Raw genomic sequence first — 56,560 nt, 5'->3', positions numbered from 1 at the left:
ATGAGCGTCGTGAGGCCCTCGATCTGGTACTCGTCGAGCGCGCGCAGCATGCGCTGCGTCGCCTCCTCGCGATCGCGGTCCCAGGTGATGAGCTTGGCGACCATCGGGTCGTACATCGGCGTGACCTCGCCGCCCGCCTCGAGCCCGGAGTCGACGCGCACGCCGGGGCCCGTGGGCTCCTTGTACGAGCCGACCTTGCCCGGTGCCGGCGAGAAGTTGCGCGAGGCGTCCTCGGCGTTGATGCGGCACTCGATCGCGTGGCCGCGGAGCACGACGTCGTCCTGCGTGTAGCGGAGGGGCTCGCCGGCGGCGGCGCGGATGCCCTCCTTGACGATGTCGATGCCGGTGACCATCTCGGTCACGCAGTGCTCGACCTGGACGCGCGTGTTCATCTCCATGAAGAACCACTCGTCGCCGTCGAGCAGGCCCTCGATGGTGCCGGCGCCCACGTAGTTGACCGCCTCGGCGGCCTTGACCGACGCCTCGCCGATCCGCGCGCGCAGCTCCTCGTTGACGTGAGGCGCGGGCGCCTCCTCGATGAGCTTCTGATGGCGGCGCTGGATCGAGCAGTCGCGCTCGCCGAGGTGGATCGTGTTGCCGTGCTTGTCGGCGAGGACCTGCACCTCGACGTGACGGGGGCTCGGCAGGTAGCGCTCGAGGTAGACCGTCGAGTCGCCGAAGAACTTCTCACCCTCGCGGGCGGCGCCCTCGAACGCGTCCTTGAGGTCCTTCTCCTCCATCGCGACACGGAAGCCCTTGCCGCCGCCGCCGCCCGAGGCCTTGACCGCGATCGGGAAGCCGATCTCGTCGTGGGCGAGCTTGAGCGCGGCCTCGTAGTCCGGCACCGGCTCGGTCGTGCCGGGGATGATCGGGACGCCGGCCTTCTTCATGAGGTCGCGCGCGTTCGTCTTCGAGCCCATCGCGTCGATCGCGCTGGCGGGCGGGCCGATGAACACGATCCCGGCGTCCTCGAGCGCCTTGGCGAACGGGGCGTTCTCGGCCAGGAAGCCGTAGCCGGGGTGGACGGCCTCGGCGCCGGACTCCCTGCAGACCTCCAGGATCCGCTCGATCTTCAGGTACGACTCGGATGCGGCGGCCGGGCCGAGGAGGTAGGCCTCGTCGGCGCGACGCACGTGCAGCGCGTCGCGATCGGCCTCGGAGTACACGGCGACCGATTGGATGCCGAGCTCCTCGCAGGCGCGGATGATGCGGATGGCGATCTCGCCACGGTTGGCGACCAGGACCTTCGAGAACATGAGCGCCGGGACTCTAGCCGTCGCGCGCCCCAAGACGGCCGGTCACTGCGTGCTCAACCTGTGACTCGGATGAGCGGAGCGCGCCGCTCGATGCTGTTCCCGGCGGCGTCCGTGGCGACCACGCCGATCCGCGCGGAGACCCGCTTGCCGTGCCGCAGCGCCCGTCGGGCGCGCCGCAGGAGCGCCCTGCCCGGCTTCAGGACGAGCGTCGCCCCGGCGCCGTCGACCGCGATCGGCGCGCGGACCGTCTTGAGCGGGAACCGCAGGCCCGCGACGTCGAGGAACCCGGACGCGGCGACCGAGCCGGCCTCCGACGACGTCGCGAGGACGCGCAGCGCTCCGAGCCGCTGGCGGGTCAGCGCGCCCGCCCGCAGGCGGGGCGCCGTCTTGTCCGGCGGCGGCTCCGACGACGTGGCGGGCAACGTGCCGCCGGCCGTCGCGGCGCGCGTGACGTTCTCGCAGTCGCCCGCCAGCTCGTCGAGCGCGTCGGCGTCGACGGTGTCGGTTCCGGGGCCGCAGGCCACGCGGTCCTTCAGCCCATCGCGGACCTTGACGTCGTCGTCGCCCGCGCCGGCGTCGAGCACGTCGTACCCGGCGCCGGCCTGGATCTGGTCGTTGCCGTCGCCCGTCTCGACGAGGTCGTCGCCGCTGCCCGCGAGCACGTTGTCGTTGCCGCCGAGCGCGCGCAGCTCGTCGTTGCCGTCGCCGCCGACGAGCACGTCGCTGCCGTTCGCGCCCGTCACCTCGTCGGCGCCGGCGCCGCCGAGCCCCTGCATCGGCAGGTCGACGCCGAGCGCCACGACGTCCTCGCGCTCGCCCACGTCGACGCGCAGCTGCGTGATGCCGCTGCGCGCGCAGAACGCCTGCACGACGTAGCCCTCGGTGTTCGTCGCGCCCGGCCGGCACGTGCCGTAGTCGATGCCGCCGTCGACCGTCGGGTCGCTGAACTCGATCTCCGTCGCGGTGGCGCGGATCGTCAAGCTGTTCGTGGACGTCGCGTCGGACGAGGTGTACGAGACGTCGGTGCCGCGGACGCGGATGATCGAGTGCGCGGGCGCGACCGCCGGCAGCGCGAGCACCGCGACGACGGCGAGCAGCAGCGCGCGCCTCATCGCGTCACCCGCACCCGGCGCGTCACCCGCGTGACGTTCCCGGCCGCATCCGCCGCCTCGATCCGCACCGAAGCGGTCATCGACCGGCGGACCACCGGCATCCGCACGAAGACGAACGTCGCCCCGGCGCCGCCGAGCCTCGCCGTCCCCAAGCCGAGCTTCCTCCCGGCGCGGCGCACCGACGCGGTCAGCCTGCACGCCTCCGAGCAGCGCACCTCGACCGGCAGCCCGGCGTAGATCGCGTCGGCGCGCACGCGCCGCGCCAGCTTCACCCTCACCGACGGCGCGGCCGTGTCCGGCACGGCGGCCGGAGGCGGCGGAGCGACCGTGTCGGGGTCGCACGCGTCGCCGATGAAGTCGCCGTCGGCGTCCTTCTGGTCCGGGTCGGCGACCTTCACGCACACGTCGTCGCGGTCGGCGACGCCATCGGCGTCGTCGTCCTCGTCGCAGAGGTCGCCGGTGCCGTCGGAGTCGGTGTCGCGCTGGTCGGCGTTCGCGATCAGCGGGCAGTTGTCGACGGGGTCGTCGACGGTGTCCGCGTCGTCATCGGTGTCGCACGCGTCGCCGCCCTCATTGACCGCACTCGAGCCGCCGGGCCGGCCGTCGCCGTCCGTGTCCAGCTGGTTCGAGTTGAAGTCGTCGGGGCAGTTGTCGTCCTGGTTCTGGACCGTGTCGTGGTCCCGGTCGAGGGGCTGGGTGGGGTGACCCAGCCCGCTCGCCGGGGGAACCAGCAGCAGCGCGAGGGCCGCGGCGATGGCCGCGAGGGCCCTCACGCGCGCCGCGACACCAGCGTCGCCTTCGCCTTGCGCTTGCCGGACGCCGCGAGGACGGCGACTCGGTACTCGCCGCGCCGCAGCTTCGCCCCGCGCAGGCGCAGCGTGATCACGCGGCCGGCCTTCGCCGAGCGCGTGAACCGCTTGACGACCTTCGCGCCCTTCTTGCCGCGCAGCACGCGGACGAGCACCTTGGCGTCCGACGACGTGCTCAGCCGGATCTTCAGCGTCTTGCGGAAGCCGGGCGAGCCGAGCGCGAACGTCCGCAGCAGCCCGCACGAGCCGCGGCGCTGGAAGCCCTTCGCCCGGCGGAACTTGCCCTTCGCGCGCTTGAGCACGACGGTCCGCGAGTCGGTCTTCCCGTTCGCGGCCTTCGTGCGCAGGCGGGCGTAGTAGAGCCCGGCCGGGAAGCGGCCCTTGCGGATCGTCAGCTTGCCGCTCTTCGTCGTGCGGCGGACGACGCGCTTGCGCTTGTCGCCCTTGACGCGGAACAGCTCGAACGTGCCGGGCGCGCCCGTGAGGCCCATCCGCACGGCCAGCCCGCGGCCGCGCCGCTTGACGCTCAGCGTCCGGAACCCGGCCGCCGTCGCGCAGACCGACGCCTGCGAGACCGGGATGCCGCGGTCGCCGCTCGTGTCGCCCGAGCCGCCGACGGTCACGGTCACCGACTCCACGTTCGAGGCGGCCGAACGGACGTCGCCCTTGAAGATCGCCTTCACGCGGTACGCGTAGGTGCCCTTCGTGCGCTCGGTCACGCGGAACGCGTTCTCGCTCGTCTTGCCGATCTGCCGGAAGACGCCGGAGACGAGCTTGATGTCGTCGATGTACCAGCCCGCCCGCGCGAACGGGAACGTCGGGTCATGGGCGCCGAGCTCGTAGACGAAGCGCAGGCGCACCTTGCGGCCGGCGAACTTCGTCAGGTCGGCGAACCGGGACTGGAACTTCGCGCCGCTCTGGTCGCCCTGCCGCTCCTCGAAGATCGACAGCGAGTCCGAGTCGGTCGCGCCGGTGGCGAACGAGTCGGCGTTGATCCACTCGAGCTGACCGCCGTCGCCGTTGTCGATCGCGATCTGCACGCGGCCCTTGTCGCCCGTGTCGTTGACGAACGAGGACTGGTAGCTCAGCGCCACCGTCGTGCCGCGCTGCAGCTGCACCGGCTCCTTGAGGGTGAGGATCGACGTCCCCTCCTCGGGGCCCTGCTGGTACGTGTTCTCGCCGTCCGGCACGCCGGTCCAGAACGACCGCGGCTTCGAGGCCGAGAGGTTGCCGTGGTACTTGGCGGTGTTCGAGTCCGACAGCTGCCACGGAGCGATGCCGGCGGGCGCCTTCGAGACCTCCCAGCGATCGAGCGACGTCGCCTTCTCGTCCAGCGCGACCGCCGCGTTCGTCGACTCCTCGATCGCGTAGCCGGTGAGGTCCTTCTTGTCGGCCGGGTAGTCGTAGGTGAGGTCGAACGTGCCGTCCTCGTCGGTCGCCGCGGGCTTGTTCAGCTCGGGCGGCGTGACGTCGTTCGGCAGCACCGTGATCGGGATGCTCATCGACGCGCTCTGACCGGTCGCGGTGTTCGTCACCGTCAGCTTCGACGTGAAGCGGCCGCTCGTGTTGTACGCGTGCTTGATCTCGCGCCCGCTGCCGGTCTGGCCGTCGCCGAAGTCCCAGCTGTAGGAGAGCTGCGAGCCGTCGACCATGCGGCGCGTGGCCGGGTCGGCGTACTGGTAGGAGCCGCTCGCGTCGAACGTGAGGTCCTGGTCCTCCTTGGCCTCGTTCGGCAGCGCCTCGTAGTACGCGACCACCTTGTCGTTGGCCGTCTGCGCCCCGCCCTGGTCGGGCTGGAGCATGCCCCAGCTGAGCATGAACGCGCAGAACTCCATGCCCTTCGCCCACGACTCGGAGTACTTCGAGCCGGTCGGGTCCGGGCCGGTGAAGCGCATCATCGTCTGGAGGTTGTCGTTCGGCGTGTGGAACGTCGACAGCGCGTCGGCGCTCTGGTCGGGCCCGTAGTTCGGGTCGCCGTTGCTCTCCTGGTTCGGCCCGGTGACCTCGGGGCCGGGGTTGAAGAACGGGATGCCGAGCGTCTCGAAGTTCCGCCAGTCGGAGCTGAACAGCACCGGCCGGTCGGTGCCGAGCGCGATGCCGCCGACCTTGCCGACGTCGCCGGTGCCGGTGGCGTCCTCGGCGTCGGAGATGAACGTCTCGGTCGGGCCCGCCGCGTTCGGGACGGTGTCGTCGACGCGGTCGAGCACCTGCTGCACGAGCGTCGCGGCGCGCTTGTTGAACTCGGTGATGCGCGTCGCGTCGCCGGCGCTGACGCCGGGGATCGCGCCGGGGTCGGCGAGCTGGATGCCCATCCGCAGGCGGTCGAGCGGGTTGCCGTAGCGGTAGCTCGGGTAGCCGCCGGCGCACGGGTCGGTGTTCCAGTAGCCGCGGACCTTCGACTCCTCGCCGGGCACGACGTTGTTGTTCGCGTAGTCCTGCGAGCCGTACGTCCCGGACTCCTCCGCGTCCCACGGGATGAACTTGATCGTCGCGCTCGGCCGCGTGCCGGTCGTGCGCCAGTAGTCGGCCATCTGCTTGGCCATGCGGATCATCTCGGCGTGGCCCTCCTGCGAGTCCCACGCGGACGCCGGGCCGTCGTTCGTCTTGTCGTAGTGCGCGCCGACGATGATCGTCTCGTCGGGGTTGTCGGCGCCCGGCACGACGGCGGCGGTGTTGATCGCGGTGCCGAAGCGGGTGTTCCCCGTCTCGCCCGGATCCGGGACCTGGAACTTGTACTGGTGGATCGTGACGCCGAAGTCGCCGAGGATCTCCTTCATCGTCGCGGCGTAGTAGCGCGACCACTCGAGCTGGTGGTTGTCGCAGAGGCCGGCGGCGACGACCCAGGTGCCGTACGCGCTGCCGTCGTACTGGCCGCCGCAGCGGCCGTGCTGCGTGGCGCCCTTGTTGCCGACCGGGTCGTTGTCGGTCGTGTCGCCCGGCGCGCGATACGGGTAGCAGAGGACCTCGAAGACGTTGTTGTCGAACGCGTTCCACTTGCCCGACGGGTTGAAGATCTCGCCCTGCCGCTTGGGCTGGAACTGGTCCTGGCACCCGGTCGCCGCCGGCGGCAGCGGGTCGCCCGGCTTCAGCGCCCCGATGGGCGAGTAGTCGAGCTTCGAGATGTCGGGCGCGGGCTGGTCGGCCACCGCGGCGGACGCGGGTGTGGCCAGGAGGAGCAGTGCCGCCAAGGCGGTCAGGACGGAGCGCAGCATGCGGGCGTCAACGCGACATGCGCCACGAACTTGCGCCGTCGGTCAAGAAGACTGACCTAGGTTCCACCTGGCTCAGGGCCGGAAGCGGTCCTCGAACGTGCGCCCGCCGTCGGTCGTCTCGACGATCGATCCGTCGCTGAGCGCGACGAACACGTGCTGCGCGTCGAGGGCGAGCACCTTGTACGGCTCGCCGTCCAGCTTGCCGACGGAGTTCCACGTCTGCCCGCCGTCCTTCGAGGTCATGAAGGTGCCGTCCTGGTCCGCGCGCATGAGCGTGTCCGGCGCCGGCCAGGCGAGGCGCGATCGCGTGCCGACGTCGGCCGGGCGCCACTTGTCGCCGCCGTCCTCGGACCGGTAGAGCTGCTGCTCGGTGCTCGCGAGCAGGTGCTCTGGGTCCTCGGGGTCGACGACGAAGTCGAGCACGAGCTGGCGCGGCGTGAAGCGTTCGGACCACGTGCGGCCCTCGTCCTTGGAGACGAGGATCGCGCCGAGGACGGCGTCGAACGCGTAGAGCTCTCGGTCGGGGCCGACGAAGCGGATCTGGTGCAGGTCGGCCTGCCCGAGCCTCGACACGATCCGCCACGTCCTCCCGGAGTCGTCGCTGCGGATGAAGCCGAGGTAGGGCGGAAGCGGGCGCGCGGTGTCGGGATGGCCGCTGCCGATGTACTGACCCGGCCCGACGACCTTCAGCTCGAGGAACGTGCCGACGGGTGCGCTGCCCTGCTTGCCGGTGATCGTGCCCTTGATGCGCTTGACGCTCGAGCCGTCCTTGGCGACGCGGAAGAAGCCGCGGTTCGTGGTGAGCAGGAACGTCTGGTCCTTCGGGTCGATCTCGAGCGCGTTGACGAACGGCGGCTTCTTCGAGAAGTCGACGAGCCGGTCCGAGCGCTCCTTCGTCGCCGTCTGGGCAGCGGCGCCGCAGCCGGTCAGGGCGACGGCCGCGATGGCGACGGCGATCAGGCTCCAGCGGATGCGAGCAGCCACAGCGCGAGGGTCGTGAAGCCGATCATCACCGCGAGCATCCAGTACTGGCTGCGCACGGCGAGCCGGGCGTTGTCGTAGAGCGTCAGGGCGCGGTCGTGCGCGAGCGTCAACGCCGCCACGTGACCGAGCACGACGAACGCGACCTGGAAGTACCACGTCGCGTTCTGGCTGAGGACGCCGTAGTCGATGGCCGCGCCGGCGGTCCCGAAGAGGTCCCAGCCCTTCCCGAGCGGATCGGAGGACAGGTACGCCATCGCCTGGCCCTGGAAGACGAGGAACGTGAGGTAGTGCGCGAGCACGTAGACGATCGCGATCGGCACGAGCGAGTGGACGAACCCGCCCTGCAGCAGCCGCTGCGTCGTCTCACCGCCGACCGACTTCGCCCCGAGGCACCCGAGCGCGTAGAACGCCGCGACCGCGAGCACCGCGACGAGCAGCCCGACCGTCGCCGCCCCGACCTCACCCGCGTTCCCCGCGAGGTCCGGCTGGATCGTGCCCTTCCACGTCGCCCCCTGGCTGAACCCGTCGAACGTCGTCGCGCCGATCATCACCGCCAAGAGGAAGACGGTCCCGCGCCGAGGCGTGAACGCCGTCAGGCCGGAGAGCGGGCGCCGCAGCCCCAGCCGCGCGCCGCCCCACGCTTCTTCGCCGCCGCCACCCCGCGCGTCTTCGCCGCCGCCACACCGCGCGTCTTCGCCGGCCCCTCTCGCCTCGAACACGCTGACTCTCGCGAGGAGGCCGAAGTAGACGCCGAAGGTCTCTCCTTCCCGCGACCACGAGTCGGCCCCATATCGGAGCATCGCCGCGAGGGTGAGGAGGGTGTAGACGAGGACGATGACGGCGAGGTTGCGGGGGTTCTGGCCGCCCTGGTCGGACAGCTCGACCGACGCGAGCTCGATCCAGGCGAACGCGAGCAGCCCGGCGACGGCGGGCCAGTGGCCGAGCCGCTTGAGCTCCGCCTCCCGCGAGGGCTTCCGGCCGGTGACGCGCTCGATCACCCGGCCGATCGCGAGCCACGGGTTGAACGCTCGGAAGACGTCGCCGAGGAGGATGCTCGCGAACACGAGGCCGACCCAGAAGACGACGTAGACGAAGGTCGGCGCGAAGTTCTCGAGCGCGCCGGGGGGCCCGGTGAAGCCGCTGACGATCGTGGTGACGAGCAGCAGCACACCGAGGGAGCGCGTGATCGCGACGACGGGCGCGGCGGCGAGGCGGTCGAGCGGGGGCGGGAGCGGTCGCCAGCGCGGGCGCTCGAGCTTCGGAGTCGGCCACAGCAGCGCGAGGCCGAGGAACGACACGACGAGCACCGCGCCCGCCGCCCAGCCGAACAGCCACTCGGGCAGCGGCAGGTCCGCGCGCTGGACGAGCCCGTGTGCGATCGGCAGGTGCACGCCCATCGCGTCAGCGGCGGATGGCGAAGAAGACCTTGCGGCCGTTGTTGCACGACCAGCGCACGCGGTCCTTCTGCGACTTGAACGTCTGGCAGCTGTAGCCGCGCGGCTTGCGGTGATGCAGCGCGAGGTTCTTCACGTACGTCCGGCCGGTCGAGCACGAGATCTGGTCGACCTTGACCTGGTAGCGCTTGCCCGCGAGCGTCAGCTTGCCGCAGTCCTTCGGCGGCACGATGGCGCCGGCGGGCGCCGCAACGAGCAGGCCGGCGAGCGCGGCCACGAGAGCGAAGGAGCGGAGCATCATCCGCCACAACGCCCACCGTCAACGGAACTTGCGAAGACCCTGAGGGTCCGACCACGCGGATCTCTCGGGCGGCGGCGCCGGATCATCTCCGGAGGCTGCGCGTGAGAGCCTCCCACGTGGCCTTCGGCTTCAGCTCCGAGTCGAAGGGGAGCGCCTTCGCGTCCTCTCCCAACCACGAGTCTCGGTCGGAGACGCCCCACGTGGTGACGCGCTTGCAGGCGGGGACGGCGGCGCAGGCGGCGGCCGCGTCTCCGTACACCTCCGGCGGGGCTCCGCCCTCGACGTCGAGCTCGGTCAGCTCGACGTCGACGCCCGTCGCGGCGAGCTGCTCGATCGTCCGCTGCAGCCGCGCTCGCGACGGCGGCGTCTTCGCGGACAGGTGGGCCTCGAGGCCGACGCCGTCGAGCAGGCCCTTCTCCTTCAGCGTCCGCGCCAGCTTCACGAGCGCGCGCAGCTTCGGACCGCCGTTCTCCGCGCCGATCTCGTTGATGAACAGCCGCGCGTCAGGGTCGGCGGCGCGGGCGTCCTTCAGAGCGAGCTCGATGTAGCCGGGCCCGAGCGTCGACAGCCACGGCGATCCCGGCGCGGTGCGGAACTGGCCCGCGTCGGTGAGCGGCTCGTTCACCACGTCCCACGTCTTGACCCGCCCGCGGTAGCGCTCCATCACCGTCGAGATGTGCTCGGCCATGATCGACCGCAGCTCCTCGGCCGAGAACTTCCCGTCCGACAGCCAGCCCGGCACCTGCTGATGCCAGACGAGCGTGTGCCCGCGCACCTGCAGCCCGTGCGACGTCGCGAAGCCGACGATCGCGTCGGCGTCGTCGAAGTGCCACTCGCCGCGCTTGGGCTGCACGACCTCGGGCTTCATCTCGTTCTCCGGCGTCACCGAGTCGAACGCCGTCGCGACGACCTCCTGCAGCCCCTCGTCCTCCGAGAGGACATCCCATCGGACCGCCGTGCCGAGAGGGACGTCCGTCTTCGGGTCGTCGATGTTCGGTGCGGATCGCTCCAGCGACGCGCCGCCGCACCCGGCGACGAAGACGAGGAGGAGGGCGACGACGCCGCGCACGGGCGGCCACTACCCGAAGCGGCGTGGAAGAAGGCGCGCGGCTAGGCGTCGATCACGCCGCGCTCGACGAGCAGCGCCCACGCACGCTCGACGGCGGACTCGATCTCGTCGGCGCCGAGGACCAGCTCGGCGTCCTCCGGCGGCTCGTACGGCGCGTCGACGCCGGTGAACCCGGTGATCTCGCCGGCGCGCGCCTTCGCGTAGAGGCCCTTCGGATCGCGCCGCTCGCACTCCTCGATCGGCGTGTCGACGAACACCTCGGCGAACTCGAGCCCGGCGTCGTCGTGCAGCTTGCGCGCCGCATCGCGGTCGGCCGCGTACGGCGAGACGAGCGAGACGATCGTGACGACGCCCGCGTCGGCCAGCAGCTTCGCGGCCTCGGCGGTCCGCCGGACGTTCTCGGTGCGGTCCTCGGGCGAGAAGCCGAGGTTCGCGTTCAGGCCATGGCGCAGGTTGTCGCCGTCCAGCCGGTACGCGGGAACGCCCGCCTCGACCAGACGCGCCTCCAAGGCGCCCGCGATCGTGCTCTTGCCCGACGCCGGCAGCCCGGTGAACCACAGCGTCGCGCCGCGGACGTCGAGAGCGCTCCAGCGCGAGTCGCGGGTCAGCCGGCCCTCGTCCCACGTGACGTTCGCGGACCGCTCGTCGGTGGCGGCGCCGAGCAGCATGCCCGCCGCGACGGTGTCGTTCGTCGCCTCGTCGACGAGGATGAACGAGCCGGTCGCGCGGTTGCGCGCGTACGGGTCGAACGCCAGCGGCGCCGCCGTCCGGATCGTCACGCGGCCGATCTCGTTGAGATCCAGGGCCTCGGCGCTCTCGTTGCGGTGCAGCGTGTCGACGTCGATCCGGTAGAGCACGTCATCGAGGACGGCCCGCGTGGTCTTCGTCGTGTGCTTGAGCAGGTAGCGGCCGCGGGGCTGGCTCGCCTCCTCGCTCATCCAGCACAGCATCGCGTCGACGCGGCGCTCGAGCAGCGGGCGGTTGTGCGGGCGCGCGATGACGTCGCCGCGCGAGACGTCGAGGTCGTCCTCGAGCCGCACGGTGACCGACATCGGCGGATACGCCTCCTCGACGGGCCCGTCGAACGTCTCGATCGCGGAGATGCGCGACCGCGTCCCGGCGGGGAGCACGACGATCTCGTCGCCCGGCCGCAGCACGCCGCCGGCGACCTGGCCCGCGTACCCGCGGTAGTCATGGTGCTCGTCCGTCCCCGGCCGGATGACCCACTGCACGGGGAAGCGCGCGTCGCGGTAGTTGCGGTCCGACGCGATGTGGACGTGCTCGAGGTGGTGCAGCAGCGTCGAGCCGTCGTACCACGGCATGTTCTCCGACCGGTCGACGACGTTGTCGCCGAGCAGCGCGCTGATCGGGATGAACGTCGTGTCCGCGACGTCGAGCTTGGCGGCGAACGAGGAGAAGTCCTCGACGACCTTGTCGAACGCGCGCTCGTCGAAGTCGACGAGGTCCATCTTGTTCACGCACACGACGATGTGCGGGATGCGCAGCAGCGAGGCGATGAACGCGTGGCGGCGCGACTGCTCGACCACGCCGTTGCGCGCGTCGACGAGGACGAGCGCGAGGTCGGCGGTCGACGCGCCCGTGACCATGTTGCGCGTGTAGCGGACGTGGCCCGGGGTGTCGGCGATGATGAAGCTGCGCCGCGGCGTCGAGAAGTACCGGTACGCGACGTCGATCGTGATGCCCTGCTCGCGCTCGGCGCGCAGGCCGTCCGTCAGCAGCGAGAGGTCGACGGCGCCCTCGCCGCCGTGTCGGCGGATCGACGCGGCGGCGACCTGGTCGAGCTGGTCCTCGAAGATCGCCTTCGTGTCGTAGAGCAGCCGGCCGATGAGCGTCGACTTGCCGTCGTCGACCGAGCCGGCGGTGGCGAAGCGCAGCAGCTCGCCCGACAGGTCGCGCGTCGCCGGCGCGACCGGGTTCTGGTGGCCGTTCGTCGACACTAGAAGTAACCCTCGCGCTTGCGGTCTTCCATGGCGGCCTCGGTGACGCGGTCGTCGGCGCGCGTCTCCCCGCGCTCGGTGATCCGCGTCGCGGCGATCTCGGCCACGACGTCCTCGAGCGTCGTCGCCGTCGACGCGACCGCGCCGGTGACCTTGATGTCGCCGACCGTGCGGTACCGGACCGACGTCGTGAACGGCTCCTCGCCGTCGAGCAGCTCGGTGTGCTCGGACACCGCGTAGAGCATCCCGTCGCGCTTGAACACCTCGCGCTCGTGGGCGAAGTAGATCGACGGCAGCTCGAGCTGCTCGCGGGCGATGTACTCCCAGACGTCGAGCTCGGTCCAGTTCGAGATCGGGAACACGCGGACGTGCTCGCCCTTGTGGATCTTGCCGTTGTAGAGGTTCCACAGCTCGGGCCGCTGGTTCTTCGGATCCCACTGGCCCATGTCGTCGCGGAAGGAGAAGATCCGCTCCTTCGCGCGGGCGCGCTCCTCGTCGCGGCGCGCGCCGCCGAACGCGGCGTCGAAGCCGTGCTCCGCGATCGCGTCGAGCAGCGTGGTCGTCTGCAAGCGGTTGCGCGAGCCGCGTGGCCCGGTCTCGTCGACGACGCGGCCCTTGCGGATCGACTCCTCGACGCTCGCCACGACGAGCCGCTCGCCCAGCTCGGCCACGCGGCGATCGCGGTAGTCGATGACCTCCGGGAAGTTGTGGCCCGTGTCGACGTGCATGAGCGGGAACGGGAACTTGCCGGGGCGGAACGCCTTCTCGGCCAGGCGCAGCAGGACGATCGAGTCCTTGCCGCCGCTGAACAGCAGCACGGGGCGCTCGAGGACGGCGGCGACCTCGCGCATCACGTGGATCGCCTCGCTCTCGAGCGCGTCGAGATGGCTGAGCTCGTATCCGGGGGTCATAGGGCGATCCGAAGGGGGTTGGCTTGTGCGGCGGCCGCGGTGCGCTTGCGATGCAGCAGGAACACCCCGACGCCGACGAGGACGGGGACGCCGACGAGGACGGCGATCGGCATGGCGACACCGGCCTTCGACGCGATCCCCAGCGACGCGGCGAGCAGGACGATGCCCAGCGTAGGACGCAGGCCGTCGACCGGCACCCTCTGGAGCAGCGACGTGCCGATCCAGACGCCCGGGATCGATCCGACGAGGATGTTCGCCATCAGCCCGAAGTCGACGTTCCCCCCGGCCCAGTGGGCGAGGCCGGCCGTCCACAGCAGCACCGCCGCGTGGAAGACGTCGGTGCCCACGACGCGGCGCGGCGTGAGCTTGAAGACCATGATCATCGCCAGCCCGATCAGCGCGCCGCTGCCGACGGACGTGAGGCCGAGGATGAACCCGAGCACGAGGCCGATCCCGACCGTCAGCCAGCGCCGGCGCCCCGACAAGTCGGCGCTCTCGCGCTCCTGCGACGCGACGTCCGGCATGAAGAGCGCGCGGACGAGGATGCCGATCGAGACGAGCACGAGCGCGACCGCCAGCGCACCGAGCAGCACCGGCTCGAAGTCGTCGCCGTAGGCCGACTCGAGCCGGTCGATCGCCCACACGCCGAGCAGCGATCCCGGCACGGACCCGCACGCCAGCCACGTCGAGAGCTTGAGGTCGACCTGGCCCTGCTTGAGCACCCGCCAGCCGCCGACCGTCTTTGTGATCGCCCCATAGGCGAGGTCGGTCCCGATCGCGACCACGGGCGAGTAGCCGCCCACGAGGATGAGCAGCGGCGTCATGAGCGAGCCGCCGCCGATCCCGGTCAGCCCGACCAGGATCCCGACGCCCAAGCCGAACAGGACGACAACAGGGTCCATGTGCGCGGAGGAAGGCTATGCGGCGTGGAGGCCGCACTCGATCTTGTCGGTGCCGGCCCAGCGACCCGCGCGGCCCTCGCCGGGCTGCGTGCAGGGGACGCAGCCGATCGACGCGTAGCCCTGGTCGTGCAGCGCGTGGTAGGGCAGCCCGCGATCGCTGATGTGCCGCCACACGTCGCGGTCGGTCCAGTCGACGAGCGGAGCGATCTTGTAGAGGCCGTGCTTGGCGTCCCACGCGATCGGCTGCGTGTCGCGGCGCGACTCGCTCTGATCGCGGCGGACGCCGGTGACCCACCCGTCGAAGTCCTCCAGTCGCTCGCGCAACGGGATGACCTTGCGGGCGTGGCAGCAGGCGTCGGGGTCGGTCTCCCACAGGCGCTCGGGCCACTCGCCGCGGGCGCCCTCGATCTCGATCTCGTAGTGGGCCTCGAACTCGGCCCACGCGGTCTTCGTCTCATCGAAGAGCACGCCCGTGTCGAGCGTGAACACGTGGACCTTCTCCCGCGCGGCCTGCAGCGCGAGGTCGAGGACCACCGAGGCCTCCTTCTGGAACGAGCAGGCGATCGCGATGCGGTCGAACCGCTCCGCCGCCTCCTCGAAGACGCCAAGCGCCGACGAGACGGGCATCGTCGTGGCTGTCCCTAGACCGCGCACTCGCCTTCGCCGCGGATGACCTGGAAGGGCACGTTGCGGCTCCAGTCGATGAAGGCGTTCATCGTCTCGATGGAGAACTCCATGGGCAGCGAGAGATCGCGGACCTCGTCCTCGAAGCGCTGCATCCCCACCCGGTCGGCGTAGACGTTGAAGAACTCGCCGTCGTTGCGCTCGGCCTCGTACATCTTCAGCCAGCGCTCGATCGCGTCGGGCACGCGCTTGGCGGGGAGGCGGACCTTCAGGCGCGTCCCGAAACGCGCACCGCCGTCGGCGTACGAGCCGCCGATGTGCGCGACGTACGCCGGCAGGGTGTGCTCGCCGACCTTGATCGACGCGCCGTAGAGCCCGATGTTGCCGATGTGGTGCTGGCCGCACCCGTTCGGGCACCCGTTCATGTGGATCTTGATCTGGCGGGTGAGCTCGTCGGTGACGTCGATCTCGGCCAGGCGCTCGCGGATCGCGAGGTTGAGGCCCATCGAGCTCGTGATGCCGAGCTTGCACGAGTCGGTGCCCGGGCAGCTGATGACGTCGGTGATCTCCTGCGCGCCGGGCTCGTTGAGCTCGAGCTCGCCCAACCGCTGCCACACCTCGTAGGCGGCCTCCTCGCGCACCCAGCGCAGGACGATGTTCTGCGCGACCGTCGTGCGGGCGTAGCCGCCGGAGTAGTCGCGCATGATCGCCGCGAGGCCGCGGAACTGCTCGGGCGAGAGGTCGCCGCGCGGAACCGCGACCTCGACCGTCACGAAGCCCTCCTGGCGCTGCGGGCGCACGTTGGAGCGGGCGAACTTCTCGTACTGCGTGAGGTCGCCGTTGGGGCTGGCGAAGGTGCCGGCCTTGGGGGCGTTGGCCTCCTCGTCGTGGATGAACGAGCGGGCGGCGACGTCGAAGTCGCGCTCGTTGACCCAATCGCCCTGCAGCTCCTCCTCCGTCTGGCGGCGGAGCTCGTCGATGCCGTACTTGTCGACGAAGACCTTGATCCGGGCGCGGGCGCGGTTGACGCGCAGCCACTCCTGGCGGTCGAAGATGCGCAGCACGGCCTCGGTGACGCGGAGGTACTCGCCGTCGTCGGCGCCGACGAACTCGTAGAGCGTCTGCGCGAGGCGCGGCATGATCGCCGTGCCGCCGCCGACGACCATCTTGAAGCCGCGCTTGCCGTCCCGGATGCGCGGGATGAACGCGACGTCGTGGATGCCGGTGATGGCGCGGTCGCGGTCGGTCGCGTCGAACGCGGTCTTGACCTTGCGCGGCATGCCCTGCGTCGTCGGGTGCCGCACGAAGTAGCGGACGTACGCGCCTGCGTAGGGCGTTGGATCGAAGAGCTCGTCATGCGTGACGCCGGCCCACGGGTCGCCGGTGACGTTGCGCATCGTGTTGCCGCAGCCCTCGCGGGAGGAGAGCCCGGCGTCGCTGACGTCGCGGATGTAGGCAGCGGCGTCCGGGAGCGGGACGTGGTGGACCTGGATGTTCTGCCGCGTCGTGATGTGGCCCTTCTTGAGCGGCACGTACTTCTCGATCGCGTCCGCGAAGGCCTCCATCTGCTCGGGGCTGACGCCGCCGAACGGAAGCTTGACCCGGATCATCTGCACGTCGGCCTGGCGCTGGCCGTAGACGCCCTGCTTCAGGCGGAACTTGATGAACTCGGTCTCTTCGTACTGACCATCGAGGAACCGCTTCGCCTCGGTGTCGAAGTCGTCGAACTCCTTCTCCAGGATCGGGATGATCTGGCCGGGGACGTTCTCGTAGACCTCGGGGTTGGCGAGGGTGCCTTGGCGTGCCGACATCGACGGCACTATACAAACAAAAGCCGGGTGCCTTTACGGGTTTTCAGATCCCGCTGTGGGAACCGCGGCTACCAGCGCTGCGGCGGTTCCCGCTCGACGGCCTCGATCATCGCCGTCCGGACCCACGGATTGGGCGCGGCGGGCTCCGTCGCGACCGGGGGAGCGGTCTGCCGCAGGAAGTGCTCCACCGCGGCGATGACCGCCGCGGCCTCCTCGGGAGACGCGCTGGAACCGAGCAGCTCGAGCTTCGGGCGGCGGTTCGGCATCGCCGCGGGAGCGTACTCCGCTCAGGCGTCCGCCGGCGTCGTCGCCGGCCGCGCGGCGCGGCGCTCGGGCACGGGACGCTTGACGTCGGTGGCGAGGCCGACGCGCTCGAGGCCGCGGATGACGAGCGCCGAGACGTCGACCTGGTGGCGCTTGAGGCCGTGGTGCGCGGACGTCGGGAACGCGTGGTGGTTGTTGTGCCACGACTCGCCGAACGAGGGCAGCGCGAGCCACGCGACGTTCCCCGACCGGTCCGTCGTGTCGTAGGCGCGGCGGCCGAAGACGTGGCAGATCGAGTTGATCGAGTACGTGACGTGGTGCAGCAGCAGCATGCGGACCGCGCCGCCCCACAGCAGGCCGGTGAGCGCGGTCTCGAGGCTGCCGCCGATCAGCCAGCCGAGCGCGAACGCCGCGACCAGGCCGCCGATCGCCCACACGAGGAACGTCCGGTTGATCCACGCGATGACCGGGTCGGCCTGGAGGTCCCTGGCGTAGCGGTCGTGCGAGCCGCGCTGGTCGTGCAGGAAGAGCCAGCCGACGTGCGCGTGGAGCAGGCCCTTCAGCGTGCCCCTGAAGCCGTGACCGTGCCCGTGCGGCGAGTGCGGGTCGCCCTCCTCGTCCGAGAACGCGTGGTGCTTGCGGTGGTCGGCGACCCAGCTGATGATCGGTCCCTCGATCGCAGCGGAGCCGAGGATCGCGAACGTCGCGCGCACCGGCGTCGGCGCGGTGAAGCTGCGGTGCGTGAAGAGGCGGTGGAACCCGACCGTGACCCCCAGCCCGGTCAGGACGTAGAGGATCGCGAAGACGATCAGGTCGCTCGGGTGCAGGAGGTCGTTCCACAGCTGCCAGCCGACGAAGAGCAGCCCGATGATCGGCAGGACGGTGACGACGCCCGTCGCGATGCGGTCGGCGGTCTCGTTGGCACAGGGCTGGACGTCGTCGCGAAGCTCTCCGGGCATGGGTGTGTGGAGCTTTCCCGCTGGGGACTTCCTTCACCATGGGGCCGGGTGGAGGTTGGGCCTGTGGTCAGCCGGAGTTGGCGACCTGTGGCTGTCCTCAGTTCAGGCGCGTGCGCCTTCGCCCAGCCACGTGAGCACCGCGAGCACGCGCCGGTGGTCGTCGCCGGAGGCGGGCAGCTCGAGCTTCGTGAAGATGCTGGAGACGTGCTTCTCGACGGCGCTCGGCGTCACGACGAGATGGCGCGCGATCGCGGCGTTCGACCGGCCCTCGGCCATGAGGCCGAGCACCTCGCGCTCGCGCATCGACAGCTCGCCCAGCGCCGCGTCGCCGGTGCCGCTGTCGCGCCCGCGGACGAGCTGCTTGACGACCTCGCGGTCCAGCGCCGTCCCGCCGGCGGCGACGCGGTGGACCGCGTCGAGGAACACCTTCACGTCGACGACGCGCTCCTTGAGCAGGTAGCCCATCCCGCCCTCGCCGGACGAGAACAGCTCCTGCGAGTACGTCGGCTCGACGGTCTGCGAGAGCACCAGCACGTTCAGTCCCGGCCGCGTCCGCCGCGCCTCCAGCGCCGCACGGATCCCCTCGTCGGTGAACGTCGGCGGCAGCCTGACGTCGACGATCGCGAGCTCCGGGTCATGGCCCGCGATGAGCCGCAGCAGCCCCGGCCCGTCGTCCGCCTGCCCGACGACGTCGATCGAGTGCTCCCGCAGCAGCGCCACGAGGCCCTCGCGCAGGAGAACCTGGTCCTCCGCAATCACGACGCGCACGGCAGCTCCGCCTTCACGGTCGTCCCTTCGCCCGGCTCGCTGACGACCTCGAGTCGACCGTCGAGGGCCTCGACGCGGTGCTTCAGGCCCTCGAGGCCGGAGCCGTCGGGGTCGGCGCCGCCCGCGCCGTCGTCGATAACGGCGACGCACAGCCGGCCGTCGCCAACCCGTAGCTCCACCTCGGCGCTGGCGCCACCGGCGTGCTTCATGACGTTGGTCAGGGCTTCGGCGACGACGAAGTACGCGGCGGTCTCGACCTCCGCCTGCGGCCGGCCGGGCACGTCGGCGACGACGCGCACGCGGACGGGCGACCGCAGCGCGAGCGCCTCGACGGCCGGGACGAGCCCGCGCTCGGAGAGCAGCGGCGGCGCGAGGCCCTGGCCGAGGCTGCGCAGCTCGCCGACCGCGGCGCCGACCTCCGACCGCGCGCGGCGCAGCAGGTCGGCGGGTTCCGAGTCGGGGTCGAGGCGCGCCTCCGCACGGGCGAGCAGCATCCCGAGCGCCACGAGCCGCGACTGCGCGCCGTCGTGGAGGTTGCGCTCGAGCCGCCGCAGCTCCGCGTCGCGGGCGCCGATGGCCCCGCGCCGGCTGCGCTGCAGCTCGTCGACGCGCGCGGTGAGCGCGCGCTCGCGCGGGCGCGGCGGCAGCTGGTCGGCGAACGCGAGCAGCGCGTGCACGGTGAACGCGACGCCGATCCCGAGCAGCGACCACCACAGCCAGTCGCCCGCTCCCGTCAGCCACCAGATCACCGCAAGCGCGGTCGAAGTCACCACGGCGAGACCCGCGTGCGCGGCCGCCCACCGCGCGGGGCCCGGGCTCACCCGCCACGCGGCGCGCAGCGCGGCACCCGCGGCCACCGGGGCGCCCACGCCGAACCACACCCACACCGGCCACCGCCCCGGAGCGCCCGCCAGCGACCAGGCGATCGTGCACGCGATCCCGGTGACGATCCACAGCCCGACCGCGGTCGTGACCCACGAATCGGGCCCGGCCCGCCGAAGGCCGAGGATCCGCGGCCGGTCGCCGGTCACCGTCTCCACGGCGGCAGTGTCCCACGGCCCGCCAACCCACGCCCTTGCCGCTCGGCCCGAGTCCTCTCGCCGCCACGCCTCTCTCCCCGCCGAGTCGTCGCCCCGCGAGTCGCTAGCGTCACCCGCCGTGCCCGACCTGCCCGTTCTCGACCGCGACGCGGTCCTTGCCGCCGTCTCGCCCGAGGCGGCGATCGCTGCCACCCACGACGCGTTCCTCAAGCACCAGCGCGGCGAGTGGGTCATGCCGTCGAAGGTCTACCTCGACGTGCCCGGCCACGGCGACTTCCGTGCGATGCCGGCGCGCGGCGGCGACCTGGCGATCCTCAAGTGGATCTCATCGTTCCCCGGCAACCCGGCGCGCGGCCTGCCGACGGTCATCGGCCTGCTCGTCGTCTCCGACGCGACGACGTCCGAGCCGCTCGCCCTCCTCGACGCGGGCGCAGTGACCATGCTGCGCACGGGCGCGGTCGCCGCGGTCGCCGCCCGCGCGCTCGCCCGGGAGGACGCCGAGCGCGTCGGCATCGTCGGCTGCGGCGTCTACGGCAGCTGGGCCGCGCGCTGCATGGCCGCCGCCGGCTACGCCGCGGGCGTCTGCTTCGACCCGCAGCCCGAGGCGGCCGAGCGCCTCGCGTCCGAGCTCGGCTGGTCGACCGGCTCACGCAGCGACGCGCTGCGCTGTGACGTCGTCTGCTGCGTCACGCCGGGCGCGCAGGTCGTCGTCGACGCGGGCGACCTGCATCCCGGCCTGCACCTGAACATGCTCGGCGCCGACGGCCCGGGGAAGGCGGAGGCGACCGTCGGAGCCGTCGCCTCCTGCGCGCTCTTCTGCGACGAGTGGGCCCAGGCGTCCCACGGCGGGGAGCTGACCGGCGCGGTCGAAGCCGGGCTCGTCACCCGCGACCGCGTCACCGACCTCGGCGCCGTCCTCGCCGGCGACGCGCCCGGCCGCCCCGGCCCCGATGCCGTGACGCTCTTCGACTCCACCGGCCTCGCGATCCAGGACCTCGCGATCGCCACGGCCGCCGTCGACGCGCTCCGCTCCCGCGCCGTCACCGCCCAGACCGTGCACATCTAGGGTCAGGCACCGTGCGTGCACACCCCGGTCATGCACGCACGGTGCCTGACCCCGTTGGTGCGCTCAGCTGCCGGCGACGGTGGGCGCGGCGAGGCCGTCGGGGCGACGGCCCCCGGGGTTCACCGCGTCGATCTCCTCCGGGCCCGCGCCGCGGTAGCGCCGCGCGAACGCCTTCAGCGCGCCGATCGCGCGGTCGGAGCTCGACGTGCACACGAGCCGCCGCTGCCACGACGTCGCGACGAACCCGCGCAGCGGGAAGCGCTGCAGGCCGAGCGCCGGCTCGGCCGGCCGCAGCCGCCGCGACGCGCGCGGCGCGATGACGAGGTAGCCGGGCTCGTCGGTGAAGAACCGGCCGATCGCCTCCGCGCCGGCGGTCGACAGCCGCGCGCCGTACTGCACGACGACGCCGCCGTGCTCCAGATCGTGCACGAGGAAGCGCTCGGGGATCGGCTTCTCGTAGACGCCGAAGTCGGCCCACACCTCGTCGTGCGTCCCGGACGTGGGCGGCGTCTGGTCGTAGGTGATCGGGCCCGAGGCGTGCGCGCGCCCGCGGCTCGAGAACGCGCGGACCCGGCAGCCCGCACCGCCGGTCGCGCGGCGCATCGCCGCGGCGATCCGCGGCGGCCCGCTCTCGCCATCGCCGACGGACGAGCCCTGCGGCGCGCGCGTGTCGTCGCCCTCCTGCTGCGCAACCGCGACGCCGGTCGCCGAGCAGGCGACGACGGCGGCGAGCGCGAGGCTCCGCGCTCTCAACCCACCCGCCGCGCGACGCGGCGCGCCATCGCCGGATCGTCGGTGATGATCGCGTCGACGCCCAGGCGCGTCGCGGTGCGCACCGCCAGCGGCCGGTCGAGCGTGAACGGCACGACCTTCAGCCCGCGCGCATGCGCATGGCGGATGTACGTGCGCGACACCGGCCACTGCGGCGAGACCCACGCCGACTTCGTCGAGGCCGCCGCGCCGAACGCTCCCTCGCCGAACGCCTTCAGCGCCAGCACCGACCGCGCGGCCCCGGGGATCCGCTGCCGGGCGATGTCCAGCGACGGCGGGAAGAACGACTGGATGATGAGCCGCCGCGCGGGGACCCCGGACGCGGCGATGACGTCGAGCACCCGGTTGGCGGCGTGCCCCTCGGAGTCGAAGTCGTTGATCTCGATGTTCAGCGTCGCCCCCGCCTTGCGCGCCATCGCGAGCACGTCGGCGAGCAGCGGCGGCGGCGGGCCGCCCGGATGCGGCTTCGAGCCCAGCTCGCTCAGCGGGCTGCCGAGCACGTCGGATGGGCACGCCCGCACCTGCGCGAGCGTGAACGCCGCCGACTTGCCCGAGCACGACGTCGTGCGATCGAGCGAGTCGTCGTGCAGCACGATCACGCCGTCGTCGGCGGTCACGCGCGTGTCAAGCTCGAGCACGTAGCCGGCCTTCGCCGCCGCACGGAACGCGGGCATGGTGTTCTCCGCGAACACCGCCCGGCCCATCATGAACGACCCGCCCCGGTGCGCGTGGATCACGGGCACCTTGGCCTCCGCCGCCGCGGGGACCGCGGCGGCGCAGACGACGAGGACGGCGGCGAAGACGCGGCGGTGCATCTACCCCAGCCGCAGGGTGGCGACGATGCCCGCGTGGTCGGACGGCCAGAGCGAGCCGACCATCTTGTTGCCGACGATCGAGCTCTTGACGACCTTCACCTTCGGCCGGGCGATGATGTGGTCGATCCACGTCTCGAACGGCTCGGAGTTGTGCAGGTCCTCCGGCTGGCAGCACGTCAGCCGCTTCGGCAGCGGGTTGCGGAAGCCGGCGTCGATCGCGGAGTAGTACGCGTTCGAGGCACGCGAGGTGCCGCGGTCGTTCGCGTTCGCGCCCGGTGCCGAGTTGAAGTCGCCCATGAGGATCGTGCGCAGCTTCTTCGACTTCGCCGGGCCGGCGAGCAGCTCCTTCATCTGCGCGTCTGCATCGGCGGGGCTGTACGCCTCGAGGTGCGTCGTGATGACGCGGAACTTCTTCGTGCCGATCTTCGCGTCGACGCCGACGTAGCCGCGCAGCTGCTGCGCGATGCCGATCGGCGTGGGCGGATCGAAGTGCTTCTTGAAGCCGCCCGAGAACGACTTGCCGAACTTCACCTTCGACCCGACGCGCGCGATGAGCACGTCGCGCTGCGTGAGCCGCACGTCCTGGTCGACGGCGGGCGCCTCGAAGTCGAACCAGTCACGGCCGCGGATGACCTTGTACCGCGTGCCGCGCAGCGCGAGCTCCTTGAGCAGCACCTCGGTCGAGTCGTACACGGTGTCGGACGCCTTCGTGGCCGAGCCGTCCTTGGGGCCCGTGCGCCAGATCGCGGCCTCCTGCACGCCCACGATGTCGGGCTTGGTCTTGGCGATCTCGGCGGCGATGGCCTTCGCGCGCGTGGGGAAGTCGTTGCGCAGCACCGTCTGGTACCGCGACTTCGCCGCCTCCTCGAACTGGTCCGCCGGGGTGGTGGCGAGCGGGATGAGGTCGGCGCCGAGGTAGACGTTGCGGGTCATCACCGTGACGTCGTTCTTGGCGGCCGACGCGACGGCGGGGGAGATGAGCGCGACGGCGCAGCCAAGCGAGGCCGCCACGCGCAACGGGCGATGGGACATGGTGGGCGAGCCTAACGTGCCGGACGCACCCCCTCGGACGCCCGTCCGCTCAGACGGGCAGGAGCGGTACGTCGCCGACGACCGCCCACGCGACGAACGCGGCCGCGGCGAGCACGACCGCCGCGGCGGTCAGCCACCGCTGCGTGGTGGTCGTCTCGGCCGCCTTGCGCTGCGCCTTCGCCGCCTGCTCGAGCGACGTCTCCAGCGCGTTCTCCGCCCACTTGAACTCGAGCGACAGGAGCGCGAGCCCGATCGGTATCACCACGAACGCCGGCCCCGGCAGCACGAGCATCGCCAGCCCGCCGAGCAGGAACGTGAACCCGACGGCGACGAACAGCGACCGGACGACGACGTTCCGGTCGCGGTGCGTCGCGCGCTGGTCGCGGAGCTTGCGGACGAGCTTCGGCTCGGTCCGCTCGTCCGTCGTCACTTCGCCTTCAGCCGCTTGACCGTGGCCTTGCCCTTGGCCGGCGTGACGGTGATCCGGGCCGCCCGCTTGCGCAGGAGCTTGACGCCCTTCACCGAGCCCGACCGCATCGCGAGCCCGAGCGTCCGCGCGCCGGCACCCGGCACCGTCAGCGTGATGACCTTGCCCTTGAGGCTGAGCTTCGAGCCCTTCGCGTTGCCGCCCGACACCGAGCCACGGGCGCTCTGGCTCAGCGACACGCCCTTCGGCAGCGCGATCCGCAGCCGCTTCAGCCGCGTCCCGTTGCCGAGCACGGTCAGCCGCAGCGACCGGCCCTTGAGGCGGAAGCGGATCGTCGGCTTGGCCGGCGGGCAGCCCTCGACCGTCGCCGAGACCGTCTTCGTGACGACCTTGCCGGCCTGCGAGGTGAACGTGGCGCCGAAGCGCGGCGGCGTGCCGCGGCAGAGGTCATGCGTCGCGGTCAGCAGGCCGGTCGAACCGCCGGTGAACGCGAGCTCGAACTTCGACAGCGGCACGTCGGGCAACCCGTCGAACGTCGTCTCCTGACCGCCGCCCGCCGCGAACGCGTTCGTGCCGCGCAGCGTCATGCTCAGCGGGCCGCGCAGCTTCAGCACGAGGTCGGGCAGGTTCGCCGACCCCACGACGAACAGCACCGGCCCGGCCAGCGGCGACGTCAGCAGCGGCGTCACCGCCGTCGCGGCGCCGACCGTCGCGGCCTCCGGGCACTGGTCGGCCGCGAACGCCTCGGGCACGCACGCGCGGCCGAGGTTCGACAGCGAGACGCCGAAGTCCGTCGGCAGCACGACCTGCACCTTGCGTGTGTTCGCCTCGCCGTCGACCTGGCCGACGGTGGTGACGAGCGTCGGATGCCCCGCCTCGCGGGTCTCGCCGGACACGAGCGCCGAGAACGACGGGTCGAACGGCAGCGCGTCGCAGTCGGTCGGCGTGAACGCGGCGGTCGCGCTCGACTTCTCGCCCGCGTACGAGGTCGCCTCGAAGACCGTCGGCGCCTCGGCGCAGCTCGTCGGGTTCGTCATGAACGGCTTGCCGTTCTTCGCCTTGCCCGCCCGGCCGTAGAGCACGACGTCGAGCGCCGTGATCGTGATGTCCATCCCGTCGACCTTGTTCGGGATGTTGTCGAGCGTCGAGTCGAGGCCCTGGTCGGTCGGCCGCGTCGAGGCGACCGACTCGAGCAGCGTCGGGGCACCGCCGGGGACCGGTGAGTCCACGCGGATGCCGAGCCGCGCCGGCTCGCTCCCCTCGGGCTGCACGTTGAAGATCGGGCCGCCCGCCGACGCGGGGACGCCGAGCGCGTCGAGCGTCAGCTTGTTGCTCGCCTCGCCGATCTGCGTGTTGTCCGGGCAGCCGCCGTTCGCGCGGAACGTCTGCAGCGGGCACAGCGGCGTCGCCTGCGGGTTCCCGATCAGACCGGGCGGCAGGTGCAGGACGAGGCTCTTGATGTCCCCGCCCTGCGTGTCGACGTGGGTGGTGAAGTCGGAGTGCGCGCCGGCCTTGACCGACGTCGGCTTGGCCGACGGGTTGGCGAGCGTGAACGCCGCGTGGGCGGGGGCGGCGGAGACCAGGAGCAGGGTCAGGACAGCGAGCAGCAGGCGGGACATGCCCGGCAATCTGCCATCTTCGCTCCGAGAAGGCGTCCGGTTCCCCCTCGGCCGGGTCCGTCCGGCCATCAGCTCACAGCGGGATGTTGCCGTGCTTGCGCTTCGGCCCGGGCTCGCGCTTGGTGAGCAGCGTCTCGAACGCCGTGATCACCTTCGGCCGCGTCTCGTGCGGGATGATCACGTCGTCGATGTAGCCGCGCTCGGCCGCCGTGTACGGGTTCGCGAAGCGCGCCTTGTAGTCGGCGATGAGCTTCGCGCGGCGGTCCTCCGGCGTCGGCGAGCTCGCGAGGTCCTTGCGGTAGATGATGTTCACCGCGCCCTCGGGGCCCATGACCGCGACCTCGCTCGTCGGCCACGCGAAGTTGAAGTCCGCGAGCAGGTGCTTGGACGCCATGACGTCGTACGCGCCGCCGTACGCCTTGCGCGTGATGACGGTGACCTTCGGGACGGTCGCCTCGGTGAACGCGTACAGCAGCTTCGCGCCGTGGCGGATGATGCCGCCCCACTCCTGGCTCGTGCCGGGCAGGAAGCCGGGGACGTCGCAGAAGGTCAGCAGCGGGATGTTGAACGCGTCGCACGTGCGCACGAAGCGGGCGGCCTTCGCGCTCGCGTCGATGTCGAGCACGCCGGCGAGCTGGTTCGGCTGGTTGCCGACGACGCCGATCGCGTAGCCGTCCATCCGCGCGAAGCCGCAGATGATGTTCCGCGCGTAGTGCTCGTGGACCTCGAAGAACTCGCCGTCGTCGACGATGAGGTGAACGACGTCGCGCATGTCGTACGGCTTCGTCGGGTTGTCCGGGACGACGCTGTCGAGCTCCTCGTCCATGCGCATCGGGTCGTCGCTCGGCAGGACGCGCGGCGGCGTCTCGAGGTTGTTCTGCGGGAGGAAGCTGAAGAGGTAGCGCGCGTCCTCGAGGCACTGCTCCTCGTCGTCGGCGGCGAAGTGAGCGACGCCCGACTTCGAGTTGTGCGACATCGCGCCGCCGAGCTCCTCGAATTCGACCTCCTCACCGGTGACCGTCTTGATGACGTCGGGGCCGGTGATGAACATGTGCGAGGTCTCCTTCACCATCATGATGAAGTCGGTGATCGCGGGCGAGTAGACCGCGCCACCGGCGCACGGGCCCATGATCAGGCTGATCTGCGGGATCACGCCCGAGCACTTGACGTTGCGCACGAAGACGTCGCCGTAGGCGCCGAGCGAGACGACGCCCTCCTGGATGCGCGCGCCGCCCGAGTCGTTGATGCCGATGACCGGGCAGCCGATCTTCGCCGCCAGGTCCATGACCTTGCACATCTTCTCGCCCATGACCTCGCCGAGCGAGCCGCCGAAGACGGTGAAGTCCTGGGAGAAGACGCAGACGCGGCGGCCGTCGATCGTCCCGTGGCCGGTGACGACGGCGTCGCCCCACGGCCGGTTCTTCTGCATGTCGAAGTCGTGCGTCCGGTGGCGCACGAACGTGTCGAGCTCCTGGAACGAGCCCGGATCGAGCAGCTTCTCGATCCGCTCGCGCGCGGTCATCTTGCCGCGCGCGTGCTGCTTCTCCTCGGCCTCGGGGGAGGAGTGGGCGGCGGCGAGGCGCAGGTCCTCGAGCTGCGCGAGCTTCTCGTCGTAGGTCTCCGGCGGCTTCTGGCGGTCGGGCTTCGCGGAGCCGCGGTTCTCCGACTTGCGGGCGGTCTGGGTGTCGGGCGTATGCGGTCGAGCGGGCGTCATGCGGCGGCGAACAGTACCCGCCGCCGCGTGTCACCCGCTCAGTGGCTGAAGGGACGCTTGTGGTCCGCGCCCAGCGTGTTGAGCATCCCGGCGAGCACCTCGTCCGCGTCGACCGGCGGCGGCTGCTCGAGCCGCTCGAGCTCGTCCCTGAGCGTTTCGGCGGCCTTGGGGTTGCGTCTGAGCAGGCGCTGGAGGAACGAGCGCCGGGCCGCGGGCGCCGGGGACGGAGGCGGCTCGGGAGCGGGCTCCTCGGCGGTCACGATGACCTTCGTGCCCCACCCGGCCGGCGCGAGCTCCACCGTGCCGCTGGCGCGATCGCCCTCCCAGGCGACGGTGGTCTCGGGCTCGGTCCGGGTGATGCGGATGTCCCCGAACGCGCCGAGGTGGCGTGTCAGGGCGGTCTGATCGGAGACCTCCGCCCAGAGCTCGGGCGGGGACTTCACGAGGGTGCGCTGCGCTTCGGCCATCGCGCCGACATTGGCGGTGGCGGCGGGTTCTCCTCCCGGCGCAATGCGAACGTCGTCCGGAGCGTCAAGCGGCTTCGCGCGCGGGCCGCGACCAGATGTCCGCGCACTCGGCGCAGATGCGCTCGGGGATCACTCCGGCGCGCATGAGCACAGCGAAGACCTTGCACCCGAGGCAGAGGCCTGCGAACGCCTCGAGGCCCGCCGCGGTCATCAGGACCACGGTCAGCACTGCGGCCGCTGCGTTCGCCTCGAAGGCGATGGCCAGGAGCGCGGCGGCGCCGGAGATCGCCGCTCCGATCGCCTGGGCGAAGCGCTTCGGCGGTCCCGGCACGTCCTTCGGTGGCCCGAGTCGCGGGGCGGCGACGCGCGCGGCGAACAGCGCGAGCGGGCTGAGCGACGGGCCGGCTGCGACGCGAAGGACGAAGCCGGCGAAGAGGGCGGCATGGAGCCAGTACGCGCCGGTCGCGAGGATGGTGACCCCGATCGCGAACACGCAGCCCGCGACGACGCGCGCGGCCTTCTCGTTCACCGTGGTGGGGAAGGAGAAGACGGCTCGCATCGTCGCGGGACCGTAGCGCGGGCTATCGCAGGCGCAGGGTGGTCCGCTTGGCGGCGCCGGTTCTGGGGGTGAGCGTCATCGCGAGGGTCGCGCGCTTGGCGCGGCGGAGCTTCTTGCGGGCGGCGGCGGGGATGGTGAGGCGGATCGTGCGGGGCGCGCCTGCCGCGATGCGGAAGCGAAGCTTGGCGAGCGGCTTGGCCTTCTTCGCGGCGGTTGCGGATCGTGCGGTCGCGCCGCTCGTCGTGATCACGGCGGTGCCGGTGCAGCCGGACGGGCAGCCCGCCGTGAACGAAACGGTCTTCGCGCCCGGAGCGACCTTCGCCTTCACGGGCACGAGCGGCGCGAGAAGGTCGTCCACGACGGGCGGTGCGTCGATCTTGTTCGGCGGCGCCGGCGGCGGCGTGAGCGGCGCGGGCTCGAGCGGGTTGTCGGAGATCTTCGTGAAGGTGATTGAGCCGGCCCAGTCCATCGTCGCGGTGCACTTCTCGCCCGGCGCCTGGGAGTAGCCGGGGCACGCCTGCGGGATCAGCTGCGCCGCGTCGGGCTTGACCCACTGGACGATGCGGCCCGAGCCGATCGCCTCCTTCGGCAGCTCGAAGCGCTGCTCGAACTCGGTGAAGCCCTCCGGGTGCCAGAGCGCGTGCGGGTCGCTCTCGTCGTCGAAGATGCCGAACGCGCCCTTGCTGCCGTCGGAGCACTGGTGATCGGCGAAGGTCACGTGCTCGAACGGCTTGAACGAGATCACGTGGTCGGAGACGCGCTGCATGCTCGTCGTGGACATCGGCGCGTCCGTGACGTCCGCGCCCTGGCACGTCGTGTGGATCGCCCGGTCGGGCGCGGAGGGGCTGACGAGGTCGATCTTGCGCGTCAGCGCGCCGGTGAGCGTCGTCGGCTGATCGGGTTGCTCGACGATCCCGACGAGACGCCCCTGCTCGTCGAACGTGACCGCCGCGATGAACGAGCTCCACGCGAACGTCGCGTCGACGCTGCTCGTCTCGGTCGACCCGTTCGCGCTCAGGTCGATGTTCAGCTTGTACGACCCGCTGCCGCTCGCGTCGACGCGGTAGGAGGTCGTGCCGGCAATGGCCGCTGCAGGAGTCACGGCGAGCGCGGCAAGCGTCGCGGCGAGAGTCAGGCGCTTCGTCATGCCCGGCACCCTCGCCGCCCCGGCCCCCGGGTACATCGGGGGAGCCCCTGGCGTGGGTCCCTGGTCCTGCCGGCACGGACCGCCCCGGGGTCCGCGCATGAATGGGGTCAGACCCCATTCATGCGCAGCCGGCGGCTGACGGTCGTCTGATGGATCCCGAGCGCTTGGGCGATCGCTTCCTGTGAGTAACCAGCTTCGTGCGCCGCTGCGATGGAGGTAGCGGAGCCGGCTTCGTCGAGGAGCTCAGCCAGCTCCGGGCGTGGCGCTTCGAGGAGCGCTCGCGCGAGAGGGTCGCCGGGGCCCGGTTCGGTGGCGATGAGTCGCTCGTAGCGGCGGCCGGGCTCGCCGCCCCACACCGCGAGGAGGTCGTCGACGCGAGCTCCCGCCGACTGCGAGTCCGCCGCGCGCGAGAGCAGCCGGCCGCAGCTGCTCCAGGGCCACTCGGCGGGATGTTCGACGAGCTTCTTCTCCACTGGGTTGAACGCGACGTAGCGGATGAGTTGCGCGAAGTAAGCATCCGTCGTCACGACGAAGGACTTGAACCGGCCCTGGTAGACGTGCCCGACGAGGTCGTAGCGGTCGTTGAAGCGGCGGGCGTAGTCGCCCAGCAGAACGCGCATCCCGGCTCCAAGCGTGCGTCGGGGCGTCTCTAAGACGAGGTGGATGTGGTTGGGCATGAGGCAGTAGCTGAGCCACTGCCAATCGTGCCGCTGAGCGACGAGGTCGATCGAGTGAGCGAAGCGGCGGTAGTCGGTCGAGTCCCGGAAGATCGTCGCCTTGCGGTTCCCGCGGGAGAGCACATGGTGGATGCCGCCCGCCACCTCCTGCCTCGGACCTCGTGCCATGTCGGCAAGAGGCCTCGGGCGCCGGACATCCGCCCCCGCGCATGATTGGGGTCAGACCCCAATCATGCGCATGCATGGGGTCTGACCCCAGTTATGCGCTGCTCAGAAGCTCGCGGCCTGCTGGTACTCGCCGAAGACGTCCTTCATCGCGCCGCAGACCTCGCCGATCGAGCACTCGTCCTTCAACGCCTGCTTGATGACCGGCAGGAGGTTGTCGGTGCCCTTCGCCGCTTGGCGGAGCTCCTCGAGGCGCTTCTGCACGAGGTCCTGGTCGCGCTTCGCCTTGAAGGCCTTCAGCCGCTCGACCTGATCGTGCTCGGACTGCGGGTCGACGCGCAGGGTCTCCGGCACCTCGATGTCGTCCTCGACGTACTTGTTCACGCCGACCACGATGTCCTGCTCGATCCGGTACCGCTCCTGGTAGCCCCAGGCCGAGTCGTCGATCTCCTTCATGATGAACTCGACCGCGTTGACCGACCCGCCCATCGAGTCGACCCGGTCGATGAGCTCCTGCGCGCGCGACTCGATCTCGTCGGTCAGCGCCTCGACGAAGTAGGAGCCGGCGAACGGATCGACGCTGTCGGCGACGCCCGACTCGTGGGCGAGGATCTGCTGCGTGCGGAGCGCGACCTTCGCCGCGTTCTCCGTCGGCAGCGCGAGCGCCTCGTCGAAGCCGTTCGTGTGCAGCGACTGCGTGCCGCCGCACGTCGCGGCGAAGCCCTGCAGCGCGACGCGGACGATGTTGTTGACCGGCTGCTGCGCGGTCAGCGTCACGCCGCCCGTCTGCGTGTGGAACCGCAGCATCAGCGACTTCGGGTTCTCGGCCCCGAACCGCTCCTTCATGATCCGCGCCCACATCCGCCGGGCGGCGCGGAACTTCGCGACCTCCTGGAAGACGTGGTTGTGGCCGTTGAAGAAGAACGCGAGCCGCGGCGCGAAGTCGTCGACGTGCAGGCCCGCGTCGATCGCGGCCTGCACGTACGCGATCCCGTTCGCGAGCGTGAACCCGACCTCCTGGACCGCTGAGCACCCCTTCTCGCGGAAGTGGTAGCCGCTGATCGAGATCGTGTTCCACTTCGGCACGTTCTCCTTGCAGTACGCGAAGAGATCCGTGGTGAGCCGCATCGCGCCCTCGGGCGGGTAGATGAAGTTCCCGCGCGCGATGTACTCCTTGAGGATGTCGTTCTGGGTCGTGCCGCGGAGCTGCTCGCTCGGCACGCCCTGCTCCTCGCCGACGAGCTGGTAGAGCAGCAGCAGCACCGATGCCGGCGCGTTGATCGTCATCGACGTCGAGACCTGGTCGAGCGGGATCTCGTTGAACGCCGTCCGCATGTCGTCGATCGAGTCGATCGCGACGCCCGTCCGCCCGACCTCGCCCAGGCAGCGCGGGTCGTCGGAGTCGAGGCCGAGCTGGGTCGGCAGGTCGAAGGCCATAGACAGGCCGGTGCCGCCCTTCGAGAGCAGGTACCGGTACCGCTCGTTGGACTCCTTCGCCGACGCGTAGCCCGCGTACTGGCGCATCGTCCAGGTCTGCTTGCGGTACATCTCGCGATGCGGACCGCGCGTGAAGGGGTAATCGCCGGGCTCGCCCGTCCGCTCGGCGAGGTCGGCCGGGAGGTCGTCCTCGGTGTAGAGCGGCTTGATCTCGATCCCCGAGTCGGTGAAGCGGCGCGGATCGTCCTTGCCGACGATCGGGGCGACGCTGAGACGTTCCTCCGTGGCCATGGCCCTGATCGTAGACCGGGCCGTGCGACCATGACCCCCGATGAAGGTCACCGTCCGTCTCTTCGCCCAGCTCCGCGAGCGGGCCGGGAAGCGAGAGATCGAGCTCGAACTTCCCGACGGCGCCCGGGTCCGAGACGCACTGGCGGCCGTGGGTGAGCTCACGGATGGGCTTCGGGTGGTGATGGCCGTGAACCGGGAGTACGCGGATGAGAGCGCGGTGCTCAACGAGCGGGATGAGCTGGCTCTGGTTCCTCCGGTGAGTGGTGGGGAGCCTCCTCGGATTCATGCGGCGGTGCGGACGGACGCTCTGTCGTTGGACTCGTTGGTGGAGGCCGTTCGCGATCCGCGGGCCGGTGCTGTCGTGACGTTCCATGGCGTCACGCGGGAGGTTCCGTATCTCGATTACGAGGCCTACGAGGAGATGGCGCTTCCGGCGATGCGGGCGATCGCGGAGGCGGCCGTGGAGCGGCATGGGCTTTGTGCCGCGGCGGTGGAGCATCGGATCGGGCGGGTGGATCTGAGTGAGCCTTCGGTGCTCGTCGCTGTCTCGGCTCCTCATCGGGGCGAGGCGTTCGCGGGGGCGCGGGAGATCATCGATGAGGTGAAGGCGCGCGCTCCGATCTGGAAGAAGGAAGAGGGCGAGTGGGTCGAGGGGACCGTTCCGCGGTGACGACCTCGTCCGACGAGGTCTCGACGCGGCTGCGCGCGCTTCCCGGTGTCGACCAGCTGGCCGCCCGGGTGACGGGGTCCGGAGTGAGCGAGCGGGCGGCGGTCTCGGTCGCGCGGGTTGTGATCGATGAGCGACGGGTGGAGCTACTCGCCGGGGCCGGCGATGAGGTGGATCTCGTCGCGCGGGCTCGCGATCGGTTGAAGCCGTCGCTAACGCGCGTGTTGAACGCGACGGGGGTCGTGGTGCACACGAACCTCGGGCGGGCTCCTCTTTCGAAGGCGGCGCGGACGGCCGTGAGTGCGGCGGCGGAGGGGTACTCGAACCTCGAGCTCGATCTGCAGACCGGGCGGCGGGGCTCTCGTCACGCACATGTCGAGCGGGTGCTCACCGAGATCACCGGCGCCGAAGCCGCGATGGCGGTCAACAACTGCGCGGCCGCGGTGCTGCTGGCGGTCGCCGCGCTTGGCAAGGAGGTCATCGTCTCGAGAGGCCAGCTCGTCGAGATCGGCGGCGCCTTCCGGATTCCCGAGGTCGTCGAGCAGGCGGGCGCCCGACTGGTCGAGGTCGGGACGACGAACCGCACGCGGCTGAGCGACTACGCCCGAGCCGAGGGTGACCTGATCCTCCGCGCCCACCCTTCGAACTTCCGCGTCGTGGGCTTCACCGAGGAGGTCGAGATCGAGGAGCTCTGCCGCATCGGCAAGCCGGTTGTCGACGACGTCGGGTCGGGGAACCTCGCGGAGATCGAGGTCCTTCACGACGAACCGGCCGTCCGGCGCAGCGTCAGGGCCGGCGCCGCGGTGACGTGCTTCAGCGGGGACAAGCTGCTCGGCGGTCCGCAGGCCGGGCTGATGGTCGGCACCCACGATGCGATCGCGAAGTGCCGCAGTCATCCGCTTGCGCGGGCGCTGCGGATCGACAAGCTCTCGCTCGCCGCGCTCGAGGCGACGCTCGATCTCTACCGCGACCCAGAGCGCGCGATCGCCGAAATCCCTGTTCTCAGGATGCTCACCGAGGACCCCACGGGGAAGGCGGAGCGGCTGGCGGAGGCGACCGGTGGCACGCTCGTCGATAGCACCGCGAAGGTCGGCGGTGGAGCGCTTCCACTGCTGGAGCTGCAGGGGCCGGTGGTTGTGCTCGACGGCCGACCCGATGACCTCGCGAAGAAGCTCCGCGCCGGCGACCCGCCGGTGATGGGTCGCGTCGCGGACGGTCGGTTCCTCCTTGATCCCCGGACCTTGACGGCCGAAGAGGTCGAGCAGGTCGCGGCGGCGGTGCGAGCGCTCTAGCGGGTGCTCGCCAGGAACCGGTCGACGATGTCGCCGACGACGAGCGGCGGGACGGTCAGGCGGATCGACCACCAGTCGCGTTCGGGGTCGCGGCGGACCGACGCCTGGACTCCGGCGTCGAGGAGGGCGGTTTCGACGCGGCGGGCGAGCTCGATGCCGGTGGAGCCTGCGTAGGAGACGTCGATCCCGACCTCTCCGCGCTCGAGCGGCCAGATCGCGATGTGGTCCGGCGCGGGGAGCGTCGTGGGGCCGATCCGGTCGAGCGACAGCGACGGCCGCTGTGCCGCGGGTTGGCGAGAGCCGAACAACCGAGCCATCGAATCCGAGCGTAGTCGCATCGACGAACCCTGAGCGGTCGTCTGCGACGATCGACGGCCTTGGCTCCGCTGACGCTCGGCACCGCAGGGCACATCGATCACGGGAAGACGGCGCTCGTCAGAGCGCTGACCGGCGTCGACACCGACCGGCTGCCGCAGGAGCAACAGCGGGGGATCTCGATCGAGCTCGGCTACGCGCCGCTGCAGCTGCCGAGCGGCAGGCGCCTCTCGGTCGTCGACGTCCCCGGCCACGAGCGCTTCGTCCGCACCATGGTCGCCGGCGCCACCGGGATCGACCTCTTCCTCATGGTCATCGCCGCCGACGACGGCGTGATGCCGCAGACTCGCGAGCACGCCGCCGTCCTCGCCAGCCTCGGCGTCCAGCACGGCGTCGTCGCCATCACGAAGTCCGACGTCGCCGATCCGGAGATGGCAACTTTGGAGGCGCAGGAGCTCTTCCCGGACGCGGAGGTCGTGGCGTGCTCGGCGAAGACGGCGAAGGGCGTCGACCGGGTGGCCGCGGCGCTCGACCGCGTCGCCGCCTCGCTGCCCGGCCGGGTCCGGCCGGACGACGAGCCGATCCTCCACATCGACCGCGCCTTCACCATCAAGGGAGCCGGCACGGTGGTCACCGGGACGCTGTGGTCGGGCTCGATCGGCCGCGGCGACGAGCTGGCCATCCAGCCGAGCGGCCGGCGCGCGCGCGTGCGCGGGGTGCAGGTTCACGATGAGCCGGTCGAGCGCGCCCAGGCGGGCCAGCGCGTCGCGGTGAACCTGACCGGCGTCGAGGTCCGGGAGGTCGCGCGCGGCGACGTCCTCGGTGGGGTCGCGCCGACGTACGTCATCGACGCGGCGCTGCAGCTGCATGACGCCGAGCACGGCCAGCGCGTGCACGTGCACCACGGGACGCGCGAGGCGCCCGGCCGGCTGGCGGAGCTCGGCGGCCGGTTCTGGCAGCTGCGCCTCGAGCAGCCGCTCCTGGCCCGCGCCGGAGACCACGTGGTGGTGCGCTCCATCGCGCCGCCGGACACCCTCGGTGGGGGCGTCGTCCTCGATCCGGCCGCGAAGAAGCACGGGCCGAGCCGAGACGCCCTGGCGCGGCTGGCGAAGATCGCGAAGGGGGAGCGGCCGGCGGAGACCCGCGAGGGGGCGGCGGCGGAGACTCGCGACGGTGGGGCGGCGGCGGCTCGCGGCGGCGACGGCGCGGCGGCCGAGAAGGAGCTCGGGGTGGAGGCGCTCGCGCTGGAGGAGCGGCTGAAGGCCGCGGGACACGAGCCTCCGACCGAGGCGGAGCTGGGCGACGACGTTCGCTATCTCGCCGACCTGCGAGACGCGGGACGGGCGACGCGGATCGGACGGAACATGTGGGCTCATCCGGACGCTCTCGCCGGGGTGAGCCGGCGCGTGCAGGAGATCATCGGCGCCGAGGGACAGATCACGCTCGCTCGCCTCAGGGACGAGCTTCAGACGTCACGGAAGTTCGCTCAGGCGCTGCTCGAGCACTGCGACGCGGCGCGGCTCACGCTCAGGCGCCCCGACGACAGCCGCGTCCTCCGCCGCCGCTGACTCGCGGTGGAGCGCGACGCCGGCCACGACGAGCGCCACCCCGATCACCTCCCGCACCGAGGGCACCTGCGTCAGGACGACGACGCCGATGACGGTCGCCGTCGCCGGCAGCAGCGACACCATCAGCGCGTAGGTCGCGCGCGACAGCCGGGCGAGCGCGAGCTGGTCGGCCACGTACGGGATCACCGACGACGACAGCCCGACGCCCACGCCCGCCAACAGCGCCACCGGGTCATCGAACACGGACGCAGCGGACCACCCGCCGACCGGCGTCACGACGACCGCCGCGACGAGCATCGCCCCCGCAAGGCCGTCGATCCCCGCCAGCGACGGCCGCTTCGCCACCCGGTCGGCGAGGACGATGTAGCCGGCGAACAGCGCGGCATTGCAGAAGGCGAGCAGGACGCCGAGCGGCTCGCCCGAGAACCGCAGGCCCGTCAGCAGGTACACGCCCGGCACGGCGAGCGCCAGCGCCACACCGTTCCGCAACGACCTCGCGCCCAGCGCCGCCAGCCCGATCACCGGCAGGAACTCGATCGCCGCCACGGTCGCCAGCGGCAACCGGTCGATCGCCACGTAGAAGCACACGTTCATCGCGGCGAGCAGCACGCCCCACGCCAGAACGAGCCGCTGCCGCAACACCCGCCACGGCCGTCGCCACACAGCGAACACGACCGCCGCCGAGGCGATCCGCAGCCAGGCCACGCCGAGCACGTCGACGCGCACGAACAGCAGCACCGCGAACGCCGGCCCGAGGTAGTGGAAGACGGCCGAGACGACGAAGTACAGCTCCGGCGGAACGGAACGGCGCGGCATCTCCGTACATGATCACCGCTCGAACCGCCCGGTAGCCTTCGCAACGACGGCATCAACCACCCACCGCCTTCACAAGCAAGGCCGGACCGATGAACGACCTTCTCGACGACCTCAACCGCAAGCTCATCGCCGAGCTCGCCGGCGAACCGCAGCTGACGAGAGCGGAGCTCGCCCGCCGCGTGAACCTCTCCCCACCGGCGGTCGGCGAGCGCCTCGCACGCCTCGAAGAGGCGCAGGTCATCACCAGACGCGTGGACATCGACGCCACCGCGCTCGGCCTGCCGCTCGCCGCCTGGGTCCGCGTCCGTCCGGCGGCACGCCAGCTCCCCAAGATCGCCGAGCTCGCGAAGGAGCTGCCGGAGGTCGTCCTGTGCGACCGCATCAGCGGCGAGGACTGCTTCCTGCTGAAGCTCCACGCCCGCTCGATGGAGCACCTGGAGGAGGTGCTCGATCAGTTCCTGCTCTTCGGCCAGACCACGAGCTCGTTCGTCGTCGCCTCGCCGGTGCCGCTGCGCCCGCTCGACGTCGAGCGGCTCGAGGACTAGGTCGCCCGCACCGCGCGGCCGGTGTAGGACAACGACAGCGCCGCGCCCTCACACCCGTCCAGCAGCTCGATCGTCGGTCGCGACACCACCGGCAGATGCGACGTGCCGGGCCGCACAACCACCGGCCGAGCCGGCGACACCCGGAAGTGCGGTCCCGAGACCCATCACCAGCACGAAGGCGACGGCGAGCTGGAAGGTGCGCTGCACGCTCGCTGGATCGGCCCCGGCGGGCGAAGCTGAAGGATCGCCCCAACAGCTCGACACTATGGTTGGGACCCTTGGGAGCCAAGGCGATCAAGCCGAAGAAGAGGTGCTGCAAGAGCGCGCCTCGGTGCAAACGGTGTCCGGTCGTGTGCAAGCGTCTCGTCAAGCAGGGGCTGGCGACGACCCGGGAGGACGGCAGGTACGTCCTATCGAAGGAGGTACGGAAGAAGGACCTGAAGGCCGCTCGCGCACGCAAGTGACAGCGAAAGAGCGCATCATTCCCGGCGCTCGGCCGTTACGGATCCCGGACCCATGCCGCCTACGACCCAGGCACCCGAGTCGCGATACGCGACGACTCAGGAGACGCAGCCCCCGCGGCCCGACCCGACGCTGCCCGACCACGACGTCCGGCGCAAGAGGCCGCCGCTGCTCTCGTTCGTGCTCCGCATGGACACCCTGCGCAGCGCCTCCAGGGTGCTGTCGCTGCTCGTGCTCGACCTCGTCGGCGTCGGCGGCGCGATCTTCGTCGCGCTCGCCCTCAAGGACGCCGTCCTGGGCGACCTCGACACGAACGAGGTCTACGAGCAGACCCGCGACATCGTCGCCTTCGTCTTCCTCGTCACCGTGCTGCTCTTCGCGCGCGGGGACCTCTACGCGCGCCGGTCGGTCCGTCCGGGCCTCACGCGCATCACGACGTCGCTGTTCCAGGTCATGCTCGTCGCGCTCGCCTTCGCCGTGGTCAACGGCGAGGAGTTCTCGAGCTACTACATCTTCTACGGCTCGCTCGCCTTCGCCGTGCTGTGCGTCGGCGGTTTGCGGTTCCTCTACGACCGCGCGACGGGGATCATCCTGCGCGCCGCCGGCTACCGCCGCCGTGCGCTGCTGGTCGGCACGGGGGAGCACATCGAGGCGGTCGCGCACGCCCTCGGCGACGGGCAGTCGATCATCAACGTCGTCGGGTTCGTGTCGCTGACCCCGCGCCCCGACAACGGGCTGCGCTCGCTGGGGAACCTGCGCGACATCGGCCGCATCGTCACGGCGAACAAGGTCGACGAGGTCATCATCGCCGACCCCGCGTTCCCGCAGCAGGAGGCGGTCGAGCTCGTCGACGCGTGCCACCAGCGTGGCGTCCGCGTCCACGTCGCGCCGTCGACGATGGAGATCCTCATCCACCGCGCGGAGTTCGTCCCCGGGCAGTCGGTCCCGCTCTTCGAGCTCAAGCCGCCGGTCTTCGAGGGCGTCGACTACGCGGTCAAGCGGTCGTTCGACCTCGTCGGCGCGACGCTCCTCCTCCTCCTCTCGAGCCCGGTCCTGCTGGCGATCGCCATCGCAGTGAAGCTGTCGAGCCGCGGCCCGGTCATCTACCGCTCCGTTCGCCCGGGCATCGGCGGAGCGCCGTTCGACTGCTTCAAGTTCCGCACGATGTACCGCGACGCCGACCAGCGGCAGGCGGACCTCGAGTCGCTCAACGAGGCGAACGGTGCGATCTTCAAGATGAAGCACGACCCGCGGTTGACGCCGGTCGGCCGCCTGCTGCGCCAGTTCTCGCTCGACGAGCTGCCCCAGCTCGTCAACGTCCTCAAGGGGCAGATGTCGCTCGTCGGCCCGCGCCCGCTGCCAATGCGCGACTTCGAACGCCTCGAGAGCTGGCACAAGAAGCGCTACCTCGTGCTCCCCGGCATCACCGGCCTCTGGCAGGTCTCCGGCCGCTCCGACCTCGACTTCGACGACCTCGTCCGCCTCGACTTCCTCTACCTCGAGCGCTGGTCGCCGTTCCTGGATCTCACGATCCTCCTGAAGACCATCCCCGCCGTGCTTGCGCGACGGGGCGCTTACTGACCGCCAGTTCTCGGCGCCACGACGGTTGGCGCGTTAGGCAAGGTTCTCCCCGGGAGGTGCCTGAGAGCCAAGGAGGTCGTACATGCCGGGCCGACGCACGTCCCGAGGGCTGCTCGCTGCCCTCGCCCTCTTCGCTGTCTTCGCCGCACCCACCGCCGCGGCGACCTGCACCGACCCATGCTGGATTGACCAGGCGACCGGCGACGACAGCAACGACGGCAGCCAAACATCGCCGCTGAAGACCATCCAGGCCGGCGTCGATGCGGTCGATCCGAACGGCTTCGTCCTTGTTGGCGAGGGCACGTACAACGAGTCCGTGACCGTGAACAAGATCGGCGTCGACATCGCCGGAGCGGGGCCGACGCGGACGATCATCTCCGGCCCGAAGACGGCCGGCCACACGCTCGAGATCACCGCGGGCGGCGCGTTCAGCGTCGTCGAGAGCGTCGGCATCACCCGCGACGGCAACAACACCACCGACTGGGCGAGCAACGCGAACAGCTACGGCCTGAAGGTCCACGGGGACTTCGTGCAGGTACTGCAGGTCGGTGTCTTCGGCAACCGCAACGGCGTCTACGTCGAAAGCGCCGACGGCTTCCGGCTGACGCGCAGCGACATCACGAACAACCGCACCGGCCTGCATCTCGTCAACGACGTCAGCGGCCTCTACGTCAAGAACAACACGATCACCGGGAACTGGACGATGGGCGTCCTCTTCCGCGACGAGATGTTCTCGCCCCTTGCCAACCCGACGAGCGGCGTGGAGATCAACGACAACGACCTCAGCGGGAACTGGTACAGCGCGATCGAGGCGCGGACGCTGCTGACGAACACGATCAACGCCGAACACAACTGGTTCGGCACCGTGAAGCCGACCGCGGTCGCGGGCACATCCGGTGAGCCGGGGTACGCGGCGCAGATCCCGGTTGCGTACGGAGGGACCGCTGTTGCACCCGGCGGGGCGAAGAACGTCGTGTACGCGACGAGCAACACATCCAACCCGGTCGACTTCTCGCCGTGGCGCTGCACGGGAGCTTCGAACTCGACCCTGACCGGCTTCGATCCGACCGGCTACCTGTCGCCGTGCCTGTTGACGTTCACGGGCTTCTACAGCCCGGTGGACATGGACGTCACGAACGCGGCGAAGGCCGGCCAGAACATCCCGATCAAGCTGCGCGTCACCGACGGCGACGGCGACCCGATCACCACGGACCCCGGTCTGCTGCTGCAGCAGAGCCCGACCGCGTGCGCGACGAGCCTGGCTTCCGACGCGGTCGAGACGTACGCGTCGTCCGCCGGCGATTGGAACCACGTCGGTGACGGTGTCTGGCAGTACAACTGGAAGACGAACAAGGCGTGGGCCGGCACGTGCCGGTCGATCACGGTGACCGCCCCGCTTGCAGGGGAGGGCATCGACAAGACGGCGCTCTTCTCGTTCAAGTAAGCGACAGATGAGGGGTCCGTTGTCGGCGGGCGGGCCCCTCGTCGTTACCTTCAGGCGATGTCGCCGCGTGCCTGGGCTCTCTTCGCCGCCGTCTCGGTCGTCTGGGGCATGCCGTACCTCTTCATCAAGGTCGCGGTCGACGATGGGCTCTCGCCCACGTTCGTGAGCTTCGCTCGCGTGGCGCTGGCCGCCGCGCTGCTGCTGCCGATCGCCCACCGCACGGGCGCGCTGAAGGGGCTCGGGGACCGGTGGGTCGCGCTGTTCGGGTTCGCGGTGTTCGAGGTCGTGCTGCCGTTCCCGCTGATCGCGTACGGCGAGCAGCATGTGTCGAGCTCGCTGACCGCGATCCTCATCGCCGCGCTTCCGCTGACCATCGCGCTGATCGCCATCCGCTACGACGCGGAGGAGCGGGTGGGCGGCATCCGGCTCGCCGGGCTGTTCGTCGGGCTGGCGGGCGTGGTCCTGCTGCTCGGCGTCGACGTGTCGGGCGACACGGATGAGCTCGTCGGCGCGCTGGCGGTCCTCGCCGCGACCGTCGGCTACGCGATCGGGCCGATGATCATCAAGCGCCGGCTGGCGGACCGGCCGGCGATCGGGTCGATGGCGGTCGCGCTCGCGATGGCGGGCGTGCTGCTGGCCCCCGCCGCGGTCATCTCCGCGCCGACCGAGACGCCCACGACCGAGTCGCTGGCGTCGCTGATCGTGCTCGGCGCCGTCTGCACCGCGCTCGCGTTCGTGCTCTGGTTCAGCCTCATCGCCGCGGTCGGCCCGAGCCGCGCGTCGGTCATCACCTACGTCAACCCGGTCGTCGCGGTGACACTGGGAGTGCTGATCCTCGACGAGTCGCTCACGGCGTCGGCGATCGCCGGGCTGCTGCTCATCCTCGCCGGCTCGTACCTCTCGACGGGCGGCCGGCCGCCGAGCGGGCTCGCCGCGTTCTACGCGAGGCGGCGCAGGATCCGCGGCACGCCACGCCGCGCGACCGAGTTCAGCGCCGCCCGCGCAGCGTTGGCGCCCACCGCGCCGTGCACGCCGCCGCCCGGGTGGGCGGACGCGGACGCGAGGTAGAGCCCGTCGACCGGCGTCTCGGTGCGACCGAGCCCGGGCGCGGGACGGAACACCAGCTGCTGGTGGATCTGCGCCGTGCCGCCGTTGACCGCGCCGCCGACGAGGTTCTGGTTCGCCGCCTCCAGCGAGACCGGCGTGAAGACGTGGCGCTTGCGGATGAGCTTGCGGAACCCGGGCGCGACGCGCTCGACCTGCTCCTCCATCAGATCCGCGAACGCCTCGCGCTCGTCCTCGTGCCACGCATCGGGCGGCACGTGCGTGTACGCCCAGGCGACCTCCTTGCCGGGCGAGGGAACGCGATTCGGCTCGTAGCGCGCGTACTGGCCGAGGAGGAGGAACGGGTTCGTCGGCAGCTCGCCGCGGGTGAGCTGCGCCGCGTGCTCGCTCAGCATGTCGAGCCCCTCGGTGACGTGGACCGTCCCCGCCTGATGCGCGTCCTCGTGCGTCCACGGGATCGGCCCGTCGAGGGTCCAGTCGACCTTCACCGTGCCCTGGTCGCGCTGGAACCGCTTGAGCTCGATGCGGTGCTCGGGCGGCAGCATCCGCTCGTACAGCGCGGGCGCTCCGGTGTCGGCGAGCACGGCGCGGTCAGCTCGATGCTCGACTCCATCGGCGGTCCGCACGCCGACCGCGCGGCCGCCGCGCACGAGCACGTCGGTCACCTCGGCGCCGCACCGCACCTCGCCGCCGCGGGCCCGCAGCCGCTTCACCAGCGCGCCGGTCAAAGCGCCGGCGCCGCCGTGCGCCACCGGCCAGCCGAGCGTCTGCCCGATCCCGACGAGCACCCACCCGTACAGCGCGCTGCCGGCGCTGTCGGGCGTGACGTCGGCGTGCAGTGCGTTGCCGGCCAGCAGCCGGGCGGCGCCGTCGCCGCGGAACTCCTCGTCGACGTGCCGGCGCAGCGGCATGAGGCCGAGCCGCGCGAAGTCGAGGATCTCCTTCGTGGAACCGAGTGCGCGCAGCAGCCGCACGGCCGGCTTCACGGGCGGGAACGGCTGCATGAGCGCCGAGACGAACGCGGGCTGCACGCGCGCCCAGGCGTGGCTCAGCCGGCGCCAGGCATCGGCGTCGCCGGGCGCGAAGGCGCCGACCGACTCGGCGGTGCGATCGATGTCGCGCCACAGCGTCGCGCAGGTGCCGTCGGCACGCGGGTGGGCGACGACCGCCTCGGCGTGCACCCAGCGCAGGCCGAAGTCCTCGAGCCCCAGCGCGCGCAGGTGCGGCGACGCGATCCCGAGGGGGTAGAAGGCGCTGAAGAGGTCGCTGATGAAGCCGGGTTCGACGAGCTCGCCGCTGCGAGCGGCGCCGCCGGGCTCCGCCTGCGCCTCCAGAACGAGGACGTCCCAGCCGGCGTCGGCGAGCACGTTCGCGCCGGTGAGCCCGTTCGGGCCGGCGCCGATGACGATCGCGTCGGGCATCGGGTAGGCCCTTACCCCTCATGGCCATCAACGAGATCAACATCGACGTCTCCCCCGATCGCGTCTTCGCCGTCCTCGCCGACTGGCGCTCCTACGGCGACTGGGTCGTCGGCTCGCGCAAGATGCGCGGCGCCGACCCCGGCTTCCCCGCGGCGGGCACCCGCTTCCACCACCAAGTTGGCGTCGGTCCACTCCATCTGAACGACCACACGCAGGTGCTCGAGGTCGACCAGCCGCACAAGCTCATCCTTAAGGCGCGTGCGCGGCCGCTCGGCACCGCGGTCGTCGACATCACGATCCGCGAGGAGGGCAACGGCTCGCACGTCACGCTGCGCGAGGATCCGGGAGACTTCCTGACCGCGTTCGTGTTCAACCCGGCCACCCATCTCCTCGTCCGCGGGCGCAACGTCGAGTCGCTCGAGCGGCTCAAGCGCCTGTGCGAGCAGCGCCCCGACATCGGTCGCGAGGTCGACGTCCCGAAGGGCAAGGTCGAGCCGTGACCGATCCCGTCCGCCTGCACGTCGCCGCCGACGAGGGCACTGGCGACCCGCTCGTCCTGCTCCACGGCTGGCCGCAGGACTCCACGATGTGGCGGCGGGTCATCCCGCGGCTGTCGGGGACGTACCGCTGCATCGCGCTCGATCTCCGCGGGCTGGGCAAGTCGCCGGCGCCGCCGGACGGCTACGACAAGCCGCAGTTCGCCGCGGACGTGCTCTTCACGCTGGACTCGCTCGGCGTCGACCGGTTCCGGGTGATCGGGCACGACTGGGGAGCGGTGACGGCGCAGCTCATCGTCGTCGAAGCCCCGCAGCGCGTCGCCGGCGCGATGATCATCGACGTCCCGTCGCTCTTCAGGCGGTCGTACGACCCGCGCAACCTGCTCGGGATCGCGCACATGCCGGTGCTCGCGACGGCCGGCAAGCGCCTTGGGCCGCAGCTCGCGGCGACGATCATGCGTTCGAGCGGCGTGCCGCGGGCGGACATCGAGCACTACGTCGCCATGCTGAGCGAGCCGGGGCGCCGCCACGTCTCGCAGCAGTACTACCGGCGTGCCCTCCTCGAGGACCTCCCGTCGATGATGCGGCAGGTGCGGGAGCGGCCCGACGTGCCGATGCTCTTCCTCGGCGGCAGCCGAGATCCGGTCGTCCGCTGGGCGCCGGACATCGAGCTGGTGCGCGGCGCGAGCCACTTCCTCCCCGACGAGCAGCCCGACCTCGTCGCCGAACGGGCGCTGAGCTTCTTCGCGACCACGTAGCCTCCCGGCCGCATGGCGCGGTCGCGGTTCCTGTTCGAGCAGCTCGTCCGGCGCGAGCTGCGCCAGAAGTACCAGGGCTCCGTGCTGGGCGTGGCGTGGTACGTCATCAACCCGCTCGTCCTGATGGCGGCGTACTGGTTCCTGTTCGACGTCGTGCTCGAGACGTTCTCCTACGAGGACTACCCGCTGTTCCTCCTGTGCGGGCTGGTCGTCTGGATCTTCTTCTCGCAGGCGGTGATGCAGGCGGCGACGTCGCTGCTGGACCAGGGCGCGCTGATCCGCAAGGCGCGGTTCCCGCGGGAGACGATCCCGGCGGCGGTCGTGACGGTGCAGCTGATCACCTTCCTGGTCGTCCTCGCCGTCCTGACCGTCGCCGTCCTCCTCATCCGGCACACGCTCGATCCGGCGCTGCTGCTGCTGCCCGTCGTGCTCGCGTGCCTGGCGGTCTTCGTCCTCGGCTTCTCGCTGGCCGTCGCGGCGCTGCACGCGCACTTCCGCGACGTCGCGCCCATCCTGTCCGCCGCGTTGCTGCCGTGGTTCTTCCTGTCGCCGATCTTCTTCAGCGCCGAGAGCGTCACGAGCCGCGACGCGGCCCAGTTCGCGATCGAGTGGCTGAACCCGATGGCGCCGTACATCGTGGCCGTGCGGGACGTGCTCTACGGCGGCGCAGCGCCGAGCGTCGCGGTGCTCGTGTACGTCGTCGTGGCCGCCGTTGTGTGCCTTGTGGCCGGCCGCGCCGTGTTCGCTCGCCTCCAGCGCGATCTGGCGGTGCTGGTGTGATCCGGCCGGGGGAGATCGTCGTCGCGAACGCCTCTCGTTCGTTCGCGGTGCGAGCCGATCCGGGGCGATCCTTGAAGGAGCTGCTCTTCCGCACGGGCCGCGGCGGACCGCCGCCGGTGCAGGCGTTGCGCGACGTGTCGTTCCATGTGGAGCCAGGCTCGACGCTGGGCGTCGTCGGGCGCAACGGGGCGGGGAAGACGTCGACGCTGCGCGTGCTCGCGGGGATCGTGCCGCTGGACCGGGGGAGCGTCGAGGTCGGCGGGCGGGTCGTCGCGCAGCTCGAGCTCGGCGCGGGGTTCGGCCGTGGCTTCACCGGCCGCGAGAACGTCTACTTGAACGCCGCGCTGCACGGTCTCACGCGGGCGGAGGTCGACGAGCGGATCGAGGACATCCTCGCCTTCGCCGACCTCGGCGAGTTCGCCGAGCTGCCGGTCGCCACGTACTCGCAGGGCATGTTCCTGCGGCTCGGGTTCGCGATCGCCGCGCACCTGGAGCCGGACGTGCTGCTGGTGGACGAGGTGCTGGCGGTCGGCGACGAGGCGTTCCAGCGGCGCTGCGAGGAGCGGATCGCGTCCCAGATCGCGGGCGGCGCGACGCTCGTCCTCGTGTCGCACGACGCCGCGCTGATCGAGCGCACCTGCGAGCGCGTCATCGTCCTCGACCACGGCGCGGTCGTCTTCGACGGCCCGTCCGAGGAGGGCATCGCGTACTACCGGCGGGAGGCGCTGGTCGCGTGAGCGGCGAGACCCCGCGCCGCGCCGACCCGCCGGCGCCTTCGGACCCCCGCGCCGAGTCGCCGGCGCCTTCCGACCCCCTTCTTCTCGCGCGCCGTCGCGCCGCCGAGGCGCGAGCGCGCGGCCTCTACGCCGACGACCTCTCGGGCTTCGCGGTCGAGCCCACCGACCGCGTCTCGACGGAGCGGCTGCTCGAGTGGGCGGTCATCGAGCCCGACCTCTCCGTCGTTCGCTCCACCCGCCGCTTCGGCGGCCCGATCACGTGGACGAAGCGCGCGCTCGCGCGGGCGCTGCGCCAGTACGTCGGCGACGCCTTCGCGCAGCAGACGCGGTTCAACATGCACGTGGCGATCCGGCTCGCCGAGCTCGAGGAACGCGTCGAGCGGCTCGAGCAACCCGGCAAGTGATCGTCCACCAGGTCCTCTCCGGCGCCGGCCCGGTCGACGCCGTGACCCGGCAGGCCCTCGCCTGGCGCGACCGCTTCGCCCGGCGCGGCTGGGGGGGCCGCGACGTCGCCGTCCACATCGACCCGCGGATCGGCGACCGCGTCGCGCCGCTCGACACGCTTGCCGCCGCGCCCGGCGACGTCCTGCTCGTCCACTTCTCCGCGTACGCGCCGCGGCTGTCGGGCGTCCTCGACCTCCCGAACCCGACGCTCCTCCTCTCGCACAACGTCACCCCGGCCAGCTGGTTCTGGGACTACGAGCCGATGGTCGCGATCCAGTGCGCCCTCGGCCGCCGCCAGCTCCCCCGCTTCGCCGAGCGAGCCGACCTCGTCGCCGGCGTCAGCGCGTTCAACGCCGCCGAGCTGGGCTCCGACGTCGTCATCCCGATCCTCTTCGGCGGGGCGTCGCCGGGCGCGTCGTCTCCGCCCGCCGCGCCGTCTCCGCCCACGCTGCTCTTCGTGGGCCGCCTCGCGCCGCACAAGCGCCAGGACGAGCTCATCCGCGTCCTCGCGCTCCTCCGTCGCCACCGGATCCCCGACGCCCGGCTCGTCCTCGTCGGCGAGCCGCTCAACGCCGCGTACGTCCGCGCCCTCACCGACCTCGCCGAGACGCTCGCGCCGGGAGCGGTGACGATCGAGAGCAGCCTCTCCGACGGGGAGCTCGCCGCCCGCTACGCCGCGGCGTCGGTCTTCGTCTCGCTCTCGGAGCACGAGGGCTTCTGCATCCCGCTTCTCGAGGCGTTCGCCGCCGGCGTCCCCGTCATCGCCCGACCTTCCGGAGGCGTTCCCGAGGTCGCCGGCGACGCCGCGCTCCTCCCCGACGACCGCGACGCCGCCGTCCTCGCCGAGCTCATCGCCCTCACGTTCGAAGACGACGCCCTCCGCTCCCGCCTCACGACCGCCGGCCACGAGCGCGTCAAGGCCTACGCCGCCGACCGAACGGAGCAGGCGATGGTCGCGGCGCTTCAGACCGTCGCCGCGAAGACGCGGCGGTGAGCCCGGCCCGTGAGGCCGAGGGCGCGGACGGCTCGTTCGACCCCGGGGTAGTCGGGGTCGCCGAAGTCGTGGAAGAGGATGAGCGCGTCCGGGGCGAGGCGGGGCTTCCAGGCTTCGAAGAAGCGGCGGGTGGAGGCTTCGTCGTGCTCGCCGTCGATGAAGAGGAGGTCGACGTCGCGGGCGTCTTCCGGTGGTTCGGCGCCGTCGGCGGTGCGGAGGTCGAGGCGGGCGCGGGCGTCGGCGGGGAGGAGCGCGAGGTAGCGGTCGCGGTGGTCGCGCTCGACCACGTCGAGGGTGAGCACGCGGCGTTTGCGGTCGGCGAGGACGAGCGCGCACGACGTCCACGCCGTCGCCGTCCCGATCTCGACGACGTTCGTGCGGCCGCGGGCGAGGCGGAGGATCGTCGCGAGCTCCGCGGGCCGCGTGACGACCGCGAGGCTCCAGTCGTCGCCCTGCCGCCGCGCGGTGAGAAGCGCTCGCGCGTAGAACGCGGAGACACGCGGTGGGAGTCGCGCGACGGCGAGGAGGTGGGCGATCACGACGCGGTTCCTCCGACGGAGATCTGCTCGTACGGCTGGACCATCTTCTGCGAGCAGTTCTCGGGGCCGGGCAGGCCGCCGCGCAGCCGGTAGAGCGCGAAGTCGGCGTTGCTCCACACCGCTTGGCCGGCGACGTCGCGGGGCTTCGTGAAGCCGAGCTGCACAAGCGCGAAGTCGGCGCGGCGGGAGACGGGGACGTGCGGGTAGCTCGTGTTCAGCAACGGCTTCTCGGAGCACAGCGGCTGCGACGCTAGGAAGTACGCGACCCACAGCTGACGGCCGGGATCGACGTCGAGCCGCACGGACGTCCCGGGCGGCAGTGCCGCGTCGACGTCGCGCAGCGAGGTGACCGTGCGCGGCGTCTGGTCGAACGTCACGACGGTCTCGTCCCGCGCGCCCTGCACGCCGAGCAGCACGAGGAACGCCAGCGGGATCCACGCGAACCGCCGCAGCCGCGACACGCCAACCGTCGCCACGAGCAGCGCGAGCGGCCCGACGAACGCCAAGGCCTTGAAGTGGAAGTACCACCCGAAGTCGCGTGGCCGGAACCACGCCGCGGCGACCGCGCCGAACAGCAGCACCGCGCCGAGCGACCAGGCGAGGGCGCGCGGCTGGCGGCGCAGCTCGAGCACGATCGCGATCAGCAGCGGCACCGTGAGCAGGACGAGCATCGAGGTCGACGGCATGCCGAGGAACTGGTGCTCGGGGATGAAGCCCGTCAGGTCGCCGCCCCACGTGCGCAGCGACTCGCCGGGCAGCACGACCTTCGCGGCCGCGTTCATCTTCTCGACCACGCCCCGCGCCGGCACCAGCAGCACGACCGCCAGCGGCACCATCCAGATCAGCGACCGCCGCCCGCGCCACAGCCCGCGCAGCCGCCCGCGTTCGGGCCACAGCAGCGCGGCGAGCGCGAGCAGCGGGATCGGCAGCGCCAGCGGGTACGCGAACGCGCCGACCAGCAGGAACGCCACGAGCAGCACGACGGCGCCGCGCGTCCGCGCGCGCACCGCCCACCACGCCAGCACCAGCGCGAACGGCAGCGCGAAGAACCCCCAGAGCTGGTTCCAGTACGGGTGCAGCACCGTGTGCAGCGCGACGCGATCCAGGCCGACGACCGCCATCGCGCACGCCGCCGCCACGGTCGACGCTCCGAGCGCCGACCGCGCGAGCAGGAAGAACCCGAGCGCCGTCAACGCGAAGAGCACGGCCGCGACGGTCGCGAACGCCTCCCACGTCGCGACGCCGCTCAACGACGCGACGGCGGCGAGCGGGTAGTAGATCGGCGGCTTGGAGCGCCAGACGAGCGGGACGCGATCGATCGGCTCGGTCACGTCGATCGCGGTCGGCGGATGGTCCTGCAGGAAGTGCGCCGTGCCCGTCGCGAGATGGGCGTCCGACCCGGTTCCCTGCACCGTGAGGAACCCCGCCCGGAACGTCGGGATGAGCACGACGCACGCGAGGAGCGCGGCGATCCAGAGCGGCCAGGCGGCAGCGGAGACGCGGGCGGAGAGGGGCGGGGCGGGGGCCGAGCCTCGCATGAACGGGGTCAGACCCCATGCATGCGCGGCGAGCAGTGCAGAGCCGGCGAGGACGATCGCGAGGTTCGCGGTGAAGGGAACGTGGAGGTAGCCGAGGACCGCCAGCTCCAACGCGCACGCGCACGCGCCGATCGGCAGCACCCACAGCAGCTCGTACGTCCGCAGCTCGGCCGGCAGCAGCAGCCGCGTCCAGCCGAACCCGCAGACGGCGAACAGCGCGACGGTCACCGCCATCACGCGCGCGACGTCCGGCACCACCGCCGCGCCGGTCACCCCGGCCCAGTCGGCGATGTTCAGCGCCGCCGCGGCGGACAGCGCGACGAGGACGAGCTGCGCTACGCGCCGTCGGCCTGCCGGGCGCGGGCCTGGGTCATCACCCGGTGAACGAACACCGGGTTGCCCAGCAAGTACCTCCGCCACATGCGACCCGGCTCGATCGCCAACCTGAAGATCCATTCCAGCCCATTGTCGGCCAGCCAGCTCGGCGCCCGCGGGACCTTGCCCGAGACGACGTCGAAGAGCGCACCCACCGTCCACACCACGTCCACGTCGAGGCGATGGGCGTTGCGCTGCACCCAGTCCTCCTGCTTCGGCGTCCCCATGCCGACCAGCACGATGCTCGGCCGCCGCTCGTTGATGTGCTCGATGACGCGGTCGTCGTGGGGCGAGCCGACGTCGAAGTAGCCGTGGTGGCTCCCGACCACCTCGAGCGAGGGGAACGACTGCTCGAGCCGCTCGGCCGCCTGCCGCGCGATCCCCGCGTCCGAGCCGAGCAGGTACATCGACTGCCCGGTCGCCTGGCACAGCGCCGCGAGCGACCAGATCCAGTCCGCGCCCGTCATCCGGTGCGGGATCGGCGCATCGAGGGCCTTCGCCGCGAGCCGCACGCCGTACCCGTCGCAGTAGACGAGGTCCGCGGACATGAGCGCCCGGCGCAGGTGGTCGTTGCGCGCGGACTGGTTGAGCACGTGCGCGTTCGCGTACATGACCTGCCGCGGGGGAGCGCCCGGCTCGCGCTCCTCGCACCATCCGGTGATGCGCTGCAGCAGCTCGTCGGGGCGTCCGAGGTCGATCGGGATGTCGAAGATCCACGAGAGCTCACGCAGCTGAGCCCGGGACGCAGGTTCGGGAAGCTCGATGGCGGCGGCCATGCGTCGGCGGGACCTTACGACCTCGTAGGGTCGCGCGCGAATGGGAACCGTCGTGCTCGACGTCACCGAAGGCAGGGCCGGGCAGCTGCGCGGCTGGGGTCGCTACGTCGACCGCCTGGCCACGGCCCTGGGCGACGCGGTCGTCCCCGTCGCCGGGCGCGTACCGCGCGGTGCGCCCGAGGTGCTGTGGGAGCAGGTTGGCCTTCAACGCGCCCTCCGCCGGCGGCGCGCCGCGCTGGTCCACGCGCCCAACTGCTTCCTACCGCTCAACCGTCCCTGCCCCGGTGTCGTGACGATCCACGACCTCGCCTTCGAGGCGTTCCCGGACGACTTCACGCCGCGCACGCGGTGGAAGTACCGGACGTTCACACCCCGCGCCGCCCGGTCGGCCGAGCGGATCATCGTCCCCTCGACCGCCACCGCCGACGACGTGGTCGCGCGGTACGGCGTGGACCGCGGGAAGATCCGCGTGATCCCCGAGGCGCCCGCTCTGCCGATCGGGACGTCGGAGCCTCCGCCGGGCGACTACCTCCTCGCCGTCGGCGACGTGCGCGCGAAGAAGAACCTCGGCGTGGCGCAGGAGGCCGCCCAACGACTGGGGATGGAGCTCGTGATCGCGGGCGTCGGCGGCCCGCTCGGCTACGTCGACGACGAGCGGCTCGACGCGCTCATGCGCGGAGCCGCCGTGCTCGTCCACCCGTCGCTCTACGAGGGCTTCGGGCTGGTCATCCTCGAAGCGATGGCCCGCGGAACCCCCGTCGCCTGCGCCGACGCGACCGCCCTGCCCGAGACCGCGGGAGGAGCGGCGGAGCTGTTCGACCCCCACAGCCCGGCCTCGGTCGCGGGAGCCATCGTCCGCGCCCTCGACCGCCGGGAAGAGCTCGCGAAGAAGGGGAGAGAGCACGCCGCGCAGTTCTCGTGGGCGAAGACCGCCGCGATGACCCGCGCCGTCTACGAGGAGCTCCTTTGAGCGGCGACGCCGGAGACCTCTCCCGCCGGCCGAAGGCTCTGCGCGTGGTCGCGCTCGTCCTCTCCGTCGACGAGGCGGAGCGTCTGCGGACCTGCCTGCCGGCCCTCGACGGCGTGGAGACGGTCGTCATCGACAACGCCTCGACCGACGCGACGCACGACGTCGCCGTCGAGTACGCCGCTCACGTGGTCTCGCTCGACGAGCGCCTGTCCTACGCGGCCGCGATGAACGCCGGGCTCGCGGACGACCGCGTCAAGCGAGCCGACGCGGTGCTCATCTGCAACGCCGACTGCGTGCTCGACCCCGGCGCGACGCAGGCGCTCCACGACGCGCTCGCGGGCGACCCGAGCCTCGCGGCCGTGGCGCCGAAGCTCCTCCGCGACGCCGACCCGACCAGGATCGACGCCGCGGCGATGTCGCTCGACAAGCGCCGTAAGAACAACGTCGTCGGTCACAACCGCCCGGCGACCGCGTACACGCAACGAGCCGAGGTCTTCGGCGCCGACGGAGCCTGCGCGCTCTGGCGCCGCTCGGCACTCGACGACGTCGCCCCCGACGGCGAGGTGTTCGATGAGGACCTCGCGCTGTGGGCGTCGGACGCCGACCTCGCGTGGCGGGCGAGGCTCGCCGGCTGGCGCGCGCTCTACGAACCGAAGGCGACCGGCCGCCACGTCCGCTTCTTCAGCCCGAGCACGAGAGCCCGCGTCGCGCCCGAGCACCGCCGCCTGCAGTTCCGCAACCGCCTGCTCATGCTCGCCAAGAACGAACGCCCGGCAGACGCGATCAAGGACCTCCCGCACCTCGCGCTCTACGAGGCCGCGGCGCTCGCCTACGCGCTGATCGTCGAGCGCGAGCTGCTCGGCGCCTACCGGGAAGCCGCGACGAAGCTCCCCGCGATGCGCCGCAAGCGAAGGAACGTCAAGCGCCGCACACGGCCGCCCTACGGGCTGCTTCCTCCTACCATCTGAGGCGTGTCGACAGCCGATCCCACCGCGTCCCGGCGCCCCGCCGGTCGCCGGGCGGTGGGCGTGCTCGGCGCGGTGGTCTCCGTCGCGATGCTCGCCGGGCTCGTGTGGTGGGCGTCCAAGCAGGACCCACCCGAGTTCCCGACGAGCGCGTCGCATCTCACTGCGCTGCTCGCCGCGATCGTCCTCTACTTCGGCGCCTGCGCCCTGCGCGGCGAGCGCTGGCAGGTGCTGCTCGTGGAGAACCGCGCCAAGCCGCACCGCGCCGACTCGTACTCGCTGATCGCCGTCGGCTACCTCGGCAACAACGTGCTCCCCGCCCGCGCCGGCGACGCGCTCCGGGTGATGCTCATGGCTCCGAGAGCCGAGACCGACGCCCGGACCGTCATCGGCACCCTCATCGCCGAGCGCCTCTGCGACGTACTCGTGCTTGGCGTGCTCTTCGTCGTCCTCGCCTACGGCCTGCTGAGCGGAGCGGGCACGGACGTCTTCGGCGACCGTCTCGGCACCGCCGCGCTGCTGTTCGCGGCCGCCGCGGCAGTCGTGCTCGTCGTCGCCGCAGTGCTCGCCCGCACCGGCCGCCTCAAGCGCGTCATCGCCTTCATCGCCCCGATGGCCACGGCGACGCGCAAGCTCGCCACCGGCAGGCACGGCATCGAGGTCCTGTTCCTCACCGTGCTCGTCTGGGCCTGCGAGGGAGCGGTCTGGTACCTCACCGCCGTCGCCGCCGACTTGGGCGTCGACGTGATCGAGGCGCTCTACCTGCTCGCCCTGTCGAGCATGCTCGTGCTGATCCCCGCCGGCCCGGGGTACGCGGGGACGATGGACGCGGCGGTGATCCTCGGCTCCAAGGCGCTCGGGAAGTCGTCGTCGGCCGCGCTGACGTACCTGATCCTGCTGCGCTTCGTGCTCATGGTCCCGATCACGATCGCGGGCCTGATCCTCGGCGCCACCCGCTACGGAGGGGTCCAGCGGATGATCCGCGGACTACGCTCATCGGCGTGAAACGCGTCCTCGTCACCGGCGGAGCGGGCACCATCGGCGCCGCCGTCGTCCGCCGCCTGCTGCGCGATCCGGCATGGGAGGTGCGCGTCAGCGACCAGCGCGATGCGCCGCAGTGGATGCGCGAGGGCTGCGAGGTCCACCGCGGCGACCTGCGCGACGTCGGCGTCGCGCGCGACGCCATCCAGGGCTGCTCGCACGTGATCCACCTCGCCGCGATCGTCGGCGGGATCGGGAACTTCCACAAGCTCCCGCACACGCTCACCGAGGTGAACAACGCGCTGTACAACGCGGTCTTCCGCGCCGCGCTCGACCACGCGGTGGAGCGGGTCGTCTACGTGTCGAGCTCGATGGTCTTCGAGCGCGCGACGGAGTACCCGACGACGGAGGAGCACATCTGGAGCACGCCGATGCCGAAGTCGGCGTACGGGTTCTCCAAGCTCACGGGCGAGGTGTACTGCCGCGCCGCGCACGACGAGCACGGCCTGCCCTACACGATCTGCCGCCCGTTCAACGCGTACGGCCCGGGCGAGATGCCCGAGGACGAGCCGGGCATCGCGCACATGGTCCCCGACGTCATCCGCAAGGTGCTCTCAGGCCGGCGCCCACTGCAGATCTTCGGCGACGGCACGCAGACGCGGACGCTCACCCACATCGACGACATCGCCGACGGGATCGTCACCGCGATGGCCTCGCCGGCGGGCGTCAACGAGGACTTCAACATCAGCGCGTCGGACGAGCGCACGGTCGCCGAGCTCGCGCGGATCATCTGGGAGGCGTGCGGCGAGGACCCCGACGCGTTCGAGCTCGAGCACCTGCCCACGTTCGAGGTCGACGTCGTCCGCCGCTGGCCGAGCGTCGAGAAGGCCCAGCGCCTGCTCGGCTGGGAAGCGCGCATCGGCGTGCACGAGGGGATCGCGCAGACGGTCGACTGGCTGCGGTCGCAGCTGCCGGTTCAGACCTCCTAGGAACGCCAAAGGCCGGGACCGCTCGTCATCCTGACGTGCGATCCCGGCGCAGTTGGTGCGCTGCGCCGGCGCCCCGGAGAAAGCGCCGACGCGGCCTGCGGTTCGTTCGACCCGGAGAGGCGAACAGACGCAGGGCGAATCTACGCATCTGTTGAGGGCGCTGTCCAGTTCTTGGACGGATGGTCGAGCGCACGCGCGTAGGAATCCCACGTGGCGCGCGCGACGTCGTCCCAGGTGCGGTCGAGCGGGGCTCCCGCGGGCCTCGTCGCGGACTCCGCCGAGCTGACGAGCGCCCCGAGGTCGTCGACCGGAACAAGCGTCGCGCGGCCCTCGAGCACCTCCGCCACGCCCGGCACGTCGCACGCCACGACCGGAGTCCCGCAGGCGAGCGCCTCGACCGGCGGCAGGCCGAAGCCCTCCTCGTCGGACGGGAACACGAGCGACCGTGCGCCGGTGTAGAGCGCCGCGAGCTCGTCGTCGCTCAGCTCGCCCGCGAGCGTCACGTCGGGCAGCTCGTGCGCCCACGGGCTCGCGGGCCCGGCGAGGACGAGCGGCAGCGTCCGCGGCGTGCGCGCCAGCGGCCCGACGCGCTTGCGTGGGTCCGGGTGGATCAGGCCCCCGGACCACACGAGGTAGGCGTCGCGCTCGAGGCCGAGGCGCGTCGTCATGGCGGCGACCTCGTCGTCGGAGCGCGGGTGGAACGCGGGCGCGGCCGCCTCGCCGACGACGTCGATCTTCGCCGGGTCGACGCCGAGGTGGCGGACGGCGTCGTCGGCGACCGTCTGCGTCGGGACGATGATCCGGTGCGCCCGCTTGACCGCGAGGTACCGCAGCCGGAACCGCACGCCGGTTCGCAGGTACTCGGCCCGGCGCTTGAGCGGCACCAAGTCGTGGACCGTGACGACCTGCGGCGTCCGGCAGCGGACGAGCGCGCCATCGATCCACGGCGTGTGGAACACGTCCACGCCGCGCGGCCGCGCGGCCTCGACGACCTCGGAGCCGTCGGCCGCCGTCGCCCGCAGACCCTCGAGCAGGCACCGCGCGTAGCGGCCGATCCCGCGCACGTCGGCGGCGGGCCGGGAGTCGAATGCGACCTTCATCCGCCGCTCGCGCCAGACTCCGCTGCGGTGTCCGCGGGGTTCCCGCCCAACCACCGTTCACGCGCAACGCGCGAGCTGCTGCGGCTGATCCAGCATCGCCGCGGGCTCGCGCTCATGATCGCGATCGACCTGTTCATCGTCGTGTTCGTGCTGCGGATCGTCATCGACAGCACCGAGCTGGCGGTGGGCCTGCTGTTCACGGTGCCGATCGCGCTGACGGCGCTGGCGCTCGGCGCGCACGCCGGCGTCATCGCCGCGCTGACGGCGCTCGCGCTCGTGGTGGTGTCGGACGCGATCCTCGACCGCTTGGTCAGCGTCCCGGGGTACGTGACGCGCGGGCTGTCGTTCATCGTGCTCGGGTGGCTGGTCGGCGGGACGGTGGATCTGCTCGAGGACGTCGAGCGGCGTCTCCGCGACCTCGAGCGGTACTCGCGATGAGGATCTCCTCGACGCGATCGGCGTAGGCGTCGGCGCCGAACTGCTGGGCGCGGACCTTCGCCGCGGCGCCGAGCTCGTCCCGGCGGTCGAGCACCTCCAGCGCCGCCCGCGCGAGCGCATCGACGTCGCCGGCCTCGACGAGCCGCCCGGTGACTCCGTCGTCGACGACCTCCTCCAGCCCGCCGACGCGCGTCGCGACGACGGGCGTGCCCGCGGCCATCGCCTCGGCGAGCACGGTGCCGAACGGCTCCTGCCGGCTCGGCGCGACGAGCACGTCGAGGTGGCGCATGAGCCCGGCGGCGTCGGTCACCCAGCCGTAGCGCTCGATCGCCTCGGCGGCGTCGACGGCGGCGAGGTAGCCGGGGTCGGAGGAGAACGGGTCATCACCGACGATCACGACGCGCGCGTCGGGCCGCGCTGCCCGGATCGCCGGCGCGGCCCGGGCGAGGTCGAGCGGGCCCTTGCGCGGCTCGATCCGCCCGACGAAGCCGACGACCGGGCCGTCGCCCTCCGGCCACGGCGGCGCGACGTCCGGCGGATCGAGCTCGACCGGGCACCACACGACGCGCGGCTCCAGGCCGGGCAGCCGCTCGGCGACCGCGGTCGAATCGGCGAGCACGGCGTCCGCGCGGCGCCAGTGCCGCGGGACGCGGCCGACGATGTCGTGGACGTGCAGCACGACCGGCCGCGACGCCACCGCCGGCAGCAGCCGTCCGGCGACGCCGCCGTTGAGGTAGACGAGGTCGTGCTCGCGCGCGAGCCGCCGCGCGCGCGGGAACGCCATCACCGCCGGCGTCCCGGCGCCGCGCCCGAGGCCGCCGGCGTCGAGCCGCTCGCTGCGCCACCCCGCGCGCTCGACCGCGGCGCTCAGCGGGCCGTCGCCCGGCGTCGTCACCGTCGGCTCCCACCCGCGCGGCGCGAGGCGCCGGAGCAGACGGAGGA

At 71.7% G+C, this 56,560-nt stretch carries 54 protein-coding genes and 1 pseudogene (2 of these 55 running past the window's edge); 19 read left to right on the top strand and 36 right to left on the bottom strand.

All coding sequences use genetic code 11. The features are described 5' to 3' along the window. From accC to AC1UE4_RS15225, 17 genes are all read right to left on the bottom strand, one after another. Positions 1-1,256, bottom strand: partial view of an acetyl-CoA carboxylase biotin carboxylase subunit gene (accC, locus tag AC1UE4_RS15305; protein ID WP_482918099.1) — the 5' portion only. 562 nt of this gene lie to the left of the window's left edge; the window shows 1,256 of its 1,818 coding nt (coding positions 1-1,256); it begins with the start codon at positions 1,254-1,256; the stop codon falls past the left edge of the window. A gap of 53 nt (positions 1,257-1,309) precedes the next feature. After that, on the bottom strand, positions 1,310-2,368 hold the full coding sequence (locus AC1UE4_RS15300) for a calcium-binding protein (RefSeq protein WP_482918098.1): 1,059 nt from the start codon (positions 2,366-2,368) through the stop codon (positions 1,310-1,312). After that, the gene (locus tag AC1UE4_RS15295; protein ID WP_482918097.1) at positions 2,365-3,141 is read right to left on the bottom strand and encodes a thrombospondin type 3 repeat-containing protein; all 777 of its coding nucleotides are present in this window, start codon (positions 3,139-3,141) and stop codon (positions 2,365-2,367) included. Before AC1UE4_RS15295 ends, AC1UE4_RS15300 begins: the two co-directional genes overlap by 4 nt. Then, positions 3,138-6,389 (bottom strand): M28 family peptidase, encoded by a 3,252-nt coding sequence (locus tag AC1UE4_RS15290; protein ID WP_482918096.1) that lies wholly within the window; start codon positions 6,387-6,389, stop codon positions 3,138-3,140. Before AC1UE4_RS15290 ends, AC1UE4_RS15295 begins: the two co-directional genes overlap by 4 nt. Before the next feature lie 72 nt (positions 6,390-6,461). After that, on the bottom strand, positions 6,462-7,373 hold the full coding sequence (locus tag AC1UE4_RS15285; RefSeq protein WP_482918095.1) for a WD40/YVTN/BNR-like repeat-containing protein: 912 nt from the start codon (positions 7,371-7,373) through the stop codon (positions 6,462-6,464). Next, on the bottom strand, positions 7,346-8,764 hold the full coding sequence (locus AC1UE4_RS15280; protein ID WP_482918094.1) for a fenitrothion hydrolase: 1,419 nt from the start codon (positions 8,762-8,764) through the stop codon (positions 7,346-7,348). The genes AC1UE4_RS15285 and AC1UE4_RS15280 overlap by 28 nt, the downstream gene beginning before the upstream one ends. A gap of 10 nt (positions 8,765-8,774) precedes the next feature. Further along, positions 8,775-9,068, bottom strand: coding sequence for a hypothetical protein (locus AC1UE4_RS15275; RefSeq protein ID WP_482918093.1), 294 nt, complete (start codon positions 9,066-9,068; stop codon positions 8,775-8,777). A gap of 82 nt (positions 9,069-9,150) precedes the next feature. Beyond that, positions 9,151-10,137, bottom strand: a complete 987-nt coding sequence (locus tag AC1UE4_RS15270; RefSeq protein ID WP_482918092.1) for an endo-1,4-beta-xylanase — start codon at positions 10,135-10,137, stop codon at positions 9,151-9,153. A 41-nt stretch (positions 10,138-10,178) separates the two neighbouring features. Further along, positions 10,179-12,047, bottom strand: a complete 1,869-nt coding sequence (gene cysC, locus AC1UE4_RS15265; RefSeq protein WP_482918251.1) for an adenylyl-sulfate kinase — start codon at positions 12,045-12,047, stop codon at positions 10,179-10,181. 47 nt (positions 12,048-12,094) lie between these two features. Further along, positions 12,095-13,006, bottom strand: a complete 912-nt coding sequence (gene cysD, locus AC1UE4_RS15260; protein ID WP_482918091.1) for a sulfate adenylyltransferase subunit CysD — start codon at positions 13,004-13,006, stop codon at positions 12,095-12,097. Continuing rightward, positions 13,003-13,908: a sulfite exporter TauE/SafE family protein gene (locus tag AC1UE4_RS15255; protein ID WP_482918090.1), complete on the bottom strand. Its 906-nt coding sequence runs from the start codon at positions 13,906-13,908 to the stop codon at positions 13,003-13,005. The genes cysD and AC1UE4_RS15255 overlap by 4 nt, the downstream gene beginning before the upstream one ends. Positions 13,909-13,923: 15 nt before the next feature. Next, positions 13,924-14,535, bottom strand: coding sequence for a phosphoadenylyl-sulfate reductase (locus AC1UE4_RS15250; RefSeq protein WP_482918089.1), 612 nt, complete (start codon positions 14,533-14,535; stop codon positions 13,924-13,926). Between the two features lie 14 nt (positions 14,536-14,549). After that, positions 14,550-16,343, bottom strand: coding sequence for a nitrite/sulfite reductase (locus tag AC1UE4_RS15245; RefSeq protein ID WP_482918088.1), 1,794 nt, complete (start codon positions 16,341-16,343; stop codon positions 14,550-14,552). A 68-nt stretch (positions 16,344-16,411) separates the two neighbouring features. Continuing rightward, a complete protein-coding gene (locus AC1UE4_RS15240; RefSeq protein ID WP_482918087.1) occupies positions 16,412-16,609 on the bottom strand; it encodes a hypothetical protein in 198 nt (65 codons plus the stop codon). A 21-nt stretch (positions 16,610-16,630) separates the two neighbouring features. Beyond that, a complete protein-coding gene (locus tag AC1UE4_RS15235) occupies positions 16,631-17,566 on the bottom strand; it encodes an acyl-CoA desaturase (protein ID WP_482918086.1) in 936 nt (311 codons plus the stop codon). Positions 17,567-17,668: 102 nt separating this feature from the next. Further along, complete coding sequence (locus tag AC1UE4_RS15230) at positions 17,669-18,334, bottom strand: response regulator transcription factor (RefSeq protein WP_482918085.1); 666 nt, start codon at positions 18,332-18,334, stop codon at positions 17,669-17,671. Next, positions 18,322-19,374, bottom strand: a complete 1,053-nt coding sequence (locus tag AC1UE4_RS15225; protein ID WP_482918084.1) for an ATP-binding protein — start codon at positions 19,372-19,374, stop codon at positions 18,322-18,324. The genes AC1UE4_RS15230 and AC1UE4_RS15225 overlap by 13 nt, the downstream gene beginning before the upstream one ends. A gap of 118 nt (positions 19,375-19,492) precedes the next feature. On the opposite strand from AC1UE4_RS15225, the gene AC1UE4_RS15220 reads away from it, so the two are divergent. Beyond that, positions 19,493-20,440, top strand: coding sequence for an ornithine cyclodeaminase family protein (locus AC1UE4_RS15220; protein ID WP_482918083.1), 948 nt, complete (start codon positions 19,493-19,495; stop codon positions 20,438-20,440). Positions 20,441-20,503: 63 nt separating this feature from the next. Here AC1UE4_RS15220 and AC1UE4_RS15215 read toward each other — a convergent pair whose 3' ends face one another. The 11 genes from AC1UE4_RS15215 to AC1UE4_RS15165 form a co-directional block, all read right to left on the bottom strand. Then, positions 20,504-21,193 (bottom strand): DUF3105 domain-containing protein, encoded by a 690-nt coding sequence (locus AC1UE4_RS15215; RefSeq protein WP_482918082.1) that lies wholly within the window; start codon positions 21,191-21,193, stop codon positions 20,504-20,506. Beyond that, entirely contained in the window at positions 21,190-22,026 is an 837-nt protein-coding gene (locus tag AC1UE4_RS15210; RefSeq protein ID WP_482918081.1) for a glycerophosphodiester phosphodiesterase, read from the bottom strand. Before AC1UE4_RS15210 ends, AC1UE4_RS15215 begins: the two co-directional genes overlap by 4 nt. Continuing rightward, entirely contained in the window at positions 22,027-23,058 is a 1,032-nt protein-coding gene (locus tag AC1UE4_RS15205; protein ID WP_482918080.1) for an endonuclease/exonuclease/phosphatase family protein, read from the bottom strand. A 49-nt stretch (positions 23,059-23,107) separates the two neighbouring features. Then, complete coding sequence (locus AC1UE4_RS15200) at positions 23,108-23,488, bottom strand: PGPGW domain-containing protein (protein ID WP_482918079.1); 381 nt, start codon at positions 23,486-23,488, stop codon at positions 23,108-23,110. Continuing rightward, on the bottom strand, positions 23,485-25,104 hold the full coding sequence (locus AC1UE4_RS15195; protein WP_482918078.1) for a hypothetical protein: 1,620 nt from the start codon (positions 25,102-25,104) through the stop codon (positions 23,485-23,487). Before AC1UE4_RS15195 ends, AC1UE4_RS15200 begins: the two co-directional genes overlap by 4 nt. Positions 25,105-25,177: 73 nt before the next feature. Further along, a complete protein-coding gene (locus AC1UE4_RS15190; RefSeq protein WP_482918077.1) occupies positions 25,178-26,818 on the bottom strand; it encodes an acyl-CoA carboxylase subunit beta in 1,641 nt (546 codons plus the stop codon). A 38-nt stretch (positions 26,819-26,856) separates the two neighbouring features. After that, complete coding sequence (locus AC1UE4_RS15185; protein ID WP_482918076.1) at positions 26,857-27,285, bottom strand: hypothetical protein; 429 nt, start codon at positions 27,283-27,285, stop codon at positions 26,857-26,859. Positions 27,286-27,349: 64 nt separating this feature from the next. Beyond that, the gene (locus AC1UE4_RS15180) at positions 27,350-27,844 is read right to left on the bottom strand and encodes a DUF4395 domain-containing protein (RefSeq protein WP_482918075.1); all 495 of its coding nucleotides are present in this window, start codon (positions 27,842-27,844) and stop codon (positions 27,350-27,352) included. A gap of 22 nt (positions 27,845-27,866) precedes the next feature. Continuing rightward, entirely contained in the window at positions 27,867-28,991 is a 1,125-nt protein-coding gene (locus AC1UE4_RS15175; RefSeq protein WP_482918074.1) for a hypothetical protein, read from the bottom strand. Between the two features lie 107 nt (positions 28,992-29,098). Next, positions 29,099-29,836, bottom strand: a complete 738-nt coding sequence (locus tag AC1UE4_RS15170) for a transposase (RefSeq protein ID WP_482918073.1) — start codon at positions 29,834-29,836, stop codon at positions 29,099-29,101. Between the two features lie 102 nt (positions 29,837-29,938). Beyond that, positions 29,939-31,561, bottom strand: a complete 1,623-nt coding sequence (locus tag AC1UE4_RS15165; RefSeq protein WP_482918072.1) for an acyl-CoA mutase large subunit family protein — start codon at positions 31,559-31,561, stop codon at positions 29,939-29,941. A gap of 40 nt (positions 31,562-31,601) precedes the next feature. Between AC1UE4_RS15165 and AC1UE4_RS15160 the strand changes: the two genes are divergently transcribed. Then, the gene (locus AC1UE4_RS15160; RefSeq protein ID WP_482918071.1) at positions 31,602-32,231 is read left to right on the top strand and encodes a molybdenum cofactor biosynthesis protein; all 630 of its coding nucleotides are present in this window, start codon (positions 31,602-31,604) and stop codon (positions 32,229-32,231) included. Beyond that, complete coding sequence (selA, locus tag AC1UE4_RS15155; RefSeq protein WP_482918070.1) at positions 32,228-33,520, top strand: L-seryl-tRNA(Sec) selenium transferase; 1,293 nt, start codon at positions 32,228-32,230, stop codon at positions 33,518-33,520. The genes AC1UE4_RS15160 and selA overlap by 4 nt, the downstream gene beginning before the upstream one ends. Here the strand turns inward: selA and AC1UE4_RS15150 are convergent. After that, positions 33,517-33,837, bottom strand: a complete 321-nt coding sequence (locus AC1UE4_RS15150) for a hypothetical protein (RefSeq protein ID WP_482918069.1) — start codon at positions 33,835-33,837, stop codon at positions 33,517-33,519. The two genes, selA and AC1UE4_RS15150, sit on opposite strands and share 4 nt — an antisense overlap. A 60-nt stretch (positions 33,838-33,897) precedes the next feature. Between AC1UE4_RS15150 and selB the strand changes: the two genes are divergently transcribed. Beyond that, positions 33,898-35,403: a selenocysteine-specific translation elongation factor gene (gene selB / locus AC1UE4_RS15145; RefSeq protein WP_482918068.1), complete on the top strand. Its 1,506-nt coding sequence runs from the start codon at positions 33,898-33,900 to the stop codon at positions 35,401-35,403. Here selB and AC1UE4_RS15140 read toward each other — a convergent pair. Next, positions 35,308-36,219, bottom strand: coding sequence for an EamA family transporter (locus AC1UE4_RS15140; protein WP_482918067.1), 912 nt, complete (start codon positions 36,217-36,219; stop codon positions 35,308-35,310). The two genes, selB and AC1UE4_RS15140, sit on opposite strands and share 96 nt — an antisense overlap. An 89-nt stretch (positions 36,220-36,308) precedes the next feature. Between AC1UE4_RS15140 and AC1UE4_RS15135 the strand changes: the two genes are divergently transcribed. From AC1UE4_RS15135 to AC1UE4_RS15120, 4 genes and pseudogenes are all read left to right on the top strand, one after another. Beyond that, on the top strand, positions 36,309-36,764 hold the full coding sequence (locus AC1UE4_RS15135) for an Lrp/AsnC family transcriptional regulator (RefSeq protein ID WP_482918066.1): 456 nt from the start codon (positions 36,309-36,311) through the stop codon (positions 36,762-36,764). A 516-nt stretch (positions 36,765-37,280) separates the two neighbouring features. Next, positions 37,281-38,807, top strand: coding sequence for a sugar transferase (locus AC1UE4_RS15130; RefSeq protein ID WP_482918065.1), 1,527 nt, complete (start codon positions 37,281-37,283; stop codon positions 38,805-38,807). An 82-nt stretch (positions 38,808-38,889) separates the two neighbouring features. Continuing rightward, positions 38,890-40,251, top strand: a complete 1,362-nt coding sequence (locus AC1UE4_RS15125) for a PxKF domain-containing protein (protein WP_482918064.1) — start codon at positions 38,890-38,892, stop codon at positions 40,249-40,251. Positions 40,252-40,308: 57 nt separating this feature from the next. Then, positions 40,309-41,094, top strand: a pseudogene (locus AC1UE4_RS15120) (DMT family transporter); the annotation flags it as partial. A gap of 95 nt (positions 41,095-41,189) precedes the next feature. On the opposite strand, the gene AC1UE4_RS15115 reads toward AC1UE4_RS15120, so the two are convergent. Next, a complete protein-coding gene (locus AC1UE4_RS15115; protein ID WP_482918063.1) occupies positions 41,190-42,737 on the bottom strand; it encodes a phytoene desaturase family protein in 1,548 nt (515 codons plus the stop codon). 20 nt (positions 42,738-42,757) lie between these two features. Here AC1UE4_RS15115 and AC1UE4_RS15110 point away from each other — a divergent pair, with 20 nt between their 5' ends. The 6 genes from AC1UE4_RS15110 to AC1UE4_RS15085 all read left to right on the top strand — a co-directional run bounded on the left by AC1UE4_RS15110 (position 42,758) and on the right by AC1UE4_RS15085 (position 46,947). Then, positions 42,758-43,237 carry an SRPBCC family protein gene (locus AC1UE4_RS15110; protein ID WP_482918062.1) on the top strand — a complete coding sequence of 160 codons (480 nt, stop codon included), beginning with the start codon at positions 42,758-42,760 and terminating at the stop codon, positions 43,235-43,237. Next, entirely contained in the window at positions 43,234-43,992 is a 759-nt protein-coding gene (locus AC1UE4_RS15105; RefSeq protein ID WP_482918061.1) for an alpha/beta fold hydrolase, read from the top strand. Before AC1UE4_RS15110 ends, AC1UE4_RS15105 begins: the two co-directional genes overlap by 4 nt. A gap of 12 nt (positions 43,993-44,004) precedes the next feature. After that, complete coding sequence (locus AC1UE4_RS15100; RefSeq protein ID WP_482918060.1) at positions 44,005-44,772, top strand: ABC transporter permease; 768 nt, start codon at positions 44,005-44,007, stop codon at positions 44,770-44,772. A 71-nt stretch (positions 44,773-44,843) separates the two neighbouring features. After that, positions 44,844-45,509 (top strand): ABC transporter ATP-binding protein, encoded by a 666-nt coding sequence (locus AC1UE4_RS15095; protein ID WP_482918059.1) that lies wholly within the window; start codon positions 44,844-44,846, stop codon positions 45,507-45,509. Further along, the gene (locus AC1UE4_RS15090) at positions 45,506-45,913 is read left to right on the top strand and encodes a hypothetical protein (protein ID WP_482918058.1); all 408 of its coding nucleotides are present in this window, start codon (positions 45,506-45,508) and stop codon (positions 45,911-45,913) included. The genes AC1UE4_RS15095 and AC1UE4_RS15090 overlap by 4 nt, the downstream gene beginning before the upstream one ends. After that, entirely contained in the window at positions 45,910-46,947 is a 1,038-nt protein-coding gene (locus AC1UE4_RS15085; RefSeq protein WP_482918057.1) for a glycosyltransferase, read from the top strand. Before AC1UE4_RS15090 ends, AC1UE4_RS15085 begins: the two co-directional genes overlap by 4 nt. Here AC1UE4_RS15085 and AC1UE4_RS15080 read toward each other — a convergent pair. The 3 genes from AC1UE4_RS15080 to AC1UE4_RS15070 all read right to left on the bottom strand — a co-directional run bounded on the left by AC1UE4_RS15080 (position 46,917) and on the right by AC1UE4_RS15070 (position 50,175). Then, the gene (locus tag AC1UE4_RS15080; RefSeq protein WP_482918056.1) at positions 46,917-47,486 is read right to left on the bottom strand and encodes a class I SAM-dependent methyltransferase; all 570 of its coding nucleotides are present in this window, start codon (positions 47,484-47,486) and stop codon (positions 46,917-46,919) included. The genes AC1UE4_RS15085 and AC1UE4_RS15080 overlap by 31 nt on opposite strands. Then, positions 47,483-49,297 carry a hypothetical protein gene (locus tag AC1UE4_RS15075; RefSeq protein ID WP_482918055.1) on the bottom strand — a complete coding sequence of 605 codons (1,815 nt, stop codon included), beginning with the start codon at positions 49,295-49,297 and terminating at the stop codon, positions 47,483-47,485. The genes AC1UE4_RS15080 and AC1UE4_RS15075 overlap by 4 nt, the downstream gene beginning before the upstream one ends. A gap of 62 nt (positions 49,298-49,359) precedes the next feature. Continuing rightward, complete coding sequence (locus tag AC1UE4_RS15070) at positions 49,360-50,175, bottom strand: WecB/TagA/CpsF family glycosyltransferase (RefSeq protein WP_482918054.1); 816 nt, start codon at positions 50,173-50,175, stop codon at positions 49,360-49,362. A 40-nt stretch (positions 50,176-50,215) separates the two neighbouring features. Between AC1UE4_RS15070 and AC1UE4_RS15065 the strand changes: the two genes are divergently transcribed. The 4 genes from AC1UE4_RS15065 to AC1UE4_RS15050 are packed head-to-tail and all read left to right on the top strand — an operon-like array spanning position 50,216 to position 54,080. After that, positions 50,216-51,145 (top strand): glycosyltransferase family 4 protein, encoded by a 930-nt coding sequence (locus tag AC1UE4_RS15065; RefSeq protein WP_482918053.1) that lies wholly within the window; start codon positions 50,216-50,218, stop codon positions 51,143-51,145. After that, complete coding sequence (locus tag AC1UE4_RS15060; RefSeq protein WP_482918052.1) at positions 51,142-52,113, top strand: glycosyltransferase family 2 protein; 972 nt, start codon at positions 51,142-51,144, stop codon at positions 52,111-52,113. Before AC1UE4_RS15065 ends, AC1UE4_RS15060 begins: the two co-directional genes overlap by 4 nt. A gap of 3 nt (positions 52,114-52,116) precedes the next feature. Then, positions 52,117-53,115 (top strand): lysylphosphatidylglycerol synthase transmembrane domain-containing protein, encoded by a 999-nt coding sequence (locus tag AC1UE4_RS15055; RefSeq protein ID WP_482918051.1) that lies wholly within the window; start codon positions 52,117-52,119, stop codon positions 53,113-53,115. After that, positions 53,112-54,080: an NAD-dependent epimerase/dehydratase family protein gene (locus AC1UE4_RS15050; RefSeq protein WP_482918050.1), complete on the top strand. Its 969-nt coding sequence runs from the start codon at positions 53,112-53,114 to the stop codon at positions 54,078-54,080. The genes AC1UE4_RS15055 and AC1UE4_RS15050 overlap by 4 nt, the downstream gene beginning before the upstream one ends. Before the next feature lie 140 nt (positions 54,081-54,220). On the opposite strand, the gene AC1UE4_RS15045 is transcribed toward AC1UE4_RS15050, so the two are convergent. Further along, entirely contained in the window at positions 54,221-55,180 is a 960-nt protein-coding gene (locus AC1UE4_RS15045; RefSeq protein WP_482918049.1) for a glycosyltransferase family 4 protein, read from the bottom strand. Between the two features lie 27 nt (positions 55,181-55,207). Between AC1UE4_RS15045 and AC1UE4_RS15040 the strand changes: the two genes are divergently transcribed. Next, positions 55,208-55,618 (top strand): hypothetical protein, encoded by a 411-nt coding sequence (locus tag AC1UE4_RS15040; RefSeq protein WP_482918048.1) that lies wholly within the window; start codon positions 55,208-55,210, stop codon positions 55,616-55,618. Here the strand turns inward: AC1UE4_RS15040 and AC1UE4_RS15035 are convergent. Beyond that, on the bottom strand, positions 55,527-56,560 hold the 3' portion of the coding sequence (locus AC1UE4_RS15035) for a glycosyltransferase family 4 protein (RefSeq protein WP_482918047.1). The gene runs 58 nt beyond the window's last position; only the last 1,034 of its 1,092 coding nucleotides appear in the window; the start codon falls outside the window, past its right edge — the gene reads right to left on this strand; its stop codon occupies positions 55,527-55,529. The two genes, AC1UE4_RS15040 and AC1UE4_RS15035, sit on opposite strands and share 92 nt — an antisense overlap.

It is taken from the genome of Parviterribacter kavangonensis (assembly GCF_056863335.1).
Note: the sequence above shows the minus strand (reverse complement) of the source record. Positions and strands in the feature narration are given on the sequence as shown.

Excerpts from the sequence above, each read along its gene's own strand:
- AC1UE4_RS15300 (WP_482918098.1), bottom strand. The coding sequence starts at position 2,368 with ATGAGGCGCGCGCTGCTGCTCGCCGTCGTCGCGGTGCTCGCGCTGCCG.
- AC1UE4_RS15290 (WP_482918096.1), bottom strand. The coding sequence starts at position 6,389 with ATGCTGCGCTCCGTCCTGACCGCCTTGGCGGCACTGCTCCTCCTGGCC.
- AC1UE4_RS15275 (WP_482918093.1), bottom strand. The coding sequence starts at position 9,068 with ATGATGCTCCGCTCCTTCGCTCTCGTGGCCGCGCTCGCCGGCCTGCTC.
- cysD (WP_482918091.1), bottom strand. The coding sequence starts at position 13,006 with ATGACCCCCGGATACGAGCTCAGCCATCTCGACGCGCTCGAGAGCGAG.
- AC1UE4_RS15255 (WP_482918090.1), bottom strand. The coding sequence starts at position 13,908 with ATGGACCCTGTTGTCGTCCTGTTCGGCTTGGGCGTCGGGATCCTGGTC.
- AC1UE4_RS15250 (WP_482918089.1), bottom strand. The coding sequence starts at position 14,535 with ATGCCCGTCTCGTCGGCGCTTGGCGTCTTCGAGGAGGCGGCGGAGCGG.
- AC1UE4_RS15245 (WP_482918088.1), bottom strand. The coding sequence starts at position 16,343 with ATGTCGGCACGCCAAGGCACCCTCGCCAACCCCGAGGTCTACGAGAAC.
- AC1UE4_RS15240 (WP_482918087.1), bottom strand. The coding sequence starts at position 16,609 with ATGCCGAACCGCCGCCCGAAGCTCGAGCTGCTCGGTTCCAGCGCGTCT.
- AC1UE4_RS15235 (WP_482918086.1), bottom strand. The coding sequence starts at position 17,566 with ATGCCCGGAGAGCTTCGCGACGACGTCCAGCCCTGTGCCAACGAGACC.
- AC1UE4_RS15210 (WP_482918081.1), bottom strand. The coding sequence starts at position 22,026 with ATGCACCGCCGCGTCTTCGCCGCCGTCCTCGTCGTCTGCGCCGCCGCG.
- AC1UE4_RS15205 (WP_482918080.1), bottom strand. The coding sequence starts at position 23,058 with ATGTCCCATCGCCCGTTGCGCGTGGCGGCCTCGCTTGGCTGCGCCGTC.
- AC1UE4_RS15195 (WP_482918078.1), bottom strand. The coding sequence starts at position 25,104 with ATGTCCCGCCTGCTGCTCGCTGTCCTGACCCTGCTCCTGGTCTCCGCC.
- AC1UE4_RS15190 (WP_482918077.1), bottom strand. The coding sequence starts at position 26,818 with ATGACGCCCGCTCGACCGCATACGCCCGACACCCAGACCGCCCGCAAG.
- AC1UE4_RS15185 (WP_482918076.1), bottom strand. The coding sequence starts at position 27,285 with ATGGCCGAAGCGCAGCGCACCCTCGTGAAGTCCCCGCCCGAGCTCTGG.
- AC1UE4_RS15180 (WP_482918075.1), bottom strand. The coding sequence starts at position 27,844 with ATGCGAGCCGTCTTCTCCTTCCCCACCACGGTGAACGAGAAGGCCGCG.
- AC1UE4_RS15175 (WP_482918074.1), bottom strand. The coding sequence starts at position 28,991 with ATGACGAAGCGCCTGACTCTCGCCGCGACGCTTGCCGCGCTCGCCGTG.
- AC1UE4_RS15170 (WP_482918073.1), bottom strand. The coding sequence starts at position 29,836 with ATGGCACGAGGTCCGAGGCAGGAGGTGGCGGGCGGCATCCACCATGTG.
- AC1UE4_RS15165 (WP_482918072.1), bottom strand. The coding sequence starts at position 31,561 with ATGGCCACGGAGGAACGTCTCAGCGTCGCCCCGATCGTCGGCAAGGAC.
- AC1UE4_RS15160 (WP_482918071.1), top strand. The coding sequence starts at position 31,602 with ATGAAGGTCACCGTCCGTCTCTTCGCCCAGCTCCGCGAGCGGGCCGGG.
- AC1UE4_RS15150 (WP_482918069.1), bottom strand. The coding sequence starts at position 33,837 with ATGGCTCGGTTGTTCGGCTCTCGCCAACCCGCGGCACAGCGGCCGTCG.
- AC1UE4_RS15140 (WP_482918067.1), bottom strand. The coding sequence starts at position 36,219 with ATGCCGCGCCGTTCCGTTCCGCCGGAGCTGTACTTCGTCGTCTCGGCC.
- AC1UE4_RS15135 (WP_482918066.1), top strand. The coding sequence starts at position 36,309 with ATGAACGACCTTCTCGACGACCTCAACCGCAAGCTCATCGCCGAGCTC.
- AC1UE4_RS15130 (WP_482918065.1), top strand. The coding sequence starts at position 37,281 with ATGCCGCCTACGACCCAGGCACCCGAGTCGCGATACGCGACGACTCAG.
- AC1UE4_RS15125 (WP_482918064.1), top strand. The coding sequence starts at position 38,890 with ATGCCGGGCCGACGCACGTCCCGAGGGCTGCTCGCTGCCCTCGCCCTC.
- AC1UE4_RS15115 (WP_482918063.1), bottom strand. The coding sequence starts at position 42,737 with ATGCCCGACGCGATCGTCATCGGCGCCGGCCCGAACGGGCTCACCGGC.
- AC1UE4_RS15110 (WP_482918062.1), top strand. The coding sequence starts at position 42,758 with ATGGCCATCAACGAGATCAACATCGACGTCTCCCCCGATCGCGTCTTC.
- AC1UE4_RS15100 (WP_482918060.1), top strand. The coding sequence starts at position 44,005 with ATGGCGCGGTCGCGGTTCCTGTTCGAGCAGCTCGTCCGGCGCGAGCTG.
- AC1UE4_RS15070 (WP_482918054.1), bottom strand. The coding sequence starts at position 50,175 with ATGGCCGCCGCCATCGAGCTTCCCGAACCTGCGTCCCGGGCTCAGCTG.
- AC1UE4_RS15065 (WP_482918053.1), top strand. The coding sequence starts at position 50,216 with ATGGGAACCGTCGTGCTCGACGTCACCGAAGGCAGGGCCGGGCAGCTG.
- AC1UE4_RS15045 (WP_482918049.1), bottom strand. The coding sequence starts at position 55,180 with ATGAAGGTCGCATTCGACTCCCGGCCCGCCGCCGACGTGCGCGGGATC.